Genomic DNA, 55,450 nt, shown 5'->3' with positions numbered 1-55,450 from the left:
GCCGGCATCGGCTGCTCCGCAGGAGCAGGGCTCCGGGAAAGAGGCCGCATGGGTTTGATAGCAGGAGGAGCCGCCGACGTCGTCGGAGGCTTCGGCGCGTGGCGCATGTGGTGGATGCTGGCCAAGAACGACGTGGTCCGTCGGTATCGCCGCTCGCGCGTCGGCCAGCTGTGGCTGACCCTCAGCATGGCCGTGATGATCTTCGGCATGGGCGGAATCTACGCGTCGCTCTTCGGCACTTCGATCGCCGATTACCTGCCGCATCTCGGCACCGGCCTCGTGCTCTGGGGATTGATGTCGCAGACCATCAACGAAAGCTGCTCGAGCTTCACGGACAACGACAGCATCATCCGGCAGGTGGCGCTGCCGCGGTTCACCTACCTGCTGCGGACGATCGCCCGGAATCTCTTCATCTTCGCCCACAACCTGATCATTCTGCCGGTCCTGTTCCTCGTCACCGGCACGGTGATCGACTGGCACATCCTGCTGTTCGTTCCCGGCCTGCTGCTGGTGCTCGCCAACCTGGCCTGGATCGGCTACCTCCTGGCCATCCTCTCGGCGCGGTTCCGCGACATCCCGCAGATCGTCGCGAGCATCGTCCAGGTCGCGTTCTTCGTCTCGCCGGTCGTCTTCAAGCCGTCGCAATTGCGCGTCGACCATCCCGTGCTCGTCCTGAACCCCTTCGCCAGCATGCTGGACGTGATGCGCGAGCCTCTGCTCGGCCATCCGCCGAGCGCGACGTCGTATGTCATCCTGCTCGGCCTGCTGGTCGCCGGGTGGCTCGTCGCCCTGGCCTTCTCGGGGAAATATTCGCACCGCGTCGTGTACTGGCTCTGAGGGCAGGATGGCTCATATCGTCCTCGACAAGGCGAGCGTCGCCCTCGCCGTCTACAATTCCCGCGGCCGGGCCCTGAAGAGCGAGATCCTGCGGCGCACGGTGGGGGGCGGCCTGCAGAACGACCGCGACAGCAGCATCCAGGTGATCAAGGCGCTGAACGCGGTCAGCTTCGAAGCGCGCGACGGCGACCGGATCGGCCTCATCGGCGGCAACGGCGCCGGCAAGACGACGCTCCTGCGGGTGCTCAGCCGGGTCTATCCGCCGACTTCGGGCATCGCCACCATCGAGGGGCGCATCTCGTCCCTGATCGACCTGTCCATGGGGATGGATACGGATGCCACGGGCTACGACAATATCGAGATGCGCAGCATCATGCTGGGGCTGAGCCACAAGGAGGCCCAGGCGATCGTCCCCGACGTGGAGGAGTTCAGCCAGCTCGGCGAGTTCCTGTCGCTCCCAATCCGGACCTATTCGAGCGGCATGATGCTGCGCCTCGCCTTCGCCGTCAGCACGGCCGTCCATCCCGACATCCTGATCCTCGACGAAGTGATCGGCGTCGGCGACGCCGCCTTCGCGGAACGCGCCGAGCAGCGGCTTCACGGCATGATCCAGAAGGCGAGCATCATGTTCCTCGCCTCCCACGACAACAGCTCCATCAAGCGCTTCTGCAACCGCACGCTCTGGATGAAGGGCGGCACGCTGATGATGGATGGAGCGCCGGACGAGGTGCTGGCGGCCTATGCGGCGGACGGGGCGGGCTGAGCGGCTCAGACCCTGTCAGAAACGTTCCTACTGTGTGGCCGGCTTCAACTTCCACTTGAATTTTCAAGACGACCGCTTGTGCAGCTTGCTTGATCGCTTAGAAAATAGGGGCGCAGTCCCCAAAGGTACCTCCCGGAAATGACGGCTCGAATTCTGCTGGAAGTACCCTCCTTCGACAAAGGCGGCCTTCAGAAAGTTGTTCTGGACATCGCGCTCGGCCTCCGCAGGCTCGATGGAAACGAACTCATGGTCGTGACCACCGGTCCCTTGGGGAGCATCGCCCGCGAGGCGCAGGCTGCAGGCATCACGGTTCGCCAACTGCCCGTGGATCGGGTGGATGAGGCATATCCGGCCCTAATCGAGGAGTTTAAGCCGTCGATTGCGCAAGCGCATTTTTCCGACGTCGGGTATCCATATCTTGCCGCCCGCAGTGTACCTATCATCTGCTTTATCCATAACATTTACGCATTTCTACTGGATTCCGCACGTGCAACGTTCCGGGCACACGATGTCTATGTATCAAAGTACATTGCGGTATCCCCAAAAGCCGCAGAATACGCTGAAGCCAAGCTCGGGGCAGCACCTGAGAAAGTTATCGTCGTGCCCAATGGCCTCGACTTCGCCCGCTATCCCCTCGACCGGGCAAGCAGACTAGACCGATCCTCGCTCGGGATCGGAAAGGACGACTACGTTTTTCTGAATCCTGCCTCCTACAACCTGCACAAGGGCCATTATCTGATCGCGGCCGCGATGAAGCGCGTTCTCGCCACGCGCCGTGACGTCCGAGTGTTGTGCGTGGGCAACGAGATCTTCGCGCCACATGTGGAGGCGCTGAAAAGCTACCTCGCGAGCGAGGGGCTCGATAAACATATCTTGATGCCCGGTTACTTCGAGGACATTGCCGACCCTATGGGAATCAGCGATGCCTTTCTCCTTCCGTCCTTCATCGAAGGCTGGAGTATCGCGATGAACGAGGCGATGCATTACGCAAAGCCGATGATTCTGACGGACACCGGTGGCGCCGGCGAGGTGATAGAGCACAACGACACCGGCATCCTGTTGTCCACCGAATATCCGGACTTTCTAAAGCTAGACTCCGCCGAACTCGACCGGCTCGCCTACACTCCACAAAACTATCGTCTCACCGAGCCGTTGGCGCAGGCCATGCTCGATTTTGCTGCCAACCGCGAGCAGTGGAGCGAGGCTGGCCTGCGTGGCCGCGCAAAGCTGCACCGGAGGCATGGCTTTGACACGGTGCTCGCGCGCTATCAGACCATCATGGACGAGGTGGTTGCAGCAGCTCCGGCTCCGCCCTCGAAAATGCCGAAACCCGTGACGCAGACATCGTCCATAGCGCTGCGTATCGACCGTAAGCTGCGCCGGATTTATCGCGACGCCCGCTATCGCTACAAGCCAGCCCTATCCTTTTGGCTGGCCAATCATTTTTTCATGAACTGGATGCCCTACGGGATCAGGCACGCTTTTCTGAGGCGCTTCTGCCACGTCCGGATCGGCGCGGCTTCGACGATCTGCTCGGGCTGTTTCGTCACCGGTTACAAGATCCGTGTCGGTTCGAATACCGTCATCAACCGGTTCTGTTATCTGGACGGTCGCGTCACGTTAAAGATCGGTAACAATGTAAATGTATCGCATTATACGCTGATTCAAACCTTGACGCACGACCCTCAGCATCCGGATTTCGTATGTGTCGAGGGGCCGGTGACGATTGAAGATCATGCCTGGATCGGTGCCCGAGCGATCATCTTGCCAGGTGTCACGATTGGAGAGGGAGCCGTCGTCGCTGCTGGCGCCGTCGTGACTCGGGACGTCGCTCCCTACACGATCGTCGGAGGGAATCCTGCCCGGCTGATCAAGGAGCGCAGCCGTGATCTGCGTTACAAGACACATTACTTTCCTCTGTTCGATACGGACATTCAATAATGGCGCGAATTTCTGTCATCATACCCTTATATAATCACGAAAAATATATTGAGACGGCACTGGACAGTGTAGCAAGACAGACATCGCCTGCCGACGAGATCATTCTTATCGATGACGGCTCATCCGATGGAGGTCTTGAGATTGCTCGAAAGGCAATGCGAAATTTCCCTGCCGGGAGAACGATCGCGCAGGCGAATATCGGTGCGCATGCCACGATCAACAAGATGTTTGATATCGCAAACGGCGACTACATTGCTGTATTGAACTCCGACGATGTCTTCAATCCGGGCAAGTTGGCCCGCTGTCGCGCTTTGATAATACAGGATCCCGCTATCGATGTGATTGTGGGAGAAGCGGACATCATCGATGAGAAGAACCAGGTCCAAGATCACGGAGTTGCCGCGGACTGGATGAGGCGCGCACTTGCCGCCCGGGATGCCCATGGATTGCCGCAATTGTCGCTACTCCATGAGAACTGGGTGGCGACAACATCCAATATGGTGATCGCAAAGTCATTCTGGCGCCGGGCAGGATCCTTCCGCGACCTTCGCTATTGCCACGACTTGGACTTCCTGATGACAGCCTTCACCCGGGGGCGCGTCGCCGTCGACCACGGTTTCAAGCATATTCAGTATCGTGTGCACCCGCGGAACACGATCGCCGAAGACTTGGTCAATATCCGCTTGGAGATCGCTGCTGTCTGGGCGAACGCCTTGCATGAAGGCGGCAACCGGCTGATCGGCGGAGATCTAGCAGACGGCGTCGGTGCCTTCATCGCTGCGCTCGAAAGCAAGGGCATGAGCAACCTCATTTGCCTCTTGCAGACACTTCGCGGCAGCGCTCCTTCCGCCGCCGTATTCTATGACATCGTTCTACGGGGTACGCTTCGACAGACCCTCCTTGGCCACCTGAGATAATCGGCATGATCATTATCAAGCCAGGGTCGCCGCAAGCCGACGATCTCAAATTTCCGCGACCGGAGGAGCAGCTCGATTTCAATGGAGAGCGGTATACATCAAGCATCTCTGGACCGATTCGGCATCAGCACCATCATCGTTATTTATTCGCTACGCGTTTTTGCCTCGGCCGCGATGTTCTCGACGTCGCTTGTGGTGAGGGTTACGGCTCCGCGCTACTCGGCACGGTCGCGCGAAGCGTCATCGGTGTGGACTTAGATGAGGCGACGGTCGAATTCGCAAGACGGAATTATGTGAAAAACAATCTATCATTTCGGAAAGGTGACGCGGCGAACATTCAAGACCGCGAATCTTTCGACGTTGTTGTCAGCTTCGAAACGATCGAGCATCTCGTCGATCACGAATCGTTTATGATTGGTGTGAAGAAGGCGCTGCGAACTGACGGCTTGTTGATTATTTCGTCGCCCGACAAGGACGTCTACACTTTGGAAGATGGGCACCAGAATGAGTTTCATTTAAAGGAACTGACTCGATCGCAATTCGACGTTCTCATTCGAGGTCATTTCAAAAACGTCGCAGTCTTGGAGCAGGATTCCATCGCGGGTTCCATCATTGGCCTTGACGGCGGCGCGCCTGCCGACCTCGAGTTGCATTCATCCGTCGACGGGCAAACCTACCGTCGCACACTGGGCGCTCCGCGCGCGCATTATCTCATCGCCGTGGCATCCGACGGGCCTCTGCCACAGCTTTTCACCAGCGCGCTGAATGACATGGCCTGGGTTGGCGAGCAGCAAGGCCATCAGACTCACGCCGTCGCACTGGCTCGCGAAATCGGTGTGCGGGATACCGAAATCACGCGGCTTCAAAGCGAGGTTGCCGCAGCTAAGATAGTAATCCAGCATCTCGAAGACGTGGTCTCGGAACGGACCGCAGAAGTCGACGTCATGCGTACGGAGCTCGAGCGGCTTCAGGACCGAAACACACGGGGGGATGTGCGGATCCGGCATCTGGAAAGCGAGAAAGAAGCCAAGGATGCGGAGATCGGTCGGTTACGCGAGCAGGCGGACGCGAGGACAACCCAGATCGTCGATCTGCGCCGCGAAATGGACCAGACCCACGCTATCGTAGCCGAGCAGAAGCGTCATATCGGAGAGGTTTTGACATCGACATCATGGCGGCTGTCTGCACCCGTCCGCCATATCGGTCGTCTTACCGCCAATGCGAGACGCCGCGTCGGCATGTTCATCGTGCCGCTTTCCAGGCAAGTAGGTAAGATTCGGCAGAATCGCGTGCCGCGTATTCTTTTCATCGACTGGACTGTTCCCACGCCGGACCAGGATTCCGGTTCGCTCGATCTGTGGCATCAACTGAAAATGTTTCAGGCGATCGGATACGATGTCTCGTTCATGTCGATCGTAGCCCGTGTCGGCGATTCTTTGTATCTCGATGCAATGCAGAATATCAATGTCGATTACGTTGCAGTTCCAGCGGGCTCGTCTCCCGAGCAAGTATTGCAACAGCGTGGAGGCGAGTTCGATCTCTTCATCTTGAACCGGGTCCATGTTGCGGAGCGCCTGCTTGCCCATGTGCGGCGTTGCGCGCCCCATGTACGCATCGTTTTCAATACGGTGGATCTGCATTTCCTTCGCGAGGAGCGGGAAGCCGCCCTTGAAGGATGTCAAGAAAAGGCCCGAGCTGCTGCGCAACGTCGTGTTTCGGAGCTGCGCTGCATGTCGGAAGCCGACGCTACGATCGTTTTGAGCGAAGAAGAGGGACGTATGCTGGCAGCTTTGGTGCCAGAAGCGACGATTCACATCATTCCGTTTGCTCGTAATATTACATCTGAATGCCCGGGTTTCTCGGAGCGATCCGGCGTTCTTTTCGTGGGAGGTTTTCTGCATAATCCAAACATTGACGGGGCTATCTGGCTGACGACGGAGATCTGGCCGAGGGTTCGTCGTACCCTGCCCCATGCGAGACTGGATATTGTCGGCAGCAACGCACCTCACGAGATTCGGCAGCTTGCCGATGCCGATTCCGGGATTTTCGTGCGGGGCTTCGTGCAGGAACTGGAACCGATCCTCGCGCACGCGCGATTGACGGTCGCTCCGCTCCGTTTTGGGGCCGGCATCAAGGGTAAGGTGGCGATGAGCTTGGCTGCGGGTCTTCCGTGCGTCGCGACCCCGATCGCATCGGAAGGTATGGGGTTGGTCGAAGACCGCAGTATTTTGGTCGGACGAGACGTGGATGAAATCGCAGCGGCGATCATCCGCCTACACGAAGACCCCCTTTTATGGTCGCGCCTTTCCGAGGAAGGCAAAGTAGTGATGCGAAGCCACTACTCTTTTGAAAGCGTCGGAAAGCGTTTCATCACGCTCATGAGATCCTTGGACATGCCCGTTGAGCCGGGAGCAGAGCAAAGAGTAGCCGCTATTATCCCTCGCTTTTGATCTGGATACGATTCTGACCGGATCGGGTAAGATGCCATGTCCACGTTGTGGATCAGGCCCCGCGACGCGCTGGTGATGAAAGGGCCAAGCGATCGTCATCGATAACTCCGCAGGTCGCGTCGCGATCGAGATTACCATGTATGGACTCCATCGCCGAAGCCGTCTCGTCCCTGGCATGAAAAAGCATATGGACCATGTTCGGCGATACAGCGTCCCGCTTTGCAAAGGTTCACCATATGGTCATGCCGGCGCGCCTGACGGCCATCGGCCGTTTCGGATTTCGGTCTTCCGCCTACGGCCGCCACGTCTATCAGAAGATTTTAGCGCTGACGCTCGGCGCGGCCTTCGTATCGCCGCCCGGCCAGCGCCTGCGGCACGCGATGGCGCGGTTCGGCAAGCCTGCGCGTCGTCCGGACCTCCGGACAGCCGTCGTCGCACACGTGTACTATCTCGATCTCTTGCCCGAGATCCTGGCTTGCTGGGCGACGCTGCCCGATGACGCTGCGCTGCACCTCACGGTTCCGAACGATCGCGCCGAGCAGACCCGGCACCTGCTGCAGGACATTCCGGGGGCGATCCTGCACCCATGCGAGAATCGGGGCCGTGACATCGCCCCTTTCATCGCGTTGCTGAATGCAGGGACGTTCGACCCTTACGACGCGGTCTTGAAGCTGCACACCAAACGCAGTCCGCATCTGCGTGACGGCGAGATCAGACGCAAACTTCTCTTCACCATGCTTGCCGGCGGTCGCAACGCGACCCTGCGGTTGCTGGCTGCCTTCGAGACGCCCGATACCGGTCTCATCGGCTGGAAGGCCTGCTACCGTGCCGCACCGTCCTACTGGATGGCCAACGAAGCACGTGTCAGGGCCATCGTGCGGCAGATGGACATGCCGGACGACGCCGTCCGCCTGGGATTCTTCGAGGGATCCATGTTCTGGTTTCGACCGGCGGCACTCGCGCGCCTGCGGCATCTCGATCTGCGCCCGGAGGCTTTCGAGCCCGAGGCGCGCCAGCTCGACGCCACCCTCCACCATGCCATCGAGCGGTGCTTCACCCTCTCCGCCTGGGCCGATGGTTTCTGCGTTCGCGGTCTCGACGGGCGAATTTTGAAGTGATGCAGAGGCCGGAGTGCGGTCTGATACGTCCGGCGCTGAGCAACCTGGGATGCGGCGGCGAGAGGCCCGCCGGACTATTTGGGCCGTTTGAATACCGTCTCGCGCTTGTCTTCCCGGCGCCCCGGCCCGCTGAGCGCGGTCTCCGGCGGGCCGAGCTGGGCACGGGCGCCGTCGATCAGGCCGCGCCACAGCGCTGTCCGGGCCTCGCGCGAGAAGCGGTTCTGCCCGAGATAGACGACGATGCGCAGGGGGAGCAGGAGGAGCGTCCTGGCTTTGTGGGCGGGAGGGACGTGGGTCATGCGCAGCATGGCCAGTTGGTTGCGCAGGAAGGTGTAGAGCCGTCGCGGCGGCTGGTCCGTCGGCGAGAGGCCGAAAGGGAGCCGGATTCGGCCGCGGCCGAGTTCGTGCGCCATCGGGACGTCCTCCGCGATCCAGATGGAGTAGCCGCGGTGGTTGGCCCGCATGCACCATTCCACATCGATGGCATCGATGAAGAAATCCGCGCGGAAGGGGCCGACGGCGCGGGCCGCCCCGCAATTCACGAGGGACCCCGAGGAGATCACGAACTGGACGCGAGACGCCTGCGCCTCGTCTCCGCCGCCTCCCTGTCGGGGCGGGGATCGCAGCGGCTTGCCGGCCCAGTCCGTCGGGCGGGGGCCGACGATGGCGGGCTGTTCTCCGGCCTCCGCCAGCCGTGCATGCCGTGCCGCGAGCCGCGGGATCGCGCCCGGCGGCGGCAGGCTGTCCTGATCGAGAAGCAGGAGGAAGCGGGCGTCCCGTTCGGTGGCATGGTCCAGGAGAGCGTTGTAGGCGGCGCCGAGGCCGAGATTGCCATCGGGCCGCATCACGGAGAGGTCCGTGCCCTCAGCCGCCGTGCGCAGTCGGTCCTCTTCCTGCGAGGAGACGGCGGAATTGGCGTAGATCACGATCTCCCGCACGTCGGGCGCCACGGCGCCGACGAGGCGAAGCAGGTTCGCCGCGTCAGGATGATAGATGACGATCCCGGCGATCGTCTGCGGTTGCGCGGACAAGGCGGCTTCCTGTTGCGGCATCTCTCGGCGGGACTGCCATTCCGATGAGCCCCGCGCAAGCCGCAGAGGTCATGGGGCGAGAACCGTCCGGTTGCGGCGGATGAGGGAACCGGTGGCGCCCGAACCCGTTCTGGTCTGGCTAAGAGACTCCACCTTCACCCGCCCGGCTCAGGCCGCGGCGGGTTTTTCGTCGCAGGGGCGTGATGGACGCGATCCTCCTCCCCGCTGCCGCGTTTCCCCCGTTCGAAAGACAATCGGGATGGGACACGAGCCATGAGCGACGGCGCCACTGCGAGCGACAGCCCCTTCATCAAGGGCCGGAACGCCCGCCTCTACGGCAAGACGCGCGACAGCTGTCCCTATTCGGAGGGAAGCGACGATCACGCCGCCTGGATCCAGGCCTTCGACGAGGCCGCCGGCGACGAGAGCACGACCGAAGCCGGAACCGTCGATCCGCAGAAGGCCACCTGACCGCGAGCCGCCCGGCCGGGAATGTCCGGCCGGCGGTTCACGGTCGCGATCGTCCTGTCCTCGTCCGGGCGGGACGACGACTCCAAGACCGGGCGCCCAACATGCGATAGTCGATCCGGCCTTAACCGATCCAAGCGCCGGAGCCACGCATGAATGGACGAAGCCCCAAGGGCGGGCACGGTGTCCGTGCCCTGTCCCAGCACATCCTGCCCGCCGCGGGCACGATGATCGGGGTCTGCACGACGCTGGTGGGGCTGGTGAAGATCGCCGAGGCCCAGATCGGCCCCAGCCACGTGGACGAGGCCGTGTCCCTGACGGCGGTCCTGTTCCTCGTCAGTGCGGCGGCCTCGTATCTGTCCATGCGCCTCGACGACGACCGTCCCCTCGCCGTGCGGCTGGAGCGGATCGCCGACATCTGCTTCGTCATCGGCCTCCTCAGCCTGTCCACGATCACGCTTCTCTTCGCCTACGAGAGCATCTGAACCGACGCGAACCGTCCCCTCGCCGGGGAGGTGCGCCGCGACTGTTCGGCGGAGGGCTGTGCACCGGAGCCGAAGGTCCGTGCCGCTACTCTTGCGGGACGAGACCCGTCACGCCACAACCGTTTGCCGACTGAGAATACGGCGCGCGGGGGGACGTCATGATGGATCGGGTTGTCAGGGCTGCGGCGATGGTCGCGGTGGGGGTCGGTGTGTTCGCTTCGGGAGCATGCGGCAGCATCACGCGCGGGACCTCCGAGAAGATGGCGTTCCAGACGGAGCCCGCCGGCGCCATGATGACCAGTACCAAGGGCTATGCCTGCCCGGCCACGCCCTGCTCCCTCGATGTCGACCGTTCCGACGAGTTCGACGTCACCTTCGCCAAGCCCGGCTTCCGGCCCGAGACCGTGCCCGTGCGCACCAAGGTCGTGGGAACGGGGGCCGCCGGCATGGCAGGCAACGTCATCGCCGGCGGCATCATCGGCATCGGCGTCGATGCCGCCACGGGCGCGGCGTTCGACCATTTCCCCAATCCCGTCGTGGCCACCCTCGTGCCGGACAGCCTGCCGAGCGCGCAGCGCGAGCGCAGGCGCCGCGGCAGAGCGGGTGTGTGAGGGCGATCCCCTCCCCGCCTAGAGCGCTCTCCGCCGAAGTGGATGCCGGTTCGGCGAAAGAGAGTGCGACACAACAAAGATCGAGAGGTGTGCCCCGACCCAACGCGCTCGGGCGCAGCTCTAGGACGTGACCAGGGAGCGGAGGGCGTCGGCGAGGTCGGACAGGCTGAGCTGGCCCTTCTGCAGCACCCGGTCGGCCTGACCGGCCAGACGCCGGCGGTCGTCGGCGGTGACGTCCTTGGCGGTGAGCACCACCACGGGAATGTCGCGCCATTCGGGCTTCGCCCGCAGGACGCGGAGGAAGCCGAACCCATCCATCTCCGGCATCATCAGGTCGAGGAGGATGAGGCAGGGCTTCTTCACCGCCACCGCCTCCAGCCCGGCCCGGCCGTGCTCGGCGGAGGTCACGCGCCAGCCCTCGCGGGTGAGCATCGCCGTCATCCGCTCGCGCACGTCGGCATCGTCGTCCACCACGAGGACCGGGCCGTCGGAGCCCGTGGCCCGGAAGCGCTCCATCGCTTCCTTCAGGTGTCCCCATTCGATGGGCTTGTGCAGGTAGTCGGTGGCGCCCAGCGAGAAGGCGAGGCTCTGCTCGTCGAGGACCGTGACCATGATCACCGGCGTCGCCCCGAGATCGGGGTCGGCGCGGAGCGCCCGGAGCACCGACCAGCCGTCCATGCGCGGCATGGTCACGTCGAGGAGGATCACCCGCGGGCGCAGGGCGCGGGCGCGCTCCAGGCCCTCGCGCCCGTCCGCCGCGCTGGCCACGCGAAAGCCGTCCTTCTCGAGGTAGCGGGTGAGGAGATCGCGGGTCGCGGGATCGTCGTCGATGATGAGAACCTGATCCCCCTTGGCCGCGGTGGAGGGCGCCGTGTCCGGGCCGTCATGGACCATCGTGGAACTCGGCTGCACCTCGACGTAGCGGGCGGGAATCCGGATCGTGAAGGTGGTGCCCTCCCCTTCGCGGCTGGCCACGTCGATCTGCCCGCCGAGCATGGTGGCGAAGGCGCGGGTGATGGCGAGGCCGAGGCCGGTGCCGCCGAAGCGGCGCGTGGTCGAGGCGTCGGCCTGGGTGAAGCGCTCGAACAGCTTGGCCTGTTGCTCCGGGCTCATGCCGATACCGGTATCGACGACGCGGAAGACGAGTGAAGCGTCCTCGCGTACGGCCGAGAGGGTGATCCGCCCGTTCTCGGTGAACTTCGCCGCGTTGCTGAGGAGGTTGATCAGGCACTGGCGCAGCTTGGTCTGGTCGGTATGGGCGAGCCCGAGGTCCTCGGCGAGGTCGAGGTCGAGGGCGTTGCCCTTCTTGCCGATGAGGGCATCCACGGTGGAGGCCACCTCGCGCACCATCTCGGCGACGGGGAAGTCCTCGGCATAGATCTCCATGCGCTCGGCCTCGATCTTCGAGAGGTCGAGGACGTCGTTGATGAGGCCGAGGAGATGGCGGGCATTCGCCTCGATCTTGCGCATGTCGGCGAGCAGGCTCTCCTGGCCGAGATCCTCCATCTCCTCCTGCAGCATCTCGGAATAGCCGATCACCGCCGAGAGCGGCGTGCGCAGTTCGTGGCTCATGTTGGCGAGGAACTGGCTCTTCGCGCGGTTGGCCTCCTCCGCCGATTCCTTGGCGGCTTCCAGCGCCTGCTCGGCCTCCTTGCGCGCGGTGATGTCGGTATGGGCGCCGACCCATTCGCGGACCGTCCCCGCCTCGTCGAGGATGGGGACGCCGCGCACGGCCATGTGACGCCACACGCCGTCATGGCGGCGGATCCGGTGCTCGATCTCGTAGAGGGTGACGTTCGAGACCGCATGGTCCCAGGCGGCCTGCGTCTTGTCGCGGTCGTCGGGGTGGATCGCGCCGAGGAAGCCGTGGCCGGCGGCCTCCGTCGGGGTCTGGCCGGTGAAGCGCGTCCACTCGGACGGGGCGACGGCGAAGCCGCCATCCGGCGGGGTCGCCCAGACGATGGAGGAGGTGGCCTCGGTGAGCGAGCGGAACCGCTGCTCGCTCTGGCGCGTGCGCTCCTCGGTGAGCTTGCGCAGGGTCTCGTCGGTGACGACGAAGCCGACGCCGTCCACCCTTCCGTCGGAGAGGCCCGCCGAGCCCGGCAGCGGATAGACGCTGATCTGGAGATGGCGGACGCCGCCCGGCGCACTCGGGGTCGGCACGGCGACGTCGATGTCGGGCGTGATCAGGCCCTTGTCGCGCGCCGCCTCGAATTTCGGCCGGAGCAGGTCTTCGAGCTCCGGGAGGGTGGCCCAGATCGGGCCGCCGAGGGACGCCTGGAAGCCGCGTGCGTTCATCGTCTCCAGGGCGCGGTTCATGTGGCGGATCGACAGGGTGTGGTCGAGGAAGCCGAGACCCACGGGGGCGTTGGCGAGGACCCCGTCGAGGAGCGCCGTCATGCGCTGGCTGTCGCGCCGGCGCAGCAGGGCGATGCGGCCGAGGAGGCCCATCGCCGCCAGGGCCGAGGCCGCGCAGACGAGGGACAGGATCAGCCCGCGCCAGAACTCCGTCGTCTCGGAGCGGGCGAGGCTGTCGCGGGCATGGTCCTGTCCGACCCGCGTGGCTTCGCGGATGCCGTCCATCATCCGCTTGCCCTCCCCGGTGCGGACGAGGGTCACGGCCGCGTCGAACCCGCTCGCGTCCCGCGCCTCCACCACCCGGCGGGCGAAATCCCGTTCCCCCGTGATGAGGGTCCGCAATTCCCGGCGGCGTGCGGTTCCGGGATCGGCGGATTCCGATTCCAGCCGGTCGAGCTCGCCGATCTGGCCGTCGAGGGTGTCGAGCGCCCGGTTGTAGGGCGTGAGGTAGTTCGGCATCCCCGTGAGGGTGTAGCCGCGCATGCCCGTCTCGAGGTCCTTCATGGTCGAGAGCAGGCGCTCGTTCAGCGTGATGACGTCGTGCTGGCGGGAGGCTTCCGCGCGGCTGCGCTCGGCGAACACGTAATTGGCGAGGCCGGCGACCACGGCGACCGTGAACAGTCCGAAGGCCACGGGCGAGCCGGGGATCCCCCGCAGGGCGGTGGGAACGGTCTTGGGGCCGCGCCAGCGCCAGAGGCGGCGGGAGGAGGTCGGGGTGTCCATCGGGGCGGCTCGCGGTGATGTCGATGACGGATCGGTGGTGAGCGGGGGGACGGCGCTTCCGGCGGTTGCCTATCGTCGCAACCGGTTGCCCAGCACGAAGCCGAACAGGCCCATCAGGATGATGCCGGCGGCGCCCTCGATCCCGACCAGGAGGTTGGTGAAGCGCCCGACCGGCTTGATGCCGATCTCGGGCGGGTTGGCCGTCATCATGTTGAGGGCGCTGTAGCTGAGGAGGTCGAGGGGGTTGTACGTCGCGCTCCCGCTGCCACCCTCGGGGATCAGGCCGCCGGCAATGCCGAACAGGCCGCCGAAGACGACGATCAGGATCACGAAGGCGCGGGCGATGCGCGACAGGCTCTCCCCGTAATCGCACAGCCATTCCACGAACCGGTCGGCGACCCAGCGATAGCCCGATTGCAGGACGGGCTTCCAGCTCCGGGGCGCCCGGGTCCGCCGGGCCCAGGCCGCCCGCGCCTCGGCGCCGGCATGGAGCCGGCCCATGCGACGGCCGCGCTTGTAGGCCCAGCTCGCCTCGTCATGGCTGCCGATGCTCTTCATGTTGTGCTCGATGGCGAGGTAGCTCGCCTGCGCGGCCTCGTATTCGCCCGCGATCTCCTCGCCCACCGCGCCGCCGAGCTGGTCCACCCGGAAGCGGACGCCGGTGAGGAGCGCGCCCGAGAACCGCGCATGGCGCAGGCGGCACGACATCAGGTTGAGGCGCACGAGGTTGGTGTCGGACAGGTCTGCGCCCGACAGATCGGCCCCGTCGAGGGCGGCGCCGGAGAGGCTGGCGCCGCGCAGGCGCGAGCCGGCGAGACGCGCCTTCTTCAGGCTCGCCCCGTCGAAATTGGCGAAGGTCAGGTTCATGTCGGAGAGGTTCGCCTCGTCGAGGCGGCCCCCGTCGAACCGGCTGTAATCGGCATCCGCCCCGGTGAAATCCGCCCCCCAGAGATCGGCGCGGGCGAAGGTCGCCCCATCGAGGAGGGCGCGCTGCATCCGGGCAAAGCGCAGCGTCGCGCCCGTGAAGTCGGCATCCTCCAGCATGGCGTCGGAGAAATGCGCCTCTCCGCCGACGATGCCGGTGAAGGTCGCGCCGCTGCAATCGGCCTCGCTGAAATTCGCCTCCTCCAGAATGGCGCCCTCGAACCGGGCCGAGCGGGCCAACGCCCCGACGAGGGAGGCGCCGGACAGGTTGGCGCCGGAGAGGTCGGCCTCGACGAGGTCGGCTCCCTCGAGATGCGCGCGGCACAGGCCGAGGCCGCGATGCGTGGCGTCCCACCATGGGGGAGGCGCTTCGCCGGGAGGGATGCGCGCGAGCAGGTCCTCGCGCCCGGCCCGGAGGCCGGACAAGGCGAGGCGCTCGTCATCCGAGCGGAAGGGACGCCCGTCCCCGTCCGCGAGACGGGCCAGGAGCCCCTCGGTGGCGGCGTGGGCGGGGGGCGGATCGCGATCGGCCATGGTCTCAGCCGCGTCCCGCCCGCGCAGGAGCGGCATAGCGCAGGGCCGCGTCGAGGGCGTCGTTGAGGGAGGTCACCAGCACGTCGGCGGAGGTGGTCCGGCGCAGGCGGTCGAGGGTCGAGGGGTCGCGCTCGCGCCAGAACCCGACCAGCACCTTCACGCCGGGAAGCTCCTTGCGGGCCTGGCGGACGGTGAGACGGATCTGCGAGAGGCTGACCGGTTCGAGATAGGAGAAGCAGATCATCGCGATCTCGTCGGCACGCTCGGGCCGCTTGTCGGCGCGCAGGTCGGCGAGCGAGGTCATCTGGGCGGCGAGGCCGTGACGGCCGAGGGTCTGGCTCAGCATCAGGGTCGCGGCCTCGTCGAAGGGACCACGGCTCGAGACGCAGAGGATCGGGGTGGCGCCGCGCCACGTCGCGTCGAGATCGTCCCGCGCCAGGACGATGCCGGCGGAGCTGCGGTCTGGCCCGGCGGCGGCGATGGCGGCGGCGGCCTCGGCGCTGCCGGCCGAACCCGACCGCTTGATCGGCGCGAGCTTGAGCCGGTCGACCACGGTGCGGATCGCAGCACCCACTTCGCTCTGGCGCGACCGGTCGAGGGCGCCGCGGGCGAGGTCGTCCTGCGCGAGGCGAAGACCCGCGAGCACGACCTCGTCGTAATAGGTCACCAGCGCCCGCGCCTTCAGCACCTGCCGGCCCTGCTCGATCGCCTCGGCCGGGTCTCCGGCGAGCATGCGCTGATAGAAGATTTCGGGGGGCGCCAGGGCGGGCTGGTCGCCGAGGATGACGTCGAGGAACCAGAGCCGGTCCACGTGGCGGCCGAGGACGACGAGGCAGACCGTGATCGGCGTCGCGAGGACGAGGCCGATGGGTCCCCACAGGAAGGTCCAGACGGTGGCCGCCAGGATGACCGCCAGCGGCGAGAGACCGGTGGAATGGCCGTAGAGCAGCGGCTCGACCACGTGGCCGGCGATGGGCTCGACGATGAGGAACAGGAGCGCGGTGGCGATGACCATCGACCAGCCGGGATCCACCGCCGCCGCCAGGATCAGGGGCAGCAGGGCGCTGATGGCGCCGCCGATATAGGGCACGAAGCGCAGGATGGCGGCGAGCACGCCGAACAGGATCGGGCTCGGCACGCCGATGAGCCAGAGGCCGGTGCCGATGACCGCGCCGAAGGCGATGTTGAGGGCGAGCTGCGCCAGGAAGAACCGGCTCAGCCGGCTGGTGGCGTCGTCGATGGCCGCCGTGGTGCGGCGCAGGTCGCCCGACCCGGCGAGCCGGATGGCGCGATTCCGCAGGTCCTCCCGCTGCAGCAGGATGAAGATGGTGAAGAGGAGGATCAGGCCGGCGGTGGCGAGGGGGTGCAGGATCGGCCCGACGAAGGCGCCGAGCGTCGTGGCGAGGGCGGCCTGCGGGGTCGCGACCACCACGTGGAGCGGGTTTGCGCGGCTGCCCGACCGGCCCGGAAGGTCTTCGTCCTTCGGGGGCGCCGGCTGCAGCTCCTCGCCGAGATCCTGCACCATGTCGACGATGCGCGACAACGTCCCGCTGCCCGACGTGGCCTCCTTCACCGACGCGATCTTCTCGCGGATGGTGATCTGGTAGCGCGGCAGGTCGGAGGCGAGCTGGCCCGCCTCGGTGGTGATGAGCAGCCCGACTCCGATGATCGCCGCGAAGGCCGCCACCACGACGAGGGGCGCCGCGGCGGCGCGCGGCACCATCGCCCGTCTCAGGAGGCGCACGGCGGGCACCAGCACGAAGCTGAGCAGGATCGCCAGGACGACGGGCACGATGATGTCGCGGCCGAGGTACAGGATCGACGCGATGGTGACGACCAGGAGGCACGAGGCCAGGATCGTGAACACCGGCATCGCCTGCCGCAGCAGGCGCGCGGTGATGGGATCGTCACTCATGGAGAATGGGTCTTCTCGTCTCGACGCGTGTCAGTGGAAGCCCCGTCCCGGCGGGAGGCGCGACGTCTCGGATCGGACCGGCGGTCAGGCCGGGCTGTCCGCGCCGCCCAAGGCCGCGCCGATCTGGGTGAGGAGCTTCGAGAAGTCGATGGGCTTGGGGTGATAGTCGTCGCAGCCCGCCTGGATCGCCTTGTCGCGGTCGCCGAGCATGGCATGGGCGGTGAGCGCGATGATCGGGATGCCCCGCGTGTCGCCGCTGGACTTCAGGGCGCGGGCCGCCGACCAGCCGTCGAGAATGGGCAGGTTCATGTCGAGGAGGATCACGTCGGGCCGCCCGGCACGCGCCTGTTGCACCCCGGCCTCGCCGTCATGGGCGAGGATGACGTCGTAGCCGCGTCGCTTGAGACGGCGGGACAGGAAGTCCCAGATCTCTTCGTGATCTTCCACCAGCAGGATCTTGGCCATCAACGGAACTCCGGCATCATGTCGACCCGACGCGTCGGGCTGCGTTTGCGTGAGTGGTCGTTCGGGAGGCCGGGATTCCTCACGTCCGATCGCTCGTCTTCTCACCATCAGTTTCCGTGCCTGCCGGCCCGGTCACGACGTCCTTGTCACGACGTCCTCGCCCCGCCTCCGCCGAAGGCCGGCGCCGGATAGGTCCGTGCACGCGGCGGATGGGTGCAAGTCGGCATCGTCCCCTCCCCGCCCGGCCCAGCACAGCGGCGCCCGAAGGCGGAGCGTCCTGGTGTCAGGCGTGGTGACGAAGTGCAACGCACCAATCGTGTTTCCGGTCCTCGACCACGACAATTCTGTCGCCCGTCACGGGGAGGGCGCGAAGGCCCCGGATCCGGGGGCGAGTCTCGGAGACAGCCTCAGAGAGCGCTCGTGATGAGGATCGCGGCGGCGACGGCGACGGCATCCTCGACGATGGCGGCCGGCTTGTCCGAACCGAAGGCGGCGGCCATCCGCGCCCTCGCCCCGGCGCCGCCCAGCGTCCCGATGACGGCGCCTGTCGCACCCGCAAGGCTTGCCGCGACGGGCTGTCCCAGGCCGATCCCGATCGCGCCGCCGCAAAGGGCGCCGCTCACGATCCGCGCGGCGAACTGCACGGGCACGGTCCGGCTCGGCGTGGCGGGAAGCATATCCGTGACGAACTCGGCGAGCGCGAGAAGGGTGAGGATGACGGCCGTCGAACGGTAGCCGAGAAAGGCGAGCCAGCTTCCGTCGAGGGAGATCCAGCCGAGATGCGCCGCCCAGGCGACGGCCGCCGGCGCGGTCATGGTCCGCAGGCCCGCCACCATCCCGATCAATCCCGCGAGAACGATCCCGGCCATGGAGTATGTCCCGCTGCGACGCCATCGTCGAAGCCGGAAGATCGACCCGGCAGAGGCTAAGTCAAGGTGGGCTCATGGCAGCAGCGGCGAGCGAGCCGCCGGCGCGATGAGCACGGCCCGACGGGAACGGGGCCCCGAAGGGCCCCGTGATCCGTCACTCGCCGTCGATCTGGCGTCCGAGCTGGGCGATCGCCTTCTGGTAGACGGTGGCCGCGTTCCATCCCTGGATCGCCGCGAAGTTCGGCTCGCCCGGCTGGTAGCCCGCTCCGGCCCTCCAGCCGTGGCCTTTCAGGAAGTTGGCGGTGGCGTTGAGCGCATTGGGAGCGCTGTCGAGGCTGCCGCCGGTGCCGTAGGTCAGCACGTTCTTGGGCAGGAACTGGGTGTGGCCGACCTCGCCATGGGCGGCGCCGCGGGTCGCGGAAGTGAGGATGCCGCGATCGACGAGGGTGAGGGCCGCGTAGAGCTGGTCGGTGAAGAAGTCCGTGCGGCGGCAATCATAGGCGAGGGTCGCCACGGCGGACAGCGTGTTGATGTTGCCGCGGACCGCGCCGAAGCCCGTCTCCATGCCCCAGATCGCCAGGAGCGGACCGGCCGGCACGCCGTAGCGCTGCTCGATCGAGGCGAACAACGCCGCGTTGGTCTGCTTCAGCTTGCGGCCGCGTGCGACGATGGTGGGGCCGCCGCGCTTGGCCAGGAACTGGTCGAGGGTCAGGCGAAAGCTCTTCTGGCCCCGGTCGGCCGAGATGGTGGCGCCGGAATAGGAGGTTTCCATCAGGGCGGCGAGGCTCGCGGCGCTGGCGCGACCCTTCGCCTCCTGAGCGAACTGGGTCTTCCACGCCTCGAAACCGCTGGCCGTGTTGCCGCACTGGGCCGCCTGCGCCGTGCCGGCCATGCAGGCCAGGGCACCGAGGCCGGCGGCGATGATGGCCCCCTTGTAGCCGCGTCTGGTCATCCAAAACTCCTCCGTCGCGGCAGCTCTCAGGAGACCGCCGGCTTTGCCGATCGCCCTAAGCCGTTCCGCATGGGAAGGCTACAACCTTGCCGAGGTGTCGGCGCGCCCCGTACCAGTTCCCGGCAAGATGTGATCTTCCGGTTACCACCCTGACCTTCCGCGCGCTTTTCGCGCGTGCGCTGCCCGCGCTCGACGGGCCGTGGCGTCCCACCGGGGCGTGGGGCGCGGGAGGAATCCGACCGGTTTTCTCGAGCCGCCGAGCCCGTCGCCAACGTCAGAAGGACAGCCTCATCCCCGCCACCACGTTGCGGGGTGCTCCGGCGAAGACCGAGCCCGGTGTGGTGGCGAGCACGCCCGCACCGTTCTGCAGGCCGCTCGTGGCGTTGAGGGTGTTGGCGAGGTTCTGGGCCGAGGAGATGTAGGTCTCGTCGAAGACATTGCGGACTTCCGCATAGAGGCTGATGCGCTTGGCGTAGCCGCCGGTGAGGTCGGCCGCGTAATGCACGTTGGCATTGACGAGGGTGTAGCCCGGCGCCTTCAACTGGTTGGCGTTGTCGATGAAGAAGCCGTCCTGGACCACCGCCTCCACATAGGCGCCGAGGCCGGCGAGCGACCCGGTCGGCTGATCGTAGCCGATGCGGGCGAGGAGCTGATGGGCGGGCACGCCCGGAATGGCGTTACCGGCCCGGTCGAACCGCTCGGTGAAGGCTCCGGCGCTCAGTTGCTCGGTATATTTCGTATAGATCTGGTCGTCGAACGTGTAGGCGGCCACCGCCCGCCATCCGGGCGAGAAGGCCCAGTCGGCCGCGACTTCGATGCCGCGATGCTCCGAGGCCGGGGCGTTGAACGTGTAGCTCAGCAGCCCGGCGCCGGGTGATTGCGAGACGAGTTCGTTGCGGAAGAACTCGTAGAAGCCGGTGAGGCTGAGGCGCAGGTTCTCGGTCGGTGTCCAGTCGGCGCCGAGGTCGAAGCCGAGATTCTCCTGGGTCTCGAGCTGGGTGTTGCTGCCCGGAAGGCCGGCGGGGGTGATGAACAGGTTGCTCGCCGCCGGCGTGGTGTAGCCGGTGGCGGCCCGCCCCCGGAACGCCCAGGCGGCGTTCGGCCGGTAGACCAGGGCGAGTTCGGGGGCGACGTTGAGGAAGCTGCGGTCGGTCGTGGCCAACGTCGTCGTCCGAGCGGTCGCCGAATAGCCATAGGCGAGATTGCGCCCGGTGATGGTGGTGTTCTCCGCGGCGATGCCGAGGACACCCGTCCACTGGTCCGAGAGCGCGACCTCCGTCCGGGCACGGCCGCCGAGATTCGATTGCACCGCTTCCTGATCGCCGATCAGCGCGCCGAGGGTCGGGCCGCCATAGGGGGCGCGGTTGAAGGTGGTGATGTGGTTGTCGATGGTGTTGTAGGCGAGCGCCACGTAGCCCACCGCCGGCAGGCCGAACAGGTCGCCGCGCCGGGTCAGGTCGGTGAGGAAGTTCCAGGACGGATAGGAGCCCCGCGACGAGGTCGCATAGAAGGGCTGGTTGAAGTTGCGCTCGTCGAATCCGAGCTGCGTGCGCCACGTGGTCTGCGCGTCGATGTCGTGCTCCCAGCGCGCCGCCACGATGGTGCGGCGGTCCTTGCGGCCGAAGCCGCCCTCGTCCGCCGTGACGGGGATCCTCGTGCCGTAAGCCCCATTGGCGAGGAGCCCGGTGAGGGTGCATCCCGGCGCCGCGGTGGCGGCCGCCGCGCAGCCGCGCTGATAGGGGTTGATGCCGAACTGGTCGAGGGAGGAGCGGGCGGGCAGATCCGCGTTCACCTGGTTGTTGATCACCTTCAGGGTGAAGCGGTTGTCCGGGGTCGGGGTGTAGCTCGCCAGCAGGTTGATGGTCTGGGTGTCGTAGGAGGCATGGTCCTGGTAGCCGTTGCCGCGGGCGTCGCTGGCGAAGAGGCTGATCTCCACCGGGCCGCTGACGCCGCCGACGGTGAAATAATTGCTGAGGTAGCCGAAGCTGCCGGCATCGGTGCCGATCTCGTAGCCGTCGATCTCGCGGCCGGTGCGCGTCCGGAACGCCAGCGCACCGCCGGTGGCGTAATTGCCGAACAGGGCCGATTGCGGTCCGCGGAACACGTCGATGCGGGAATAGGCGCGCGGATCGACAAGGTCGAAACGGGAGGCGCCGTCCGGCTGGGTGAGGATGAACCCGTCCTCCAGGACCACCGTGTTCTTGGTGACGCCGGTGGAGCGGGCGTTGTTGCCCCGGATCGAGATGGCGACGTCGCGCGCGCCGTTGCCTTGCCGCACGGTGACGCCCGGGCTGTTGACGAGGACCGAGCCGATATCCGTGGCGGGCCGGTCGCCGATCGTGCCGCTGCGCCCGACCTGGGTCACCACCTGCCCCACGGGGTGTTCGATGACGCTGGGGGCCGAGCCCTGGGGCGAGGCGACGCCGAAGCCGCTTCGGCCCGCCTCTCCGACGACGGAGAGTTCCGGCAGGGTGACGCCGTCCTCGGCGGCTTGCGCCAGGGCGTCGGTGCCCGCGAGCGGCAGGGCGGCGAGGGCGAGGAGGGCGCGCCGGGCGCCGCTGCGGCGAGGGGCGTGAGACAGTCTGGAGAGGGACATCGAAGGGGTTCGTTCCGGATCGCAACAGGGGGATGCGCCGCTGCGGGACGGCGCGCGCTGGATCAGGATGCGGTCGGCGGCGCGCGCGCCTGGCCGGAAGGGCGATGCGGACGGGCCGGCTCGGATGGCGGCGGGATCGCCCAGGCCAGCGCGTGCCATCCCTGGCGTCGCGCCAGCGATGGCGCTTGGGGAACCAGGGGGCTCGACAGCCCGACGGTGCAGAGCGGGCAGGCCTTGCAGGCCGGCGTGGCGGGAGCCTGATCCCCGATGGCGGGGGAACGCTCCCCCTGCCCGCAGATCGCCGAATGGTCGAGGGCGGCGACCGTCGCGGACATCCGTAGCGCGGCCAGCGGCGCGATCGCCTGTCCCCACAGGGCGAGCAGGATCAACCCGCCGCCGAGGCAGAGGCGCAAGGCGCGCATGGCGCGCAACAGGCGGATGAGGTCGGTCACGGGGGCTGCTCCCGCGTCGCCCGGATCAGGCCGCCGCCGGTCGCCGCGCTCCGCGCCGGAGGGCCTGGATGCCGAGGTCGATCCCGATCATGGCGAGGATCGCGAGGCCGGTGAGGGGAAACAGCGCGCCCAGACCGAGGACCAGCGCGGTGACCGTGGCCGCGATCCGGCGGTCGCGCGGCCAGGGCGGGACGCCGAGGCCGCCGGCGGGCCGGCGCTTCCACCACATCGCCGCGGCGGTGACGCTCAGCAGGATCGTGGCGAGACAGAAGGCGAGCATGGCCAGCTGGTTGAGCCGACCCCAGTACTCGCCCTTGTGCAGGCCGATCCCATATTGGATCGCCTGCCCCACCCCGCCGAGATCGGAGAAGGCCACGTCCAGCAGGGGCGCGCCGGTATATTGGTCGAGGGAGATCAGCCGCTGGCGGTTCACGTCGCGGGGATAGACCGCGGCGGCGTAGATCCCGGTCGGACCGACCGGCAGCGCGACCTCGTAGCCGCGCGGCATGCCGAGACCGTCGAGGATGGCGGTTGCCCGGTCGAGGCCGATGGCCGGCGCCTCCGCCGCCTGCGAGACCGGCATCGGCGCGTCCTCCATGGTCCAGCCGGTATCGGTCAGCCGGTCCCTCATCGGCACGGCGGACACCGCCTTCCCCGCCCACAGAGCGCGCGGCTGGCCGAGCCCCGCCTCGTTGGACAGGGTGCGGACCTGCTGGCCCCACCAGACCGACCAGGGCAGCCCGGTGATCGCGAGGAAGAACAGGCCGGCGCCGGCCACGAGGCCGGTCACCGCGTGGAGGTCCCGCCACCAGACGCGCTTGGCCGGTCTGGCCCGAATCGTGACGACACCGCCCCTGTTCCCGCCCCCCTGCCCGCGCGGCCACCACAGATAGGTGCCGGTGACGACGAGGATGATGGCGAACCCCGCCACGACCTCGACGATTCCGTTGGCGAGGGTGCCGAAATAGCTGAGGCTGTGCAGGCGCCGCACCACCATCATCGGGTCGCTGTCGGCGGCCACCGTGTCGAGCACGTCGCCGTTATAGGGGTTGAGGTAGACCTGAATCCGGGTGGCGCCCTCCCTCATGATCACGATGGCGGTAGCCGTCGCGGAGGCCGGGCCGGTGAAGGTCGCCGGCACACCTCCCGGAACGGCCTCCGAGGCGGTGTAGACGAGACGGCTCGGGCTCAGGGTGGCGCGGCCCTGCGCCGCCACCTCGGTGCGGTGGGCGAAGAGCGTGGCGTTGATCTCGTCCTTGAACAGGTAGATCGCGCCGGTGGCCGAGAGCAGGACGAGGAACGGCAGGCACAGCAGCCCGGCATAGAAATGCCAGCGCCAGACGGCGCGATAGACGCCGTCGCGGGATACGCGCATGGCGGCCTGCGCCGGGGAGGCGCCCTGTCGGGAAGAAGTCATCGGGAAAGGTCCGGGTCCGAGCGATCGAAGACGTGTGATCTCTCAGGCGGACGGCGGACCTCGCGATCCGATGGATTGGTCGGGCGGTGCCCGGGCGGGCGGGAGCGCCACGTCCGGACGGGGCGGAAGCGGGGCCGGTGAGGCCTGCCAGACCACCGTCGCGAAGGCCGTGTCCGGTCCCGGCGCCTGCGGCCCCGCATGGGCCGCCGTGCAGCACGCATGCGCGCAGGCCGGGCTCGCATCGGCGGGATCGTCCGGCCCGTCATGGCTGCAGAGGGCGCTTTCCCATCCCGCCGGGGCCGGTGGCGCCAGCGTGCCGAGGAAGGCCTGGAGGCACAGGCCGTAGAGCGCGATCACGGCGATGATTGCGCGCAGGCCGGCCGTCCCTGGCGAGAGCTTCCGCATGACTTGGCCTTACGGCACGGGTTCTCGCCTCGTCAACGTGACAGGCGGAACGGCGGTGTCTTCGGTGTGCGCTCCGGTCATGGGGGGCGGACCGCCCGGTTTGTCGTCCTGGCAGGCGTCTGCCGCCTTCAGCCCATCGTCGTTGCACAAATGCCACGATCCCCAATCCGATCATGTCATCTTGGGACGTGCATCCTGCTTATATTAGATCAATCAAAAACTAAACATTATAAATTACAATTACTTGCCTTAAAATTTCAATGATACGACAGCCTGAGGAGGTGTCTTATTATAATGGCTCAAAACTGATCAAGTTGATCTTCATTTTGGCCGTCGCTAGCAGCGGAGTCGGCCCTCATGGGCCGGGACGATGTTTCGATGCGGCGCGGGGGCGGAAGATGACGGTTCGAGCGAGAGGCATCGGTGAATCCCGAAAAGTTCGGTGCGCTCTTCTGGCCGGTGTCGCCGCAGGGGCCTTGCTGACTGGAATCGTTTCCGTTCAGGCACAGGCGCCGAACCCCCCGGGAGCCTCGAATGCCCGGAGCGCCGCCGGAGCGAGGGATATCCGTTCGGTCAATCTCGACGAATTGTCGGTCGAGGCCCAGAGCCCGACCTTCGGCACCGACGGCTTCGTGGCCACCCGCTCCACGGCGGGCACCAAGGGCAACGGATCGATCCTGGAGACGCCCGCCACGGTCAGCGTCATCACCCGCGAAGAACTCGACGTCCGTGGCGTGCAGGACATCAACACGGCGGTCGCCTACACGCCGAACGTCTACGCCATCGACTATCCCGGCGGCCAGGGCGCGCCGAGCTTCACCCTGCGCGGCTTCCGGTCGATCAATTTCGAGAACGTCTACGAGGACGGGCTGCGCTACGGCTTCAACGCCTACGACCAGAATATCGAGCCCTACGCCTATGAGCGGATCGACGTGGTCAAGGGGCCGATTTCGGTCCTGTACGGCGCGGGCCAGCCCGGCGGCATCGTCAACCTCGTCTCGAAGCGGCCGAGCTTCATCCGCTCCAACGAAGTCTACCTTCAGGGCGGCTCCTACGACCGAGTCCAGGGCGGGTTCGATCTGACGGGACCTGTCGTCGGCAACGAGCAGTTCGCCTACCGCTTCACCGGTCTCGTCCGGAAGGCCGACACCCAGGTCGCCTATTCACCCGACGACCGGGTGTTCCTGGCGCCGTCGCTCACCTGGAAGCCCGATGCCGACACGTCGCTGACGATCCTCGGCAAATACGCCAACTACCGGCGCGGCGGCTCCGAACAGAGCCTGCCCATCGTCGGCTCCATCGTTCCGAGCCAGTACGGCTTCTTCAAGCGCGACGTCTTCGTCGGGCAGCCGAACTTTAACAAGGAGCAGGTGGAGACGAAGTCCATCGGCTACGTCCTCGACCACACCTTCGCCCTCGACTGGATCGTCCATTCGGCCACCCGCTTCACCGAAACCAGCACGGCCTTCAACGTCGTCGGCTTCAGTTTCCTGCCCGACGACCGCTCCATCTCGGTCTTCCCGTACCTGCGCGATCAATCCTCCGAATCGATCGTCAGCGACAATCACATCGAAGGCCGGTTCGACACGTTCGGCATCAGGCACAACGTCGTCTTCGGCGTCGATTTCCAGAACTACGTTCGCCGCGACCGGCGGACGTTCTCGGATACGGACACGCTGATCGACCTCTACGATCCCGCGTATCCCCCCGGCGTCACCCTGCCGAACCGTACCGATGTCTCCCAACGCCAGATCTCGCAGCAGACGGGCATCTACGCCCAGGACCAGATGAAGGTCGGCAACTTCATCCTCACCGGCAGCATTCGCAACGATTGGTTCAACGGGCGCGCCACCAATCTGCTCGCCAGCCGGACCTTGGAACAGGACATCTCGGCGTTCAGCTATCGCGGCGCTGTCGGCTACGAGTTGATCGAAGGCGTCGTGCCCTACGTCGCGTATTCGACCTCGTTCAATCCGCAGCTGGGCCAGGCGCGCCTCGACGGAACGCTCTACGACCCCACCGAGGCGCGACAGATCGAAGGCGGCGTGAAGTATCAGCCGCTCGGGTCCAATGCCCTCTACACGGCCTCGTATTTCGAGATCAATCAGACCAACATTCTGGTCCCGGACCAGCTGAACTTCGGCAATTTCCTTCAGATCGGCGAGGCCAGGTCCTCGGGCTTCGAACTCGAAGGCAAGACGACGATCGCCGACGGCCTGAACCTCATCTTTGGCTTCGCGCATATCAACGCCACCGTGATCAAGGACACGCGGGACGGCTTCGTCGGGCGGAGATTGCCCAACGTGCCCGAGAATGCCGTGTCGCTGTTCGTCGATTATGCGCTCCCGGTTGGAAGCGCCTTCGGCGGCCTCCGGCTCGGCGGCGGCGTGCGCTATGTCGGCGCGCGCACGGACACGACCAACATCGATCACCTGCCATCCTACGCCCTGGTGGATGCGTCGATCAGCTACGACCTCGCCCGGCTGAATCCCGGCTGGAAGGGGGCGACCGCCTCGGTGACCGCCACCAACCTGTTCGATCAGCGGTATTTCACCTCCGGCTTCTATCAGGGGACGGTCTTCGAGGGCTTCCGCAGGACCGTCCTCGGAACCGTCGCCTACCGCTGGTAGGATTCGTCGGCGCCGCGATGATCGCGAGGCGATCCACGTGGCCGATGGGCTCCCGGGCATTCTCGTCCGGAGCCTCCGCAGCGTGCCGGCGGCGAATGCCCGCCTCCGGGGACGGTGGGGATCGGCAACCGCATGCGCTCAGCCCCGATCGGGCGCCTCACTCACCGGCATGCTCGGCGATGTAATGGCCGATGGCGCTGGCGGCGTTGAGCATGTGGGCGCGCATCCGCCGTGCGGCGCCGTCGCCGTCGCCCTCGGCGATGGCCGCCAGGATCTCGCCGTGCTCGGCTCGCGAGAGCCGGATGCGCTCGCCGTGGCGCAGCTGCGTGCGGCGAAACCCCGAGAGGCGGGTGCGCAAAGCGAGGGCCTGTTCCAGCAGGAAGCCGTTATGGGTGGCGCCGTAGAGCGCCTCATGGAAGCTGCGGTTCAGCGTGTCGTAGGCGTCGACGTCGCCCGCCTCCACCATCGCCTCCGACCGGGCATGCAGGTCCATCAGGTGGCTGCGCTCCAGGGGCGTCATCCGGTAGGTGGCCAGCCGCACGCACATCGCCTCGAACTCGGCGGTGGCCTCGAACATGTCCATGATCCGCTCCGGCGTCATCCGGGTGACGACGACGCCCCGGCGCGGGCGCAGCTCCACGAGCCCGTTGAAGGCGAGCTGACGCAAGGCTTCCCTCACCGGCGTGCGGGAGGCGCCGAAGCGGTCGGCCAGATCCTGCTCGTCCAAAGCCGTGCCCGCGCCCAGGGTGCCGGCCGCGATCTCGTCGGTCAGGGCGTTGCGGATCAGGTCGGAGAGAAGCCCCCGCTCCTCGGCGATGCCGTCCATGGTCGTCGTCCCTTCCCCGTCTTCGCCGCACGCCGTCTCGTCATCCCACGATGGCCCGGACAATCAAGTAGAAGATCGAGGGACCGACGAGGCAGCCGATACCGGTGTGGAAGGTCGCCGTGAGCGCACCGTAGGGCACGAGCTTCGGGTCGGTGGCGGCCAGGCCCCCCGCCACCCCGCTGACGGTGCCCATCAATCCGCCGAAGGCCATGGCGGAGCGCGGATTGTCGAGGCCGATGAGCTTCGCCACCAGGGGTGTGCCCACCATCACCATCACCGCTTTGGTCACGCCGGTGGCGATGGAGAGCGCCATGACGGCGGAATCCGCGCCGAGGGCGGCTCCGGTGACGGGGCCGACGATATAGGTCACGGCGCCCGCCCCGATCGTCGTGATGCTGACCGCGTCGGTATAGCCGAAGGCGACCGCCGTCAGGGCACCGACGATGAAGGGGATGATCGTGCCCAGGGCCAGGGCGACGATTCCGAGGATGCCGGCGCGCCTCGCCTCCACCACGTCGACCTCGAAGGCGGTGGCGACGATGGCGAAGTCGCGCAGCATGGCGCCCCCCATCAGCCCGATCCCGGCGAAGACGGGCAGATCGGCGACGCCCTTCTTGCCGCCGGTATAGGTGCCGGCGACATAGGCCAGGACCAGCCCCAGCACGATGGCGATGGCCGAACCGTGGACGCGGCCGGCGGTGAGGTGGCGCGCCGCGAGGTTCGAGACCAGCATCAGGCCCCCGACCACGGCGAAGGCGGCCACCAGGCTCTGTTCGATGAAGACGTGCTCGATCATCTGCAGCATCGGATCAGGCCTTCGTGCCGGAGGGCGGGGCGGGGGCGTCGGGAGACTTGCCGGCGACCGCATCGCTGCCGGGCGTGTCGCTGCGGCCGAAGCGGCCGAGAAAGGCGACGCAGGCGAAGCACAGCAGCAGCGAGACCGTTGCGGCGATGAGCACGATCGGGCCGCCCTTCACGGCGGCCACCACATTCTGCTGTGCGGCCATGGCGACGACGATGGGGATGTACATGGTCGACCAGAACTCGACCCCGAGCTTGATCCCGGAGCTGAGCTTGCCCTTCGCCAGCAGCCAGCTCCTGGCGGCGATGAGGAGGATCATGGCGAGGCCCACGCCGCCGACATTCGCTTTCACCCCGAGGGCGACACCGAGGAGATCGCCGAGGAACACGCCGATGAGCGTACACAGGGCGAGGAGCGCGACGCCGAGAATGGTCATGCCGCCCCTCCCCGGTTTTCCGGGTGGGAGGCGTTGCGGCGTGTTCGGTATGCCCAGCTCATGGTTCCGTCTCCATCCCGTATTTCTTGATTCGTTTGTTGTTCCGTTTAGTATACACGCGGTTGACTTTAGCGCAATTCGGGATACGTTCCGATGCCATTCCACGGCTCACGGATGTCGAGCCGGGCGATTCCTCGGGCCTGCGCATACGCGGGGTCCGGATGACGAGAGGCGGATCGGATGACCGATTGGCGAGTGCAGCGGACGGCAAGGGATGAGCGGATCGAGCGCGGTCGCGCCCATGCGACGGGCAAGCTCGTCGCCGCCGCCGCCGTCGTCGACCTGCTGGAGGCGGTGCTGCTGCCCGGCGACCGGGTCTGCCTCGAAGGCGACAACCAGAAGCAGGCGGATTGCCTCGCGAGAGGGCTCAGTGCCTGCGACCCGGCGCGGGTCCACGACCTGCACATGGTGCAGTCGGGCATCGTGCTGCCCGAACACCTCGACATCTTCGAGCAGGGCATCGCCCGGCGCCTGGACTATTCCTATTCGGGGCCGCAGGGGGCGCGCATCGCCCGCATGCTCTATGGCGGGCAGATCGCGCTCGGCGCAGTGCACACCTATCTCGAACTCTTCGCGCGCTACTTCATCGACCTGACGCCCAACGTCGCCCTCATCGCCGGCGTCTCGGCGGACCGCGACGGCAACCTCTATACCGGCCCCAACACGGAAGACACGCCGACGGTGGTGGAGGCCACCGCCTTCAAGAACGGCGTGGTGATCGCGCAGGTGAACGAGATCGTCGACCGGGTGCCCCGGGTCGACATCCCCGGCGACCGGGTGGATTTCGTGGTCGAGGCCGACAGGCCGTTCTACGTGGAGCCGCTCTTCACCCGCGATCCGGCCGCGGTCACCGAGACGCAGATCCTGATGGCCATGATGGCGATCAAGGGGATCTATGCCGAATACGGCATCCGCCGGCTCAACCACGGCATCGGCTTCGGCACCGCCGCCATCGAGCTCCTGCTGCCGACCTTCGCCGAGCGGCTCGGTCTCAAGGGCAGAATCGCCACCCATTGGGCGCTCAACCCGCATCCGAGCCTGATCCCGGCTATCGAATCGGGCTGGGTCGAGCAGATCCACTGTTTCGGCTCGGAAGTCGGGATGGACCGTTACATCCGCGAGCGGCCGGACGTGTTCTTCACCGGCTCGGACGGAAGCCTGCGCTCCAACCGCGCCTTCTGCCAGACGGCGGGGCTCTATGCCTGCGACCTCTTCATCGGCTCGACCCTGCAGATCGATCTGCAGGGCAATTCCTCCACCGTCACCACCAACCGGGTGGCGGGGTTCGGCGGCGCACCGAACATGGGCTCCGATCCCCATGGCAGGCGCCACCCGTCCGACCCGTGGATGAAGGCCGGCGAGGAAGCCGGCGGCACCGGTGATCCCGCCCTGCGCCGGGGCCGCAAGCTCGTCGTGCAGCTGGTCGAGACCTTCGGCGACAAGCTGGTCCCTGCCTTCGTGGAGCGGCTCGACGCCCTCGAACTGGCGCGCAAGCTCGATCTCGAACTCGCCCCCGTCATGGTCTACGCCGACGACGTCACCCACATCGTCACGGAGGAGGGCATCGCCAACCTGCTCCTGTGCCGGACGCTCGACGAGCGCGAGCAGGCGATCCGCGGTGTCGCCGGCTACACCGATGTCGGGCGCGGGCGCGACCACGCCATGGTCGAGGCGCTTCGGGCGCGAAAGATCATCCGCCGGCCGGAGGATCTCGGCATCGATCCCCTCGAGGCCGACCGCTCGCTGCTCGCGGCGCGGTCGATCAAGGACCTCGTGCACTGGTCGGGCGGCCTCTACGAGCCGCCGGCCAAGTTCCGGAACTGGTGAGGGAGCGCCGTCTCATGGAAAAGCTGACCTTCCGGCATCGGACGTCGAAGCCCCTGCCCGGCACGAAGGCCCAGGCGATCACCGGCGTGGTCGCCTCGGGCAACCTCGAAGTGCTGATGGAGCGTAGCCTCGCGCCCGACGAATGCACCGTCGAGATCGAGACCGCGATCAACGGCTACGGCCCGGTCTGGGAGGCCGTGGTCTCCGACTTCGTGGGCCGCCGCCAGCCCGGCGGCCTGCGCATCACCATCAACGACGGCGGGGCCCGCCCCGACACCGTGACCCTGCGCCTGCTCCAGGGCGCCCGCCTGATGGAGGCCGTGTGATGGCGATGAGCCCCGTCTCCCTGTCCGCCGATCCCCTCGACCAGAGCTGGTACGAGGCGAGCGCCCGCGCCCGCATCGACGCCCTCCTCGATCCCGGCACGTTCGAGGAGTTCATCGGCCCCGAGCAACGGATGATGAGCCCGCACCTGCCCGCCTTCGACCTGCCGCGGGCCTTCGACGACGGCATCGTGGTGGGACGCGGCCTCCTCGACGGCGCGACGATCCTCATCGCCGCGCAGGAGGGCCGCTTCATGGGCGGGGCCTTCGGCGAGATCCACGGCGCCAAGCTCGTCGGCCTGCTGCGGGCGGCCCGCGCGGTGAAGCCGGCGGCGGTGCTGATCCTGTTCGATACCGGCGGCGTCCGGCTGCAGGAGGCCAATGCCGGCGAGACCGCCATCGCCGAGATCATGCGCGCCATCGCCGACCTGCGCAGGGCCGGGGTGCCGGTGGTCGGGCTGATCGGCGGGCGCGCCGGCTGCTACGGCGGCGGCGGCCTCATCGCCGGCACCTGCTCGCGCCTCGTCGTCTCGGAAGGGGGACGCATCAGCGTCTCCGGCCCGGAGGTGATCGAGACCAACAAGGGGGCGGAGGAGTTCGATTCCCGCGACCGGGCCCTGGTCTGGCGCACCATGGGCGGCAAGCACCGCCGTCTCATCGGCGGGGCGGACGCCTTCGCCGACGACACGATCCGCGCGTTTCGCGATGCGGCGCGCGAACAGATCGGCAGAGCGCCGGCCTTCGACCTCGCCACCCTGGAGGCCGAACAGGCCCGCCTCGAAGCCCGCCTCGACCGGTTCGGCGATGCGCGGGACGCCACCGAGATCTGGGGCCGTCTGGGCGTGAACGATCCGGCCGCCGTGCCGGGCCTCGACACGGACCGATTCGACACCCTTCTCGCCCGCCTGCCGGAGGCGCCCCATGACGCTCGCTGAAATCCTGGCCTCGCTGTTTCCCGAGGGGCACGGCGTCACGGTCGCGGATGGCCTCATCGGCGGCGACGGGCCTTTCGGGGCGGGCCGCCTCGCCGTGGTGGGGATCGACGGCAACACGCCGCTCGGGATCGAGGGGGCCTGCCTCCTCGCCGGGCGCGTCCTCGACGTGGTGCGCCGGGGCGGCGATACGCCGATCCTCGTCGCCATCGATTCCGACAGCCAGCGCATGAGCCGCCGCGACGAGCTGCTCGGCCTCAACGAGTATCTCGCCCATCTCGCCAAGGCGCTGCTCCTCGCCGATGCCAGCGGCCACCCCACCATCGGCCTCGTCTACGGGCACACGGCGGCAGGCGCCTTCATCGCCACCGCCCTGGCGACGCGGGTGCTCGCCGCCCTGCCCGGCGCCCATCCGAGCGTGATGGACCTGGCCTCGGTGGCCCGCGTCACCAAGCTCCCCCTCGACCGGCTGGAGGAGATGGCGACATCCACCTCCGTCTTCGCGCCCGGCCTCGACAACATGGTGAAGGCCGGGGCGGTCCATGCCGTGCTCGACCCGTCGACGCCGCTGGGTCCCCAGATCGAGTCCCTCATCGCCGGGAGCTCCGCAGCGGATTGCCGCGACGAACTCGGCCAGGTGCGCGGCGGACGGCTCATGGCGCGCGACATTGCCGGGCGGGTGGTGCGGGCGGCGACGGGCGACGCTGCGCCCCATGACTGAGGACGAGGCGTCGGGGCTCGCCCGCCACGACCTCCTGCGCGTCGACCCGGAATCCTGGGACCGCCTCCTTGCCGGGCGCCGGGATCTCGACGGCGTGCCTCATCTCGCCGATTGGGCCCGTCGCGGGCGGCCGGTCATCGTCCGCCGCCGCGATCCCGGCCAGCCGCCGGATCGCATTCCCGTCGGCCTGCCGCTGCCGCCATCGGCCGGCAAGCGCCGGGTCGGCCTCGCCCTGCCGCCCTCTGCCGCGAGCTTGTCTCCGCCGGTCACCCTGGCGAGCGTGTGCGAGACCGCGCCGGCGGCATGGCGGCCGGTCGTCGACGAGGTGCTGGCCCTCGGGCGCGAGCACGGCCTCGTGCCGCATGTGTTCGGAAGCCTGCTGTGGCAGGCGCTGACCGGTCTTGCCTATCTCGGAACCGGTTCCGATCTCGATCTGCTCTGGCCGGTGGGAGGCCGGGTCGATCCCCGCTTCCTGCCGGCCCTCGCCCGGATCGAGGGGCGCGCGCCGATGGGCCTCGACGGCGAGATCGTCCTGCCCGACGGGGCCGGCATCCACTGGCGCGAACTGCTCGCTGCGCCCGAGGGCGGAACCGTCCTCTGCAAGGGGCGGGAGAGCCTCGCCCTGCGCCCGGCCGCGTCGTTCCTCGGCGAGGCGGTGTCATGACCGCCCTCGCCCGCTCTCCGACCTCAGACGCCCGGATTCCCCTCGGCCCCGGCGACATCGCGGAACGCGCCGTCGCGTCCCTGCGCCGCGAGGTCGAGACCTATCCCAAGCCCGGCCTCGTCAGCCATGTGGATCGCGGCAGCCACGCCGACATGGATGCCGGCACCTTTCGCGCCAGTGCCACGGCTCTGGCCCCCTCCTTCGCCGCTCTCGCCCATGCCGGAGCCGCAGGCGCCGGCATGTCCACCCTCCGCCGGATCGGCATCGAGGCCGAGGGCGCCATGCGGCAGGCGACGGGTGGGGTGAACACCCATCGCGGCGCCATCTTCGGCCTCGGCCTGCTCACCGCCGCCGCGGGCGCCCTCGCCCACACGGCCCGCCGCCTGCCGCCGGGAGCGCTCGGGCGCCATGTCAGCGAGCGTCACGGCGACGCGATCCTGGCCGGACCCGTCCTGCTCCACGCGCCGGGCGCGGCGGCGCGGCGACGCTACGGAATCGGCGGCGCACCCGCCGAGGCGGCGGCCGGATTTCCCACCCTCTACGGGGTCGGGCTGCCCGCCCTGCGCCGGGCGCGGGGGCTGCGCCCCGGTGATGAGGAGGCCGCGCGGGTCGAGACCTGTTTCGCCCTGATCGCCCGTCTCGAGGATACCAACCTGCTCCATCGCGGCGGCGAGGCGGGCTTTGCCTTCGCCCGCGCCACGGCCGCGGGTTTCCTCGCCGGAGGGGGCATCGCGCGGGACGATTGGCGGGCGTGGGCGGTGGCCATCCACCATGCCTTCGTCGCCCGCAATCTCAGCCCCGGCGGCAGCGCCGACCTCCTCGCCATGACCCTGTTCGTCGACGGACTGGAGACGGCGGCATGAGCCTCGCGGTCCTGCTCTCGGGCCAGGGCGGCCAGCATCCCGCCATGTTCGATCTCGTGGCCGATCATCCCGCCGCGCAGGACATCTTCGCGGCGGCGACGCCCCTCCTCGGCGCCGACCCGCGTGAGCTCGCCCGGACCGGCGGCTCGGTCCTCCACGGCAACCGCACCGGTCAGATCCTGTGCTGCGTCGCCGGCCTCGCCGCCTGGACCGTCCTGCGGGACAGGTCTCCCGGCCGTGTGGTCCTCGCCGGCTACAGCATCGGCGATCTCGCCGCCTGGGGCTGCGCCGGGCGGCTCTCGCCGGCCTCCGTCCTCCAGCTGGCCGCCGCGCGGGCCGAGGCGATGGATGAGGCCAGCGGGCCGGGCTACGGGCTCGCCGGCCTGCGCGGCCTGTCGCGCGCGCGCGTCACGGCCCTGGTCGAGGAGCATGGCTGTCATCTCGCCATCCTCAACGCCGCCGACAGCGTGGTCGCGGGCGGGGCGGTGGCCGCCCTCGAACCCCTGTGCGCTCAGGCTCTCGCCTCGGGGGCGGCGCGGGCGGTGGTGCTGCCGGTCCATACGCCCTCGCACACGCCGCTCCTGGCGGCGGCCAGCGCCCGGTTCGCCGAGGATCTGGCGCGGGCGCAGATCCTGACGCCGCCTCGTCTCGGCCCGTCGCCGCCCCCTCGCCTCCTCAGCGGTCTCGACGGTGCCCCGGTCTTCGACGCCGCGAAGGGGCTCGACAAGCTCGCTTGCGCGGTCTCGCGGACCATCGATTGGGCGGCCTGCCTCGACGGCATCCGCGAGGCCGGGGCACGGGCGGTCCTCGAACTCGGCCCCGGCCATGCCCTGGCGACCATGGCGCGGGAGGCGATGCCGGACGCGGCCGTCCACGCCGTCTCCGATTTCCGCTCCCTGTCCGGACTCACGGACTGGCTCGCGGCGCAAGCCGGCGCCGGCTGAGCCGCCCCGGCTTGCGCGGTGAACCGTATGCCCCGCCGGCGCGTTGGGGAACGGGCGGAGACGTGGCCATGTCGAGACGGATCTACGGGGCCGGTATCCTGGTCGTTGCCCTGGCATCGGCGAGCCCGGGAATGGCCCAGAACATGGCGTTCACGCCCCCGGAACCCCGGCCGAGCCCCGTCCCGAGCGAGCCCGTCCGGCATCCCGAGCCTCCCGCGCGGCCGCAACTCCATGCCTTCGGGGGCGAGCTTCCGAACCAGAGGACCGGCCCGATGCGCAACCGCGTGGTGCGTGACATCTGCATCGGCTGCGACCGCTGAATCAGGGAACCCTGAGAGGGCCGGACATCATTCAGAAACAGAGCGGCGCGACACAGACCCGCTGCGCTCCGATTGCCCCCAAGCGAGGCGTAGCGGACAGGCGGAGCGGCGTGCCGATGGCACGCTGCCCCGTCCGTCCTCAGGCCGGCGCGGACGCGTCGCGCGCGAGGGGATGTTCCGAATTGTCCGCCTTTGGTCCATGGATGTCCCGGTGACGTCCGCCGGAGACGCGTTTGGCTAGCCGCTATGGGCTCGAGATCCGCGCTGCAACCGCCGCCGACGCGGCGGGCCTCGCCACCCTGTTCCGGGCGGCGGGACAGGCCGTCGCGGCGAACGACCTCGCCGAGCGGCTCGAGGCCCTGCGCCTCGGGAGCGGGACGGCCCTGATGGCCGTCGAATGGGGACCGCCGAGCGGCCTCGTCGTGCTGCACTGGTATCGCTCGCTCATGGCGGCGCAGCCTGTCGCCCAGATCACCGGCCTCCTCGTCGGGCCGGATGAGCGCCGACGCGGGATCGGCCGCCTGCTGCTGAAGGCCGCGTCGCAGGCCGCCCGCCATGCGGGATGCGCGACCCTTGAACTCGCCGCCTCGCCCGATGACGAAACGCTGCGGGCCTTCTGCGAGAGCACGGGATTCGAACGGGCCGGATCGCTGTTCACCCGGCCGCTTCGCAAGAAGAGCTGATGCCGCCCGGGCCGGGAACCGGGAGATTCACCCCATCGTTGCGTCCCTGGGATCGTTCCGATCCGATCAAGGAGACCGGCATGACACGGATTCTTCTCCGCACGGCCCTCGCCTCGGCACTGATCCTCGGCCTCGCCGGTGCGGCCCAGGCACGCGGCGGCAGCGGCGGCGGCGGCGACGGGCTCTCGCCCTATTCGGCGCTGAGCGGCAACGACCGTTCGGCCGGCGTCAACAACGGCAATTACCGCGATCCCCGCCTCGACCCCTACCTGCAGACCTACGGCCGGCGCTACGTCGCGCCCCGCCCCTATGGCGGCGCCGGCGAGTACGGTTATCGGCCCTCGCGTCGGGGCTATGACGGATACGGATACTGACGGGGCAAACGTCCCGCTCTTCAGGCCGGGGTCTTGCGGGCGGTGGCGGTGTCGTCGCCCGGCTCGATGATGATCGGCTCCACCGTTTCCGGCATCCCCTGTGACCGGCATTCCGCCAGGATCGCGTCGGCTCCCTCCTGGCCGATCAGGCCGAGGGAGAGGGCGTGGTCGGCCATGATGGCGGTGTCTCCGGCCAGGACCAGGCTGCTGCCGGCCTCGCGGATCGCCTGCGACAGGCGCTCGATCTCGACGGCCCGGCACGGGTCGCGCGAGACGTTGCGGATATAGACGGCGAGCACCCGGCCCGGATTCTCCGAGACGATCTTGGCATAGACTTCCGGGTCGTGCTGGCCGCTGTCTCCGATGAGCACGAAGGGCAGGTCGCCGTAGAGGGCGAGCATGTGGCGGATCAGGTCGCGCTTGTGGTCCTCGGCGCGGCGGGGCAGCGGGTGGCGCCAGGAAAGGCCCCATTCCCGCAGGAAGAGCACCGGCCCCGCCGGAATCCCGTGCTGCCGGAAGAACTCGCTGAGCATGTCGTAGATGCCCCAGGGCGCACGGGACACGTAGAGCATCGGGTTCGACTGGTCGCCCGTGGCGCCGGCGTGCAGCGCCCGGCTCAAGGACGCCGCTCCCGGAAAGGCGACGCGGTCCTCGGCATCGGCCACGAACAGCCGCCACAGCATCTTGAGCTTGTTGGCCACGCCCGTATGCATGATCGTGTCGTCGATATCGCTGATGACGACGAAGCGGCAGTTCTCCGGCGGAATGAACACCCGCCCCTGCGCCCGCACCGGCGGATCGGCCGCGAGTTCGAGATCCACGACGTGCCAGTGGCCCTCGCCGGCGGGCACGCTCGGCGGCTTGAGGCTTACCCGGAAATAGCCGTCGCGGTCGGTGACGGCGGTCGTCTCGGCCCCGCCGAAACGCGCGACGATGGAGGCATCGGCGACCTTGCGCCGGCGGATGCGCCGGGCGATGTCGCGCAGGTCGGCGGCGATGTCGTCGGCTTCGGGGTCTGGCTCGCGGCGTGCCTGCCGGAAGACCCGGCCGATCAGGAAGATCTCCCTCGTCGAGCCGTAGCCGCGATAGGCCTCGATCACCGTCCCGCCCGTTCCCTGAGCCCGGCGCACCGGCCGCGCCGCCAGGGCCAGCAGGCGCCCGCCCGCCTTGCGCCAGCGCGGCGTCGCCCGTTCGGGGGTCGGAGGGGGTGAGGTCATGGGCCGGCCCGAAAACAAGTCGATCGTGATCGCGGTCAAGCCGCCGTCAGGGCCGAAGGTTGCGCGGGATGGCGCGATCGAGGGTCGTCACAGCCGCTCGATCTCCGCCAGCAGCGTCTCCGAGAGGGTGATCCCCTCCTCGGCGGCGCGGGCGCGGGCGGCGAAGCGGCGGGTTCCGGGCAGGCGCGCGCCGTCCTGTTCCGCCACCGAGCGGGCCAGCACCGCGAACCGCTCGAGGGCATTGCCGGCGAAGGCCGTAGCGTCGATGGCGAGGATGAGCTGGCCGGTGGACGGGGGCTCGCCCTCGGCATCGAGGAAGGACGAGGCTTCGCTGGCAAAGCGCGCCCCGGTGAGGCCGGCGGCGAGCAGTTCCACCATCAGGGCAAGGGCCGTGCCCTTGGCGTCGCCCAACGGCACCATGGTGCCGGCCAGCGCCGCGACGGGGTCCGTGGTCGGGTTGCCCTCGGCGTCGAGGGCCCAGCCCTCGGGGATCGCCTCGCCGCGCTGTTTGGCGGTGATGATGTTGCCGCGCGCCACCTTCGACAGGGAGAGATCGACGATGATCGGCTCCGCCCCCGGCAGCGGGCAGGCGAAGGCGATCGGGTTGGTGCCGAAGACCGGCCGGGTTCCCCCCCAGGGCGCCATGGAGGCGGGGGCGTTGGCGAAGAGGATGGCGACGAGACCCCGTTCGGCCAGGGCCTCCACCGGCCGGCCCGCGGCCCCGCAATGGTGCGAGCGGCGGATGGCGGCCGCGGCGATCCCCTGTTCGCGGGCGATCTCCGGCAGGACGGCGATGGCCGTGTCGAGGGCCGGATAGGCGAAGCCGTGGGCGGCATCGATGGCGAGCATTCCCGGCTTCGGCCGCGTGCTCGACACCACGGCATGGCCGACGACCTTGCCCGCTCGCACCTGCTCGCCATAGGCCAGCAGCCGCATGAGCCCGTGGGTCCGCAGACCGTCGGCCTCCGCGGCGACGAGGGCGCGGGCGACGCTCTCGGCCTGGGCGGGCGCGGTTCCGCAGCGGACCAGGGTGTCCGTGGCGAGGCGATGGGCGGCGTCGAGGCGAAGGATCGGCATGGCTTGGCCTTAAGGCAGCTGTCCGTGGCCTGTCGAGAGAGAAGTCCGCCCCGGCGCCGGGCGTCGGCGGAGCGGGTTCCGGCCGAACGGTTCCGATGGTATGATTTAAGACGAAACGGCCGATGGGTAAGCTGAATCTCAGCTGTCGGCGGGCGTGTCCCGTGATTTCAAATGAAAATTGCCGCCGCGTTATTTCAGTGAACCATGTGGTCCGTGCGGCGTTGTTAAGCCAAATCCGTAGGACATGAGGAAATAGACTATGCAGATCAAGACAGTCGCCGTCGCCGCCGCCCTCGCCGTTTCGCTGAGCGGCGCGGCCTTCGCCCAGACGGCTGCCGGTGGCGGCAACACCGAGGGCAACATGAACAATCCCGGTAGCGTGAAGAGCAACAGCGAGAAGGGCATGGAGCGCATGGAGGGTGGCGCCAACACCACCGGCTCCACCATGGCTCCGGGCATGGCGACCGATGTCCCCTCCAACGCAACGCCGGGTGCGCCGGCCGGCTCGAATGGCGGCAACGCCGCCACCGGCAGCGGAGCCGCCCCCAGCGGCAAGTAAGGCTTCAGAGGCGCTCTCTGGAGACAGACCGCTGCGCCGCAAAGACAGCGCCCCGTCAGCCGAAAGGCAGGCGGGGCGCTCTCGTGTGAGGTGGCCGGAAATGATCGGGGCGGCCGGGACATCGATCGAAAAAGATCGTCGTGATTTATCCGCGATTAACCAACTTCGCGCTGAATGGGAGACATCAAGGTTGATGGTTCCCTAAATCGACACGGACGATCGACGCGACGGTCGCGGGGCTCTGAGCGGAGCTTGGCGAGGTCGTTCGAGGGCCGTGCGGGCAGGGTACGCGTATCCGAGTACAGCCCGCATGATCGACGATGCGTCCGCCTATCGCCGCCGCCCCCGCCGTCCCCGGCCGCGCAGCCGCGTCCTTCTGAAGACGGCCGTCGTCGCGCTGTTCGTCGCGACCTTTCCCCGGCTGACCGGATCGGACATGCCCGTGCCCGCCGCGACGGCGCCCCTCGCCGGCCGACAGGTCTTCCCCGAGGCGACGCCCACCGCGGCCGCCCGCAGCTTCGCCTGGATGCTCGACCCCTCCCCCGCCTTGGGTGGACGGACGCCGGACTGGCGCGCCTCGGAGCCGATGCAGGTGGCCGGGTTCGCGGTGCTGAAAGCCTCGCCCGTCGAGATCGCCCCCGGGATCGCGCTCGCCGCCGTGGCACCGGCCCCCGCTGAACCCGCAACCGGATCACGGCCGCTGCAGCAGACCGCCCGCCTCGTCCAGCCGATGCCCGCCCCGGTGCCGCGCCCCTTCGACCTAAAACCCCTCTCTCGCGAGCCGCGCCTCGCCACCCGCCGGCCGCCGTCGCGGACGGTGGTGGCGGCCCGTCAGGACGTGGAGGCCGAGCGCTCGTTCTTCGAGACGGTGTTCGGCCGGCGTGATCCGGATCGGAACCCCGCTCCCGCCCTCGCCTATGCCTCCGCCGATACGGGGGCCATCGATCTCAGCCAGCGCCGTGTCCTCGACCGCGTCCCCGCGACGGCGGGCGGCGGGACCGCGATCTACGACATCAGCGCCAGCACGGTGACGCTGCCGAGTGGAGAGCAGCTGGAAGCCCATTCGGGGCTCGGCCAGCACATGGACAATCCGCGCCTCGTCCATGTTCGCATGCGCGGCGCGACACCGCCCGGCACCTACGATCTGACCGAGCGCGAAGCCCTGTTCCACGGGGTGCGCGCCATCCGCCTCAGCCCCGTGGGCGGCAGCGCCGCCATCCACGGCCGCGACGGCATCCTCGCCCACACCTACATGCTCGGCCCGAGCGGCGCGTCCAATGGCTGCGTGGTGTTCAAGGACTACAATCGCTTCCTTCAGGCCTATCTGCGCGGCGACATCCGCCGCCTCGTGGTGGTGGCCGGTCACAAGGGCGATGCGCCGGCTTCGTTCACGGCGAGGCTGTTCGGCCGCTGATCCCCCGGTCGTTTCCCATCCGGCCGATCCCGGCCCAAACATTCTTCCGCGCCACGAAGTTAGTCTGCGGCGTGCCGAACGCCTCGCAGACTAACCTCATGACGCGCGGTCGCAGGTCGGCGATCTTTTCTGCCGAGGCAGCGCACAACCTATGTTTGCTGATGGTATCTTTCGGGGCGAATAGCCTGTCTGAATTCGTACAAACCGAATCGAGGTATGCTCAAGCTCACATGTGCTTGAAATGGCGTCATCGATAGTCCGGAACTCATGGACTCGGCTGGTGTTTTCCACCGGAGCCCTCGGCGACGGGGTTCGGCCCCGCGGCGCCCAGGCCGCCACGGGCCTTCCCGGCGATCGTCCTGACATTCCGGTTTCGAAAGAGCGCGATGAAAGCACTGTGTTGGCACGGCAAGGGCGACATCCGCTGCGATACGGTGCCCGATCCCCGGATCGAGGATGCGCGCGACGTCATCATCAAGGTGACGTCCTGCGCCATCTGCGGCTCGGACCTCCACCTGATGGACGGCCAGATGCCGACCATGGAGAGCGGCGACGTCCTCGGCCATGAATTCATGGGCGAGGTGGTCGAGGTCGGCCAGGGTTTCACCAAGTTCAAGAAGGGTGACCGCATCGTCGTGCCCTTCAACATCAATTGCGGCGAGTGCCGCCAGTGCAAGCTCGGCAACTGGTCGGTCTGCCAGCGTTCGAACCGCAATGCCGCGATGGCGGCCGCGCAGTTCGGCTACACCACCGCCGGCCTGTTCGGGTATTCGCACCTCACCGGAGGCTATTCCGGCGGTCAGGCGGAATACGTGCGCGTGCCGATGGCCGATGTGGGACCGATGCTAGCCCCCGAAGGCGTCGACGACGAGTCGCTGCTGTTCCTCACCGACATCCTGCCCACCGGCTGGCAGGGCGCCGAACATTGCGAGATCAAGGGCGGCGAGATCATCGCGGTCTGGGGCGCGGGCCCGGTCGGGCTGTTCGCGATCCAGTCCGCCAGGATCATGGGCGCCGAGCGCATCATCGCCATCGACACGGTGCCGGAGCGCCTCGCCCTCGCCCGCAGATACGGCGCCACCGACGTCATCGACTTCATGAACGAGGACGTATTCGAGCGGATCAAGGAGATCAGCAAGGGTGAAGGCGCCGACGGCGTGATCGACTGCGTCGGCATGGAGGCCAGCGCCGGCCACGGCGTCGCCGGGATCGTCAACACGATCCAGGAGAAGCTCACCTCGACCCAGCGCCCCTACGCCCTCATGGAGGCGATCAAGGCCGTGCGTCCCTGCGGGATCGTCTCGGTGCCCGGCGTCTATGGCGGCCCGATCCCGGTGAACATGGGTTCGATCGTCCAGAAGGGCCTGACCCTGAAGAGCGGTCAGACCCACGTGAAGCGCTACCTCGAGCCGCTGACGAAGCTGATCCAGGAGGGCCGGATCGACATGACCTCCATGATCACCCACCGCTCCACCGACCTCGCGGACGGGCCGGACCTCTACAAGACCTTCCGCGACAAGGCGGACGGCTGCGTGAAGGTGGTCTTCCACCCGTAACTGACCACCAACGACGATGCGGATGTGGCCCGGGGCCGGGGCCACATCCGCAGGATGATCCCGTCCATCACCACTACCCCCGTGACAGGGCGGCCTGGAATTCCGCCTCGGGCAGCAGCGCGCCGCCCGTGGTCCAGACCACATGCGTCGCCTGTTCAAGTCCGGCGGCGTCGAGATAGGGCCGGACGGCGGCGAACCCTGCCGCCGCCGACGGTTCGAGCCGCAGGCCCGGATCGGACCAGAGGCGCTTCACCCAGGCGAACAGATCTGCGTCGGCTACCGTGACCACCGCCTCGACGAGCGGGCCGACCGTGCTCGCCACCAGCATCGAGGCGCCCGCCACCGCGAGTCCGTCGGCGGCGGTGCGGTTGTCGAGGCCGATCTCGTAGACGTCCACCGGGCGCGACAGGCCGGCGGCGAGTTGCACCAGCATGCAGGGCGAGGCCACCGGTTCCACGAAGATGCAGCGGACCGCGTCGCCGAACAGCAGCTTGAGGCCGAGGGTGACGCCGCCGGGCGCGCCGCCGACCCCGCAGGGGAGATAGACGCAGAGCGGGTGGGCCGGATCGACCCGGATTCCGGCGTCGTCCAGCTGGCGCCGCAGGTCGAAGGCCGCCGCGGCGTAGCCGAGGAACAGGTCGACGGAGCTCTCATCGTCGACGAAATGGGCGTCGGCCCGCCCCTCGAAGGCGGCCCTCGCCGCGGCGACGGCGCTGCCGTAATCGCCCTCATGCTCGACCACCCCGGCGCCGATGTCCCGCAGGCGCTGCTTCTTCCAGGCCTTGGCGTCGTGGGACATGTGGACCTCGACGGCGAAGCCCAGCGCCCGCGCCATCACGCCGACGCTGAAGCCGAGATTGCCGGTGCTGCCCACCGCCACCGTATGGGCGCCGAACGCGTCGCGGGCTTGCGCCTCCGCCAGCCGGGCATAGGATTCCCCCGGCCGGAGCAGACCCTTCTCGAGGCCGAGCCGTTCGGCATGGACCAGCACCTCGTAGACCCCGCCCCGCGCCTTGATGCAGCCCGTGACGGGAAGATCGTGATCGGCCTTCACCCAGACCGGGCCGCCGGACGGACCCGCGATGGCCTGCGCCACAGGGTCGGCGAGAGGCATCAGGGGCGAGTCGATGCGCCCGGTGTCGAGATCGGAAAAGAGAAGGCGCAGGAGCGGATCGAAGCGGCGCCAGCGCGCCTCCGCCGCCTCCACATCGGCCAGGGAGAAGGCCAGGGTCGGCAGGACTTCCGCGGCCGGCAGGAGGCGGGGATTGAGCCAGGTGGTGGGACGGGCCTCCCGCACGCTCGCCGGGATGGCGTCGAGGGAACAAGCGGGCGGGGTTTCGGCATCCATGCTCATGCGCTCCAGTCTCCTGCCAATGCGGTGGCCGACGAGGCGGTCTCGGCCCTCGACGTCTCGGTCCAGGCTCAGGTGCTCGACCTTCTCGAGGATCTGAAGCAGCGCCTGAACATCGCGATGCCGTTCATCACCCATCACCTGCGCGTCGCCGCCAAGATCTGCGACCGGATCGCGGTGATGCATCGCGCGGCGATCGTGGAACAGCGGCCGACCGCCGACCTGTTCCGCCGGCCGGACCATCCCTACACGCGCGACCTGCTCGCTTCCGTGCCCGGATTGCAGAGGGACGTGGCCTGACGTGCGGGCGTTACCTGCGCCAGGCGTCGATCCAGGAGGTCACCGGCTCGACCACGTAGGAGAGGAGCGAGGTGGCCCAGCCCCTCGCCCTTGCGCCGAGCGACGGCTTGCCCTGCCGGCGCGCCTCCGCCTCGGCCGCCTGGGCCACTAGCATCGCCGAGACGTAACTGTTCTCCAGGGATTTGCACTCGGCCAGAGCGGCTTTCTGCGCGGCGTGGGTCGCCAACCCGGCGGGTTGCCCGGAAAAGGCCTGCCGCACGCATTTGTGCCAGCGCCGTTCGAGGAGATCGAGGTCGACCCCGGCAGCCGGCGCCTCCTGCGCCATGGCCATCGGTGCCATGCCGCCCGTCGATGCCGCGAGGCCCGCCATGAAGGCGGCCGCCATCAGGGCATGAGGCTTCGCCCGGCGCCCGGGTCGCGGAGACGGGGCCGGCCGAGGCTGGCTGGAGCGCTCTGCGCCGAGGTGGATGCCGGTTCGGCGACACAGAGCACGGCAGAACGAGGGCCTCGAGATGGGCCCCCACCCAATGGGGTCGGGCGCAGCTCTAGCGGGCAAGCGCCCGCGTCTCGTCGAGGACGGCTTCCACCGCGGCGATCGCATTTTCCAGCTCCGCGATGCGGCGCAACGTGCTGTCGGCCGGCATCGTTTCGTGCTCCGCCGCTTCCAGAATGAGGGCGCGCTGACGAGCTTTGAGACGGTCCAGGAGAGATTCGAGCTGAGGCATGAACCGCACTTAAGCGCGCATCGAGCGATCGACAACATTTGTTTGCATCGAAATTGACGTCCCGTTGTCGGAAACAGACGCTGAAATACAAGATTCCATCAGAGTGTGGCCAAGATGAAATAGTGGCTGCGTACTTTACCTCCGCCAGGGGGCATCCGGCGCGGGCGGCTCGGATCCGTCGCTGAACCTTTCCCGCGGCCACGGGTTCACAAAGCCTCGAAGCAACCCCTGGAACCCGTGATCATGTCGAAGACGATGTCCGCAGACTTCAAGAGCCGCCGCGATGCCGAGACCGCAGTCGAGCACATCGTCCAGGAACACGGGATCGACCGGAGCGCCGTGACCATCGGTCCGGCCGGTGACGACAACACCGCCGGGACCGAGGCGGCACGGGCCGATATCGAGGATGGCCGCCTGAAGGAAGGGACCGAGGGCGAGCCCGCCCTGGAGGGCGAGATCCGCGTCACCGTCGCCGTCGACGACGGGCTCACCGAGAAGGTGATGACCTCCTTCGAGACCTATGGCGGACGCGCGATCGACGCCGCCTGATCCCGCTCGCCGATCAGTGGTGTGACGGCCCGGTCGGGCCGGAATTCGCCGGGTGACCGCCGGTGAGCCAGAGCTTGAGGGCGTCGAAGGTCCACCGGGCGCCCTCGACGACGTGGTGCGATGGGCCTTCCTCGCCGGACCGGTCGAGGAAGGTTCGGAACGAGGCCCACATCGCTCCCGTCTCGCGCTTGCCGTAGCCCTCGTAATAGGCGCACCCGCCCGCGGCGATCTCCGACCCGAGACTGTGGCGGATGTGATGGGCGATGACCTGGCCGCCCAGGGTCGAGCCTTCCGTGACGTAGAGCGCGCCGAGCAGGGCGGGGCGTGTCTGGAAGCCGGTGCCCGCCGCAAAGCGCGGCAGCGCCGCGATCGCGTCCGGTGTCAGTCCGAAATGGACGAGGTCGCGTTCCAGAAGATGCAGCTTGCCTCGCGGCTGCGCGAACGCGGGTCCGAAGCTCGCGGCGACGGCGGGCTCGAAGACCCGATGGAACCCCCACCAGCGGGTGAGGAGAGCGAGGTATCCCTCCCGCGTCGCCATCCGCCGCCGCCAGTCGAGGCGGTGTTCCAGATCCTCGTGGCTGGCGCGCGTCTCCTCCCGGAGCCGTTCGCTCAATGCCGGATGCGCGAGGTCGGTGGAGGTGTGCGCCGCACGACTCACGGCAGGCCGGCCGGCTCGGGCGCACCGATCGAGGCGGTCATGATCACCCGCAATCCGGGTTGGTTGCTGGTGTTCTCGATGCTGCCGCCGAGGCGGTCGACCATGGCGTTGAGCATCCGCGTACCGAAGCCGCTCCGCGTGCCGGTCTTGCCCCCGCCCTGATCGGCCACGATCAGCCGGAAGCGGTTGCGATGCTGTTCGAGGCTGATGGCAATCGGCCCGACGGCACCGGCATAGGCGTATTTGTTGGCGTTGATGACGAGCTCGGTCAGGATCAGCCCGATGCTCACGGCGGCATCGGTGGGAATGGTCACGGGGGCGAAATCGGTCGTGAACTGCTCCGCCCAGTCGGGCCCCATCGAGGATTTCATCTCCGTGACGAGATCCTCGAGGTAGCGCGCGAGATCGATCATCTCGACATTGTCGTCACTGTAGAGCCGCCGATGGACCAGGGCCACGGCGGACAGACGGCGCTGCGCCTCGCCGAGGGAATTGCTGAGATCCGCATTGCCCTCCGCCCTCGCCTGCAGGGACAGGAAGGCCGAGACGAGCTGAAGGCTGTTCTGGACGCGGTGGTTCACTTCCTTGATCAGGTAGTCCTTCTGGACCAGCAGGCTTTCCTTGTCCGCCACGGTGGCGGCGAGTTCGCGGTTGAGTTCGCGGATGCGCCGGGTCTGGCGCGCCTCGTACAGCTCGCGCACGATGCGCTGCGCCGCCTCGATCTCGGGCAGGGTCCAGGGTTTGGCATGGCCGTGGACCTCCTCGGTCCAGGCCTCGAAGGAGGCGCGGGGGCTCAGGCTGTCCCCGACGGCGACGGCGGCCTTGTGCGGGTTGCCCGCCCAGTTCACGAGCTCGATCTGCTCGGCCCGGAACCACATCAGGATGATCGGTTCGTCCCCCGACAGGACCACGGCGAGGAGACCGCTCGCGAGGGCGCGATAGGCGTCGGCGCGCGGGAACCGCTTGCTGAGGGCGTGGGTGTGGAGGGCCTGCGCCCCGCCCACCGTCCGGACCCAGGCTGCGATCTCACGGAGGTCGGCCTCCTCGGCGCAACGACCGGTCCGGTGGAGATCCCTGCCCTGCAGGAGCGCGAAGCCGTCGGCCCCGAGCATGCGGCGCAGGTCCTCGCTCGCCTCGATGAGGATGTCGGACAGGGGCGCTTCGCCAAGGACCTTTCCGGAGACCACGTCCTCGGCACTGCGCAGCTGGAGCCGCTCGCGGTAGTTCTCCGCCTCCTCCCGTGACCTGACCTGACGGGCGAGGCTCCCCGCCAGCGCCTGACAGGCCATGCGCTGTCCGAAGGCGAGGGTGCGGGGCGTGCGGTTGTGGCAGGCGACGAGCCCCCACAGGATGCCGTCCTTGACGATGGAGATCGAGGCCGAGGCCGCCACATCCATGTTGCGGAGATACTGGAGGTGGATCGGCGAGACGCTGCGCAGGTCGATGTCGCTGAGATCGAGCCGGGACAGGGTCTTCGGCCGCAGCGGCCGGGGTGTATAGGCGACGTCGGGGATCACGCGGACGCGGTTGCGGATGTAGAGGGCGCGGGCCTGTTTCGGGATGTCCGAGGCCGGGAAATGGTGGTGCAGGAAGCTGCCGAGCTCGGGAACGCGGCTCTCCGCGATGACCATGCCCGCATCGTCGTCGAGGAAGCGGTAGATCATCACCCGGTCGAAACCGGTGAGTTCGCGGAACGACGTCGCCGCCCGGTCGCACAGGGCCTTGAGGTCGGTGGCCCGCTCAAGGGCGCCCCCGGCGCGGTCGAGCCAGCCGAGAAGGTTGGCCGCATCGGTCCATAGGGAGGCCTGCGGTTCGAGCTGGATCAACCATTGGCCGTCCTGGAAGCGCGCGGTGGCATCCATGACCGCATGGAGGCCCGCGACGTGACCGATCACGATGGTCTCGTCATGGGGCGCGTCGAGCAGAAGGGCGGCGGGAGAGTCGCCGAGGAGTTCGGACAGTGTCCGTCCGATCCAGTCGGCGGCCAGCATTCCCTCGATGTCGCCCGCGCCCCCGACGACCCTCTGGTCTTCCGCGTCGGCGACGAGCAGGAGGCCGTGCGGCTGGATCGCCCCGGGAATGTGGATCGGCTCGCGGTCGCAGACGGTCAGGTCGGGACCGAGATCCGAAACGTCGGCATTCTGACGGGGATCTTGGGCAGGGTCCGTCGTCCGGGGGGCACTCAGTTGCGTCATGCGTTCATTCGGTAACGTCGGTTGATCCTCGACAGCAGCGAGGCCGCAGGGCGATCCCCGCGAGTCTGTCAGCATCGCGGAAGAACGGCCGTCCGCACCACCCGGCCCGCATCTCCTGAAAGAAATCACTCCCCCCGTCCATCGGAGAAGAGGGCGGTTCGCACTTTCCCGCAATTCCCATGGCAGCGTTCCGTGACGAAGAGCCGGTGCCCCTCAGGAGGCGATCTGAAGAGTTATGTAGGAACGATCGGCAGCTTTGCCATATCCGCCAAGGTTGTAGTTTTTCGACGATAATGTATGCATTCGTACAGAAGAGCTGGTCTTGTCACATGGCGCATTGATCTTGGATGAATGACCGTCTGGACGGACTTACCGCGTCTTTGCCCTGACGATCGTCGATGCCGATCATGCGCCCATGAGCACCGATACGTGAGCGGCGACCGAATCGCCGAGGCCCTTGAGGTCGTAGCCGCCCTCGAGCAGCGACACGATCCTGCCGTCGCAGGTACGGCCGGCGATCTCCATCACCTGGGCCGTGGCCCAGGCGAAATCCTCGGCCTCCAGCATCAGGTTGGCCAGCGGGTCGCGCCAATGGGCGTCGAACCCGGCGGAGATGACGATCAGGTCGGGCTTGAACGCCTCGAGGCGGGTGAGGATGCGGCTCCGCATCGCCTCCTTGAAGGCGTCGCCGTCGGCGAAGGGCTTGAGCGGTGCGTTGACGATCGTGCCGTGCTCGCCCTCCTCGGAGACCGCGCCGCTTCCGGGATAGAGGGGCATCTGGTGGGTCGAGCAGAACAGCACCGACGGGTCGGACCAAACGATGTCCTGCGTGCCGTTGCCGTGATGCACGTCCCAATCGACGATGGCCACGCGCTCCGCCCCGTGGACCGTCCTGGCGTGGAGGGCGGCGATCGCCGCGTTGTTGAAGACGCAGAAGCCCATCGCCTTGGTGCGTTCCGCATGATGCCCCGGCGGTCGCATGGCCGAGAAGGCGTTGCGGGCCGCGCCCGTCATCACCAGGTCGACGCCCTGCACCGCGGCCCCGACGCCGCGCAGGACGCACTCCATGGTGCCGGGCGAGAGCACGGTATCCGGGTCGAACTGGGTGAGGCCCTCGCTCGGCGCCGAGCGGAGGATGGCGCGGACCCATTCCTCGGGATGGGCGAGGAACACCGATTCGAGGGCGGCCGCCTCGGGCGAGCGACGGTCGAGGCCCGAAAAGTCCTCCGTGGCGAGGGCCTCCCGGACCGCCTTCATGCGTTCCGGCCGCTCGGGATGTCCGTGCGGCGTACGGTGCTCCAGCGAAGCCGCGTGATGGAACAGAACGGTCATCGGACATCTCCCCTCGTCAAGCTGGCATCAGGTATACCAGTTTGATCGAGGGATGACAGGAGCGGGAGTCAGGCGCGCAGGTGCCGGAGGGCGTCGGCGTGGAGGCCGGCATTGGCCGCGGCCACGACCCGCCCGTCGAAGGCGGGCGTCAGGGGCCGTCCGTCCCAGTCGGTCATCACCCCGCCCGCCCCTTCCACCACCGGCACGAGGGCCATCACGTCGTAGACCTGGAGCCCCGCTTCCACGACGAGATCGCAATGACCGCTGGCGAGGAGGCCGTAGGCGTAGCAGTCGCCGCCGAAGCGGCGCAGGCCCACCGCTGCGCTGAGCCGGGCGAACGCCTCCGCATCCGCTCCCGCGAAGATATCCGGGGAGGTCGCGAACAGGCGGGCCTCGGCCAGCGGCCTGTCGCTCGTCCGGGCGGGACGACCGCCGAACCATGCGGCCTCGCCGGTGCCGCACCAGCGTTCCCCCAAGGCCGGCATGTCGATGACGCTGACGATCGGCCGCCCATCCGAGACCAGGGCGATCAGCGTCCCGAACAGGGGCATGCCGGTGATGAAGCTCTTGGTGCCGTCGATCGGGTCGATGACCCAGGTCAGCGGCCGCTCGAAATCGCCGCCCTCCTCCTCTCCGAGGATGCCGTGCCCGGGATAGACGCTGCGGATCTCGGCGCGCAGCAGGGATTCGATGGCGCGGTCGGCGGCGGTGACCGGGCTCGCATCGGCCTTGGCCTCCACCGGCAGTTCGGTGCGGAAATAGTGCCGGGCGAGCGGCGCGGCGAAATCGGCGAGGCGGTGGGCGAAGGCGAGGAAATCCGCCCTCGTCGCCTCGTCCCCGGCGGAGGGCGACCTTGCATCCATGGTCATCACAGGCGCTTCAGCCAGAGCGGCCAGTCGGGATGGTGGAACAGGGTTCGGGCCCGCATGTGCTTCCAGGTTCCGTATTTGTAATAATCGAAATCGAGGGTGGAGACGGCCTCCTGGATCATCGCCCAGGTCGCCCATTTGAGATCGCCGAGCGCCTTCAGCACCGCGACCCGCGCGTCGATCTCCGGCGTCCAGCGGCCGAAATAGGCCTCGATCATCTCGCGTTCGACGATTTCGGGGAACGCCATCTCGTCGAACCAGAGGGCGAGCTCGTAGGCGCGCTCGTTGTTGGAGGCGTATTCGAAGTCGACCAGCAGGACGTTGTCGGCCGCGTCGATCATGAAGTTGCCGGCCAGGGTGTCGTTCATGCACGGCACGAGATCGAGACCCGAGGCCGTCATCGCCGCCTTCGCCTCGGCGACGCAGCGCATCAGGTGGGCTTGGTCGGCGGGAAGCCGGCCGCCCACCTCCGCCACCTGGACCACATGTTCCTCGATCATCTCGAAGATCGTCTTCGTCAGCCCGAGCGGCGCGGAATCGTTGAACGCCTTGAGGGCGCGCACGGCGTTGTGGCGCAGAGCGGGGCGCAGGAAATCGAGGTTCGAGGAGGCGCGGTAGCCCTCGACGAAGGCGAAGATCTCGACGCCGGCCTCGGGCAGGTAGTCGACCACCTCGACGCCGTAGCCGCAGGCATGGGCGCGGCGGCTGGCTTCGTTGGCATGGTCGCGGGCGATGAACATCTCCGTGCCGCGGCCGGGCATCTTCACGAAGACATCCCGCGCGTCCCCGATGGCGACGTGCCAGTTGGTGTTGCTGATTCCGCCCGCCACCGGCCTGTAGCGCATCGGCCGGCCGTGCCAGGCGGCGATGCCGGCAAGCACGCCTTCCAGGGCGCGCTCGCCCTCGCTGATGCCGTCGCCCAAGCCTGTCCAGCTCATCGCCGTTCGGTGCCTCCCGTCCCGGATTGAGGTGTCACAGCCGCCGCAGCCAGCTCTCGAACTCACGCGCGCCGATGGTCGTGCGCGCGTGCAGGAGCCGCCAGGTTCCGTATTTGTAGAACTCGATTCCGCTGCGCGCCGAGGTGACCGCGCGGGTGACGCCCCAGAGCCCGCCCATCACGTCGTCGACGGCGCCGTAGAGGCGGCAGCGGTTGTAGAGGCGCTCGTCGAACCGGCCGGCATAACGCTCCACCGCCTCACGCCGCTCCGGCTCGAAGGCGCAGGCCTCGTTGAGGAGGGCGCCGACATCGAACCAGGGGTCGTTGTCGCCGGCGAGGTCGAAATCGACGAGGCGGACCTCGCCCTCCCCGATCATGACGTTCGAGGCGATGCCGTCGTTGTGGCAGAAGGCGAGGTCGATCCCGGCCACGTGGATCGCCTCGCGTACGAGTGCCATCGTCGCCACGAGGCGGTGGGTTCCGTCGGGAAGCGGCGCGCCGGCGGCGCGGGCTTCGGCCGCGAGGCTCTCGATCCGCGCGAAGGGGCAGACGCGATGGCCGAGCAGGCCATCGCCATGGAGCCGCGCCTTGGCGTCCAGCACCTGGCCCAGGATCGTCCCGTCCTGAAGATCGCCGACGCGGGCATAGCGCCAGGGCTCGGGCAGGTAGGCGAGGCCGATCGCCCCGTCCGCCTCGAAGACCACCTCCGGGGCGATGCCGAGCTGTGCGGCCTTGCGGGCCGCCCGCCCGGCCGCGGGCGTCACGTCCTCCGCCATGTCGGCGTGGCGGAGCTTGAGGAAGACCGGCTCGCCCTCGCGGAACGCGACCCGGACGCAATCCGAGGCCACGGCCCGGTGGGTCGGGGACGCCACAGGCGCTGCGGCCAGCCCATAGCGAGGCTGGCGCGCGACCCAGTCGGCCCGCGTGGCGATGACGGCCTCGACGCGCTGGTCGAAAGCGGTACCGGCCTCGCCGTAGGCTATCATCGCTCTCCTCCGAACCCTTCGGTCGGCCGCCTGGAGAGCAAGGCCCGTTCCGGAGATCCATTGGCACGGCACAGGCGCCATGCGGCGCGCAAGGCCACCGAGAGGCCGGCTTCGAGATCGGCCGGCCGCGTCAGTTCGGCCTCGTTATGGGCGATGCCGTCGACGCTGGGCACGAAGACGATGCCGGTGGGGCACAGGCCGAGCAGGCTGATCGCATCGTGGCCGGCCACGGTATCCATGCGCAGCGACCGCAGGGACGCCTCTTCGGCGCAGGTCGAGACGAGATCGCAGACGGCCTCCGGCAGGCTGCGGATCGGCCGCAGGGTCCGGCCGGTGATCGCCGCCAGGACGCCGGCGCGCTCCGCCGCTTCCGTGATCGCCGCCTCCGCCATGAGGCTCGCATCGGTGAGCAGGCGATCGTCGGCCGAGCGCAGCTCCACGCTGAGTTCCACCCGCGCGGGCACCACGTTGGGGGAATTGGGCTCCACCAGGAGGCGTCCCACCGAGGAATGGAAGCGGCCGGGCCAGCGCTCGGCGATCTCCCTCACCTCGGCGATGAGATAGGCGGCGGCGAGGAGCGCGTCGCGCCGGCGCGGCATCGGGGTCGGGCCGGTATGGGATTGCTCGCCGGTGAAGACCACGTCGATCTTCGCCGCCCCCCAGTTGCGGGTGACGATGCCGATGCTCGCCTTCGCCTTTTCCAGGACGAGACCCTGCTCCACGTGGAGTTCGAGGTAGCAGGAGGGGAGCGGCGGCGGCCGGTCGGTGCCGAGGAACCCGATCCCGCCCAGGGCCTCGCGCAGGGTGATGCCGGCATCGTCGCGGGAGGAGAGCGCCTCCTCGACCCGGCGCGCCCCGGCATAGGCGCCGCTGCCGAGGAGGCTCGGCCGGAAGCGCGCGCCTTCCTCGCCGGTCCAGTTCACGGCGCAGAAATCCGCGCCGAAGGTCTCGCCCGCCCGCCGCGCCCGCATCAGGGCGGCGCCGATGGTCGCGGCGGCGACCACGCCGTAGGTCCCGTCGAAGCGGCCCGCCTTCGGCTGGCTGTCGAGATGGGAGCCCATCATCACCAGGGGGGCGCCGGGACCGTCCGCGAGGGGGAACAGGGCGAACTGGTTGCCGACCCCGTCGACGAGGATCTCGGCCCCCGCCTCGCGGGCGGCGTCCGCGAAGAGGCGACGGGCCTGCCCGTCCTCGGCCGAGGCGCAGAGCCGGGTGATGCCGCCGCCCGGCGTCGCCCCGCAGGTGGAGATGTCGGCGAAGAGCGCGTGGAACGCGCGCGCCGTCGCTGCCGCGTCAGGAACTGATGAGATCGATGTCATGCTGGGTGAAATGATCCAGGAACGGCTGCGGCGGCGGCCGGTCGGTGACGAGGGTGAGCCGTTCCGAGAGCCCGAAGGTGCAGAGGTTCGCCTGACGCCCGAACTTGCGGGAATCGGCCAGAAGCACGCTCTGGCGCGCCTGGCCCCGGAGCACCTTCCGCAGGGCGGATTCGTGCTCCTCGTAATCCATCCAGCCATGGGTGAGGTCGCAGGCCGCGATGCCCATGACGGCGAGGTCGAAATAGAAGCGCTGTGCGTAGGCGACGGTCTCGTAGCCGACCAGGGCATTGTCCCGCGCCCGCAGCATGCCCGGCGTCAGGTTCACCCGCGCGGGGCCGCTGCCGAGATGGAGCGCCACGTCGATGGAATTCGTCGTCACCGTGAGGTTGCGGCCGCTGAGGCGCCGGGCGAAGGCGAGGGTCGTGGTGCCGGTATCGATGAAGATCGACATCCCGTCGCGGATCAGCACCTCGGCATGGGCCGCCACCTTCGCCTTCTCGCGCGGGTTGGTCTTGCCCCGTTCCTGGAGCGGCCGGTCCTGGTCCAGGCGGGGCGGCACGGCGCCCCCGTGGATACGCCGCAGGACGCCGCGCTCCTCCAGCACCTTGAGGTCGCGCCGGATGGTCTCCTCGGAAACCCTGAGATAAGCGGCCACGTCGGACACGCCGACTCGTCCCGTCCCGTTCAGACGGGACAGGATCTCCTGATAGCGGTGGTCGGTCAGCATCGGCGTCGGCGTCTCCCCAATCCGCCGAAGCGTAGCGATTTTGGTGGGGCGAGGCCGCAGGAAAACACGTGTCCCACACGCTGTTTCCCACAAAGATTGCAATCGCGTCGCTCGTGAAGGGGTCAGCCGCCGTCGCTGTCGGCTGCCCGAATCCTCCGGCGACGGGGAGCCGCGCGGGAGCCGGATGGGCCGGATCGGGCCGATCCGGCGCGTCGGCATGTCCTGTCCGATTGATCATGCCGCCAGAATCACGCTGCCTGAGCCGAGATGACGAGGGATGCCGATGCGGCCGTCCGTGACGACACGTGACGGCCGGAGGTCGGCGAAAAGGTCCCCGGCGCAGGCCGCCTGTCAATCTGATTTTGCCCGAATTGTGGGATTTATGCGTATTTGCCTGAATTTTCTGCCTTCTGCCATCTGTGGCATCACGCGTGCCCGTTTCCGTGCCCATCGTGGCCGTCGGCACAGGCAGGCCCGTCGCCGCGGATTTGTCGATCCTGCCCCTTCTGGTTGAAGATCAAAGGGTTAGCGTCGAAAACACAATCTGGCGGTGTCGTTCAAAGAATTTGGGTGAGAGATGGAACTTTTTTCGCTTTCGCTCCCGGTTGTGGCATTGGCCTTGCTGATCCCTCCCAATCTCACAATTCCCCGCGTCCGGGCTCCTTCGACGAGCCCGAGATCAAGAGGCGCGTGGAACAGCAGAATGGGGACGTTCGACCATGCCGACAGACGCGACAGAGAAACCCGGACCCGCCGCCTTCGCGCGCCCGGCTCGCCGCACCGGGCTTCCGGTTCTGCTGGGCGGCGCGTTCCTCGCCGCCGGCGTGCTGTCCGCCGAGGCTCAGACCGCCTCCCCCGTCGGCGAGCTCAACGATCAGACGCAGCCGCGCACCACCCGTGAAGTCGCCTCGAAACCCGCCGATCCCGTCCGCACCGGGCCCCTCGCGCCCTGGGCCACCGACATGGCGGCGCGGGGACTGACCTTCGACGTCAACATCTACGACTTCTACCAGGCCAATCCGAGCGCCGGCCTGCGCACCGGC

Annotated in this window: 50 protein-coding genes and 4 pseudogenes; 27 read left to right on the top strand and 27 right to left on the bottom strand. The window is 68.2% G+C overall.

The window, feature by feature from the left end; genetic code table 11:
- Positions 1-48 precede the first annotated feature (48 nt).
- From MKK51_RS03705 to MKK51_RS03675, 7 genes and pseudogenes are all read left to right on the top strand, one after another.
- Entirely contained in the window at positions 49-837 is a 789-nt protein-coding gene (locus MKK51_RS03705) for an ABC transporter permease (RefSeq protein WP_243975049.1), read from the top strand.
- A 7-nt stretch (positions 838-844) separates the two neighbouring features.
- Entirely contained in the window at positions 845-1,600 is a 756-nt protein-coding gene (locus MKK51_RS03700; protein WP_243975047.1) for an ABC transporter ATP-binding protein, read from the top strand.
- Positions 1,601-1,738: 138 nt separating this feature from the next.
- A pseudogene (locus tag MKK51_RS27500) lies at positions 1,739-2,659 on the top strand (glycosyltransferase family 4 protein); the annotation flags it as partial.
- 666 nt (positions 2,660-3,325) lie between these two features.
- Positions 3,326-3,541: pseudogene (locus MKK51_RS27495) on the top strand (acyltransferase); the annotation flags it as partial.
- On the top strand, positions 3,541-4,458 hold the full coding sequence (locus MKK51_RS03685) for a glycosyltransferase family 2 protein (protein ID WP_243975046.1): 918 nt from the start codon (positions 3,541-3,543) through the stop codon (positions 4,456-4,458). The pseudogene MKK51_RS27495 and the gene MKK51_RS03685, both read left to right, overlap by 1 nt.
- Before the next feature lie 5 nt (positions 4,459-4,463).
- Entirely contained in the window at positions 4,464-6,908 is a 2,445-nt protein-coding gene (locus MKK51_RS03680; protein ID WP_243975045.1) for a glycosyltransferase, read from the top strand.
- A 242-nt stretch (positions 6,909-7,150) separates the two neighbouring features.
- A complete protein-coding gene (locus tag MKK51_RS03675) occupies positions 7,151-8,026 on the top strand; it encodes a rhamnan synthesis F family protein (protein WP_243975044.1) in 876 nt (291 codons plus the stop codon).
- Positions 8,027-8,100: 74 nt separating this feature from the next.
- Here the strand turns inward: MKK51_RS03675 and MKK51_RS03670 are convergent, their stop codons facing one another.
- Complete coding sequence (locus MKK51_RS03670; RefSeq protein ID WP_243975043.1) at positions 8,101-9,057, bottom strand: glycosyltransferase family 2 protein; 957 nt, start codon at positions 9,055-9,057, stop codon at positions 8,101-8,103.
- A gap of 273 nt (positions 9,058-9,330) precedes the next feature.
- Here MKK51_RS03670 and MKK51_RS03665 point away from each other — a divergent pair, with 273 nt between their 5' ends.
- From MKK51_RS03665 to MKK51_RS03655, 3 genes are all read left to right on the top strand, one after another.
- Positions 9,331-9,528: an Rmf/CrpP family protein gene (locus MKK51_RS03665; protein WP_243975042.1), complete on the top strand. Its 198-nt coding sequence runs from the start codon at positions 9,331-9,333 to the stop codon at positions 9,526-9,528.
- Positions 9,529-9,677: 149 nt separating this feature from the next.
- Complete coding sequence (locus MKK51_RS03660; RefSeq protein ID WP_243975041.1) at positions 9,678-10,010, top strand: hypothetical protein; 333 nt, start codon at positions 9,678-9,680, stop codon at positions 10,008-10,010.
- A 161-nt stretch (positions 10,011-10,171) separates the two neighbouring features.
- Positions 10,172-10,621, top strand: coding sequence for a translation initiation factor 2 (locus MKK51_RS03655; protein ID WP_409565608.1), 450 nt, complete (start codon positions 10,172-10,174; stop codon positions 10,619-10,621).
- Between the two features lie 120 nt (positions 10,622-10,741).
- On the opposite strand, the gene MKK51_RS03650 is transcribed toward MKK51_RS03655, so the two are convergent.
- From MKK51_RS03650 to MKK51_RS03605, 10 genes are all read right to left on the bottom strand, one after another.
- The gene (locus tag MKK51_RS03650) at positions 10,742-13,702 is read right to left on the bottom strand and encodes a response regulator (protein WP_243975039.1); all 2,961 of its coding nucleotides are present in this window, start codon (positions 13,700-13,702) and stop codon (positions 10,742-10,744) included.
- A 69-nt stretch (positions 13,703-13,771) separates the two neighbouring features.
- Positions 13,772-15,160 carry a pentapeptide repeat-containing protein gene (locus MKK51_RS03645; protein WP_243975037.1) on the bottom strand — a complete coding sequence of 463 codons (1,389 nt, stop codon included), beginning with the start codon at positions 15,158-15,160 and terminating at the stop codon, positions 13,772-13,774.
- Positions 15,161-15,164: 4 nt separating this feature from the next.
- Complete coding sequence (locus MKK51_RS03640) at positions 15,165-17,075, bottom strand: AI-2E family transporter (RefSeq protein ID WP_243975034.1); 1,911 nt, start codon at positions 17,073-17,075, stop codon at positions 15,165-15,167.
- Positions 17,076-17,159: 84 nt separating this feature from the next.
- A complete protein-coding gene (locus MKK51_RS03635; RefSeq protein ID WP_243975032.1) occupies positions 17,160-17,540 on the bottom strand; it encodes a response regulator in 381 nt (126 codons plus the stop codon).
- Positions 17,541-17,947: 407 nt separating this feature from the next.
- The gene (locus MKK51_RS03630; protein ID WP_243975030.1) at positions 17,948-18,409 is read right to left on the bottom strand and encodes a DUF4126 family protein; all 462 of its coding nucleotides are present in this window, start codon (positions 18,407-18,409) and stop codon (positions 17,948-17,950) included.
- Between the two features lie 154 nt (positions 18,410-18,563).
- Positions 18,564-19,361 carry a lytic transglycosylase domain-containing protein gene (locus MKK51_RS03625; RefSeq protein WP_243975028.1) on the bottom strand — a complete coding sequence of 266 codons (798 nt, stop codon included), beginning with the start codon at positions 19,359-19,361 and terminating at the stop codon, positions 18,564-18,566.
- Positions 19,362-19,635: 274 nt separating this feature from the next.
- Positions 19,636-21,957, bottom strand: a complete 2,322-nt coding sequence (locus MKK51_RS03620; protein ID WP_243975027.1) for a TonB-dependent receptor family protein — start codon at positions 21,955-21,957, stop codon at positions 19,636-19,638.
- Positions 21,958-22,019: 62 nt separating this feature from the next.
- Complete coding sequence (locus tag MKK51_RS03615; protein WP_243975024.1) at positions 22,020-22,409, bottom strand: DUF2946 family protein; 390 nt, start codon at positions 22,407-22,409, stop codon at positions 22,020-22,022.
- A 25-nt stretch (positions 22,410-22,434) separates the two neighbouring features.
- Positions 22,435-23,826, bottom strand: coding sequence for a PepSY-associated TM helix domain-containing protein (locus MKK51_RS03610; RefSeq protein ID WP_243975022.1), 1,392 nt, complete (start codon positions 23,824-23,826; stop codon positions 22,435-22,437).
- Between the two features lie 42 nt (positions 23,827-23,868).
- Positions 23,869-24,231 (bottom strand): hypothetical protein, encoded by a 363-nt coding sequence (locus MKK51_RS03605; protein WP_243975021.1) that lies wholly within the window; start codon positions 24,229-24,231, stop codon positions 23,869-23,871.
- A 476-nt stretch (positions 24,232-24,707) separates the two neighbouring features.
- On the opposite strand from MKK51_RS03605, the gene MKK51_RS03600 reads away from it, so the two are divergent.
- Entirely contained in the window at positions 24,708-26,861 is a 2,154-nt protein-coding gene (locus tag MKK51_RS03600) for a TonB-dependent siderophore receptor (protein ID WP_243975020.1), read from the top strand.
- A gap of 157 nt (positions 26,862-27,018) precedes the next feature.
- On the opposite strand, the gene MKK51_RS03595 is transcribed toward MKK51_RS03600, so the two are convergent.
- The 3 genes from MKK51_RS03595 to madL are packed head-to-tail and all read right to left on the bottom strand — an operon-like array spanning position 27,019 to position 28,925.
- On the bottom strand, positions 27,019-27,687 hold the full coding sequence (locus MKK51_RS03595) for a GntR family transcriptional regulator (RefSeq protein ID WP_243975019.1): 669 nt from the start codon (positions 27,685-27,687) through the stop codon (positions 27,019-27,021).
- Between the two features lie 40 nt (positions 27,688-27,727).
- Positions 27,728-28,492 carry a malonate transporter subunit MadM gene (madM, locus tag MKK51_RS03590; protein ID WP_243975018.1) on the bottom strand — a complete coding sequence of 255 codons (765 nt, stop codon included), beginning with the start codon at positions 28,490-28,492 and terminating at the stop codon, positions 27,728-27,730.
- 4 nt (positions 28,493-28,496) lie between these two features.
- The gene (gene madL / locus MKK51_RS03585; RefSeq protein ID WP_243975017.1) at positions 28,497-28,925 is read right to left on the bottom strand and encodes a malonate transporter subunit MadL; all 429 of its coding nucleotides are present in this window, start codon (positions 28,923-28,925) and stop codon (positions 28,497-28,499) included.
- A gap of 240 nt (positions 28,926-29,165) precedes the next feature.
- Between madL and mdcA the strand changes: the two genes are divergently transcribed.
- The 10 genes from mdcA to MKK51_RS03535 all read left to right on the top strand — a co-directional run bounded on the left by mdcA (position 29,166) and on the right by MKK51_RS03535 (position 36,636).
- Complete coding sequence (mdcA, locus tag MKK51_RS03580) at positions 29,166-30,812, top strand: malonate decarboxylase subunit alpha (RefSeq protein ID WP_243975016.1); 1,647 nt, start codon at positions 29,166-29,168, stop codon at positions 30,810-30,812.
- A gap of 14 nt (positions 30,813-30,826) precedes the next feature.
- Entirely contained in the window at positions 30,827-31,138 is a 312-nt protein-coding gene (gene mdcC, locus MKK51_RS03575; protein WP_243975015.1) for a malonate decarboxylase acyl carrier protein, read from the top strand.
- Positions 31,138-32,070 (top strand): biotin-independent malonate decarboxylase subunit beta, encoded by a 933-nt coding sequence (locus MKK51_RS03570; protein WP_243975013.1) that lies wholly within the window; start codon positions 31,138-31,140, stop codon positions 32,068-32,070. Before mdcC ends, MKK51_RS03570 begins: the two co-directional genes overlap by 1 nt.
- On the top strand, positions 32,057-32,788 hold the full coding sequence (locus MKK51_RS03565; protein ID WP_243975011.1) for a biotin-independent malonate decarboxylase subunit gamma: 732 nt from the start codon (positions 32,057-32,059) through the stop codon (positions 32,786-32,788). The genes MKK51_RS03570 and MKK51_RS03565 overlap by 14 nt, the downstream gene beginning before the upstream one ends.
- Positions 32,781-33,452, top strand: coding sequence for a malonate decarboxylase holo-[acyl-carrier-protein] synthase (mdcG, locus tag MKK51_RS03560; RefSeq protein WP_243975009.1), 672 nt, complete (start codon positions 32,781-32,783; stop codon positions 33,450-33,452). The genes MKK51_RS03565 and mdcG overlap by 8 nt, the downstream gene beginning before the upstream one ends.
- The gene (gene mdcB / locus MKK51_RS03555; protein WP_243975007.1) at positions 33,449-34,315 is read left to right on the top strand and encodes a triphosphoribosyl-dephospho-CoA synthase MdcB; all 867 of its coding nucleotides are present in this window, start codon (positions 33,449-33,451) and stop codon (positions 34,313-34,315) included. The genes mdcG and mdcB overlap by 4 nt, the downstream gene beginning before the upstream one ends.
- Positions 34,312-35,259, top strand: a complete 948-nt coding sequence (locus tag MKK51_RS03550) for an acyltransferase domain-containing protein (protein ID WP_243975006.1) — start codon at positions 34,312-34,314, stop codon at positions 35,257-35,259. The genes mdcB and MKK51_RS03550 overlap by 4 nt, the downstream gene beginning before the upstream one ends.
- A 68-nt stretch (positions 35,260-35,327) precedes the next feature.
- Positions 35,328-35,579, top strand: a complete 252-nt coding sequence (locus MKK51_RS03545) for a hypothetical protein (protein ID WP_243975005.1) — start codon at positions 35,328-35,330, stop codon at positions 35,577-35,579.
- Positions 35,580-35,812: 233 nt separating this feature from the next.
- The gene (locus MKK51_RS03540) at positions 35,813-36,262 is read left to right on the top strand and encodes a GNAT family N-acetyltransferase (protein ID WP_243975004.1); all 450 of its coding nucleotides are present in this window, start codon (positions 35,813-35,815) and stop codon (positions 36,260-36,262) included.
- A gap of 80 nt (positions 36,263-36,342) precedes the next feature.
- The gene (locus MKK51_RS03535) at positions 36,343-36,636 is read left to right on the top strand and encodes a hypothetical protein (RefSeq protein WP_243975003.1); all 294 of its coding nucleotides are present in this window, start codon (positions 36,343-36,345) and stop codon (positions 36,634-36,636) included.
- Positions 36,637-36,656: 20 nt separating this feature from the next.
- On the opposite strand, the gene MKK51_RS03530 is transcribed toward MKK51_RS03535, so the two are convergent.
- Positions 36,657-37,853 (bottom strand): App1 family protein, encoded by a 1,197-nt coding sequence (locus MKK51_RS03530; RefSeq protein WP_243975002.1) that lies wholly within the window; start codon positions 37,851-37,853, stop codon positions 36,657-36,659.
- Positions 37,854-37,940: 87 nt separating this feature from the next.
- Complete coding sequence (locus MKK51_RS03525; protein ID WP_243975001.1) at positions 37,941-38,930, bottom strand: Ldh family oxidoreductase; 990 nt, start codon at positions 38,928-38,930, stop codon at positions 37,941-37,943.
- A 259-nt stretch (positions 38,931-39,189) separates the two neighbouring features.
- On the opposite strand from MKK51_RS03525, the gene MKK51_RS03520 reads away from it, so the two are divergent.
- From MKK51_RS03520 to MKK51_RS03510, 3 genes are all read left to right on the top strand, one after another.
- On the top strand, positions 39,190-39,489 hold the full coding sequence (locus MKK51_RS03520; protein ID WP_243975000.1) for a hypothetical protein: 300 nt from the start codon (positions 39,190-39,192) through the stop codon (positions 39,487-39,489).
- Positions 39,490-39,799: 310 nt separating this feature from the next.
- Positions 39,800-40,903 (top strand): DUF2778 domain-containing protein, encoded by a 1,104-nt coding sequence (locus MKK51_RS03515; protein WP_243974999.1) that lies wholly within the window; start codon positions 39,800-39,802, stop codon positions 40,901-40,903.
- Positions 40,904-41,289: 386 nt separating this feature from the next.
- Positions 41,290-42,459 (top strand): zinc-dependent alcohol dehydrogenase, encoded by a 1,170-nt coding sequence (locus tag MKK51_RS03510; protein WP_243974998.1) that lies wholly within the window; start codon positions 41,290-41,292, stop codon positions 42,457-42,459.
- A 73-nt stretch (positions 42,460-42,532) separates the two neighbouring features.
- On the opposite strand, the gene MKK51_RS03505 is transcribed toward MKK51_RS03510, so the two are convergent.
- Entirely contained in the window at positions 42,533-43,813 is a 1,281-nt protein-coding gene (locus tag MKK51_RS03505) for a D-serine ammonia-lyase (protein ID WP_243974996.1), read from the bottom strand.
- Between the two features lie 18 nt (positions 43,814-43,831).
- Here MKK51_RS03505 and MKK51_RS03500 point away from each other — a divergent pair.
- Positions 43,832-44,110 (top strand): annotated as a pseudogene (locus MKK51_RS03500) (microcin ABC transporter ATP-binding protein); the annotation flags it as partial.
- A 10-nt stretch (positions 44,111-44,120) separates the two neighbouring features.
- Here MKK51_RS03500 and MKK51_RS03495 read toward each other — a convergent pair.
- Together MKK51_RS03495 and MKK51_RS03490 are read right to left on the bottom strand one after the other, a co-directional pair.
- Positions 44,121-44,495, bottom strand: coding sequence for a hypothetical protein (locus tag MKK51_RS03495; protein ID WP_243974994.1), 375 nt, complete (start codon positions 44,493-44,495; stop codon positions 44,121-44,123).
- A gap of 160 nt (positions 44,496-44,655) precedes the next feature.
- Positions 44,656-44,835: a hypothetical protein gene (locus MKK51_RS03490; RefSeq protein ID WP_243974992.1), complete on the bottom strand. Its 180-nt coding sequence runs from the start codon at positions 44,833-44,835 to the stop codon at positions 44,656-44,658.
- A 243-nt stretch (positions 44,836-45,078) separates the two neighbouring features.
- Here MKK51_RS03490 and MKK51_RS03485 point away from each other — a divergent pair, with 243 nt between their 5' ends.
- A complete protein-coding gene (locus tag MKK51_RS03485; RefSeq protein WP_243974990.1) occupies positions 45,079-45,384 on the top strand; it encodes a hypothetical protein in 306 nt (101 codons plus the stop codon).
- A 13-nt stretch (positions 45,385-45,397) separates the two neighbouring features.
- Here MKK51_RS03485 and MKK51_RS03480 read toward each other — a convergent pair whose 3' ends face one another.
- The 8 genes from MKK51_RS03480 to MKK51_RS03445 all read right to left on the bottom strand — a co-directional run bounded on the left by MKK51_RS03480 (position 45,398) and on the right by MKK51_RS03445 (position 54,407).
- Positions 45,398-46,042, bottom strand: a complete 645-nt coding sequence (locus MKK51_RS03480) for a biliverdin-producing heme oxygenase (protein ID WP_243974988.1) — start codon at positions 46,040-46,042, stop codon at positions 45,398-45,400.
- Entirely contained in the window at positions 46,039-48,237 is a 2,199-nt protein-coding gene (locus MKK51_RS03475; protein WP_243974987.1) for a histidine kinase dimerization/phosphoacceptor domain -containing protein, read from the bottom strand. The genes MKK51_RS03480 and MKK51_RS03475 overlap by 4 nt, the downstream gene beginning before the upstream one ends.
- 405 nt (positions 48,238-48,642) lie before the next feature.
- Complete coding sequence (locus tag MKK51_RS03470) at positions 48,643-49,569, bottom strand: histone deacetylase family protein (protein ID WP_243974985.1); 927 nt, start codon at positions 49,567-49,569, stop codon at positions 48,643-48,645.
- Positions 49,570-49,637: 68 nt separating this feature from the next.
- Positions 49,638-50,432: an inositol monophosphatase family protein gene (locus MKK51_RS03465; RefSeq protein ID WP_409565607.1), complete on the bottom strand. Its 795-nt coding sequence runs from the start codon at positions 50,430-50,432 to the stop codon at positions 49,638-49,640.
- Between the two features lie 5 nt (positions 50,433-50,437).
- Positions 50,438-51,376 (bottom strand): phosphotransferase, encoded by a 939-nt coding sequence (locus tag MKK51_RS03460; protein WP_243974981.1) that lies wholly within the window; start codon positions 51,374-51,376, stop codon positions 50,438-50,440.
- A 34-nt stretch (positions 51,377-51,410) separates the two neighbouring features.
- Positions 51,411-52,361, bottom strand: coding sequence for a phosphotransferase family protein (locus MKK51_RS03455; RefSeq protein WP_243974979.1), 951 nt, complete (start codon positions 52,359-52,361; stop codon positions 51,411-51,413).
- Positions 52,358-53,680, bottom strand: coding sequence for a Zn-dependent hydrolase (locus tag MKK51_RS03450; RefSeq protein ID WP_243974977.1), 1,323 nt, complete (start codon positions 53,678-53,680; stop codon positions 52,358-52,360). Before MKK51_RS03450 ends, MKK51_RS03455 begins: the two co-directional genes overlap by 4 nt.
- Entirely contained in the window at positions 53,655-54,407 is a 753-nt protein-coding gene (locus MKK51_RS03445; RefSeq protein WP_243974975.1) for a DeoR/GlpR family DNA-binding transcription regulator, read from the bottom strand. Before MKK51_RS03445 ends, MKK51_RS03450 begins: the two co-directional genes overlap by 26 nt.
- Positions 54,408-55,126: 719 nt before the next feature.
- On the opposite strand from MKK51_RS03445, the pseudogene MKK51_RS03440 reads away from it, so the two are divergent.
- A pseudogene (locus MKK51_RS03440) lies at positions 55,127-55,450 on the top strand (porin); the annotation flags it as partial.

Source organism: Methylobacterium sp. E-045 (genome assembly GCF_022829685.1).
Taxonomy (GTDB): Bacteria; Pseudomonadota; Alphaproteobacteria; order Rhizobiales; family Beijerinckiaceae; genus Methylobacterium.
The sequence above is the reverse complement of the archived record's forward strand: the minus strand, read 5'-3'. Positions and strand labels throughout refer to the sequence as shown.

What these genes read in the sequence shown, in the direction of transcription:
- MKK51_RS03655 (WP_409565608.1), top strand. Translation starts at nt 10,172, where the DNA reads ATGGATCGGGTTGTCAGGGCTGCGGCGATGGTCGCGGTGGGGGTCGGT.
- MKK51_RS03510 (WP_243974998.1), top strand. Translation starts at nt 41,290, where the DNA reads ATGAAAGCACTGTGTTGGCACGGCAAGGGCGACATCCGCTGCGATACG.
- MKK51_RS03605 (WP_243975021.1), bottom strand. Translation starts at nt 24,231, where the DNA reads ATGCGGAAGCTCTCGCCAGGGACGGCCGGCCTGCGCGCAATCATCGCC.
- MKK51_RS03515 (WP_243974999.1), top strand. Translation starts at nt 39,800, where the DNA reads ATGATCGACGATGCGTCCGCCTATCGCCGCCGCCCCCGCCGTCCCCGG.
- MKK51_RS03495 (WP_243974994.1), bottom strand. Translation starts at nt 44,495, where the DNA reads ATGGCGGCCGCCTTCATGGCGGGCCTCGCGGCATCGACGGGCGGCATG.
- MKK51_RS03470 (WP_243974985.1), bottom strand. Translation starts at nt 49,569, where the DNA reads ATGACCGTTCTGTTCCATCACGCGGCTTCGCTGGAGCACCGTACGCCG.
- mdcA (WP_243975016.1), top strand. Translation starts at nt 29,166, where the DNA reads ATGACCGATTGGCGAGTGCAGCGGACGGCAAGGGATGAGCGGATCGAG.
- MKK51_RS03530 (WP_243975002.1), bottom strand. Translation starts at nt 37,853, where the DNA reads ATGACCTCACCCCCTCCGACCCCCGAACGGGCGACGCCGCGCTGGCGC.
- MKK51_RS03550 (WP_243975006.1), top strand. Translation starts at nt 34,312, where the DNA reads ATGAGCCTCGCGGTCCTGCTCTCGGGCCAGGGCGGCCAGCATCCCGCC.
- MKK51_RS03620 (WP_243975027.1), bottom strand. Translation starts at nt 21,957, where the DNA reads ATGTCCCTCTCCAGACTGTCTCACGCCCCTCGCCGCAGCGGCGCCCGG.
- mdcG (WP_243975009.1), top strand. Translation starts at nt 32,781, where the DNA reads ATGACTGAGGACGAGGCGTCGGGGCTCGCCCGCCACGACCTCCTGCGC.
- MKK51_RS03610 (WP_243975022.1), bottom strand. Translation starts at nt 23,826, where the DNA reads ATGACTTCTTCCCGACAGGGCGCCTCCCCGGCGCAGGCCGCCATGCGC.
- MKK51_RS03520 (WP_243975000.1), top strand. Translation starts at nt 39,190, where the DNA reads ATGCAGATCAAGACAGTCGCCGTCGCCGCCGCCCTCGCCGTTTCGCTG.
- MKK51_RS03485 (WP_243974990.1), top strand. Translation starts at nt 45,079, where the DNA reads ATGTCGAAGACGATGTCCGCAGACTTCAAGAGCCGCCGCGATGCCGAG.
- MKK51_RS03650 (WP_243975039.1), bottom strand. Translation starts at nt 13,702, where the DNA reads ATGGACACCCCGACCTCCTCCCGCCGCCTCTGGCGCTGGCGCGGCCCC.
- MKK51_RS03505 (WP_243974996.1), bottom strand. Translation starts at nt 43,813, where the DNA reads ATGAGCATGGATGCCGAAACCCCGCCCGCTTGTTCCCTCGACGCCATC.
- MKK51_RS03455 (WP_243974979.1), bottom strand. Translation starts at nt 52,361, where the DNA reads ATGATAGCCTACGGCGAGGCCGGTACCGCTTTCGACCAGCGCGTCGAG.
- MKK51_RS03660 (WP_243975041.1), top strand. Translation starts at nt 9,678, where the DNA reads ATGAATGGACGAAGCCCCAAGGGCGGGCACGGTGTCCGTGCCCTGTCC.
- MKK51_RS03545 (WP_243975005.1), top strand. Translation starts at nt 35,328, where the DNA reads ATGTCGAGACGGATCTACGGGGCCGGTATCCTGGTCGTTGCCCTGGCA.
- MKK51_RS03570 (WP_243975013.1), top strand. Translation starts at nt 31,138, where the DNA reads ATGGCGATGAGCCCCGTCTCCCTGTCCGCCGATCCCCTCGACCAGAGC.
- MKK51_RS03595 (WP_243975019.1), bottom strand. Translation starts at nt 27,687, where the DNA reads ATGGACGGCATCGCCGAGGAGCGGGGGCTTCTCTCCGACCTGATCCGC.
- MKK51_RS03640 (WP_243975034.1), bottom strand. Translation starts at nt 17,075, where the DNA reads ATGAGTGACGATCCCATCACCGCGCGCCTGCTGCGGCAGGCGATGCCG.
- MKK51_RS03675 (WP_243975044.1), top strand. Translation starts at nt 7,151, where the DNA reads ATGCCGGCGCGCCTGACGGCCATCGGCCGTTTCGGATTTCGGTCTTCC.
- MKK51_RS03685 (WP_243975046.1), top strand. Translation starts at nt 3,541, where the DNA reads ATGGCGCGAATTTCTGTCATCATACCCTTATATAATCACGAAAAATAT.
- mdcB (WP_243975007.1), top strand. Translation starts at nt 33,449, where the DNA reads ATGACCGCCCTCGCCCGCTCTCCGACCTCAGACGCCCGGATTCCCCTC.
- madL (WP_243975017.1), bottom strand. Translation starts at nt 28,925, where the DNA reads ATGACCATTCTCGGCGTCGCGCTCCTCGCCCTGTGTACGCTCATCGGC.
- MKK51_RS03490 (WP_243974992.1), bottom strand. Translation starts at nt 44,835, where the DNA reads ATGCCTCAGCTCGAATCTCTCCTGGACCGTCTCAAAGCTCGTCAGCGC.
- MKK51_RS03460 (WP_243974981.1), bottom strand. Translation starts at nt 51,376, where the DNA reads ATGAGCTGGACAGGCTTGGGCGACGGCATCAGCGAGGGCGAGCGCGCC.
- mdcC (WP_243975015.1), top strand. Translation starts at nt 30,827, where the DNA reads ATGGAAAAGCTGACCTTCCGGCATCGGACGTCGAAGCCCCTGCCCGGC.
- MKK51_RS03475 (WP_243974987.1), bottom strand. Translation starts at nt 48,237, where the DNA reads ATGACGCAACTGAGTGCCCCCCGGACGACGGACCCTGCCCAAGATCCC.
- MKK51_RS03630 (WP_243975030.1), bottom strand. Translation starts at nt 18,409, where the DNA reads ATGGCCGGGATCGTTCTCGCGGGATTGATCGGGATGGTGGCGGGCCTG.
- MKK51_RS03535 (WP_243975003.1), top strand. Translation starts at nt 36,343, where the DNA reads ATGACACGGATTCTTCTCCGCACGGCCCTCGCCTCGGCACTGATCCTC.
- MKK51_RS03525 (WP_243975001.1), bottom strand. Translation starts at nt 38,930, where the DNA reads ATGCCGATCCTTCGCCTCGACGCCGCCCATCGCCTCGCCACGGACACC.
- MKK51_RS03700 (WP_243975047.1), top strand. Translation starts at nt 845, where the DNA reads ATGGCTCATATCGTCCTCGACAAGGCGAGCGTCGCCCTCGCCGTCTAC.
- MKK51_RS03645 (WP_243975037.1), bottom strand. Translation starts at nt 15,160, where the DNA reads ATGGCCGATCGCGATCCGCCCCCCGCCCACGCCGCCACCGAGGGGCTC.
- MKK51_RS03625 (WP_243975028.1), bottom strand. Translation starts at nt 19,361, where the DNA reads ATGACCAGACGCGGCTACAAGGGGGCCATCATCGCCGCCGGCCTCGGT.
- MKK51_RS03705 (WP_243975049.1), top strand. Translation starts at nt 49, where the DNA reads ATGGGTTTGATAGCAGGAGGAGCCGCCGACGTCGTCGGAGGCTTCGGC.
- MKK51_RS03450 (WP_243974977.1), bottom strand. Translation starts at nt 53,680, where the DNA reads ATGACATCGATCTCATCAGTTCCTGACGCGGCAGCGACGGCGCGCGCG.
- MKK51_RS03445 (WP_243974975.1), bottom strand. Translation starts at nt 54,407, where the DNA reads ATGCTGACCGACCACCGCTATCAGGAGATCCTGTCCCGTCTGAACGGG.
- MKK51_RS03635 (WP_243975032.1), bottom strand. Translation starts at nt 17,540, where the DNA reads ATGGCCAAGATCCTGCTGGTGGAAGATCACGAAGAGATCTGGGACTTC.
- MKK51_RS03565 (WP_243975011.1), top strand. Translation starts at nt 32,057, where the DNA reads ATGACGCTCGCTGAAATCCTGGCCTCGCTGTTTCCCGAGGGGCACGGC.
- madM (WP_243975018.1), bottom strand. Translation starts at nt 28,492, where the DNA reads ATGCTGCAGATGATCGAGCACGTCTTCATCGAACAGAGCCTGGTGGCC.
- MKK51_RS03680 (WP_243975045.1), top strand. Translation starts at nt 4,464, where the DNA reads ATGATCATTATCAAGCCAGGGTCGCCGCAAGCCGACGATCTCAAATTT.
- MKK51_RS03665 (WP_243975042.1), top strand. Translation starts at nt 9,331, where the DNA reads ATGAGCGACGGCGCCACTGCGAGCGACAGCCCCTTCATCAAGGGCCGG.
- MKK51_RS03465 (WP_409565607.1), bottom strand. Translation starts at nt 50,432, where the DNA reads ATGGATGCAAGGTCGCCCTCCGCCGGGGACGAGGCGACGAGGGCGGAT.